Origin of the sequence: Streptomyces sp. NPDC059649 (genome assembly GCF_042734445.1) — a bacterium.
GTDB lineage: Bacteria > Actinomycetota > Actinomycetes > Streptomycetales > Streptomycetaceae > Streptomyces.
The window spans coordinates 169413-225514 of sequence record NZ_JBHWDV010000004.1 but is presented as its reverse complement, the minus strand read 5'-3'; the positions used below and the strand labels follow the sequence as shown (position 1 = coordinate 225514).

At 72.8% G+C, this 56102-nt stretch carries 50 protein-coding genes, 3 tRNA genes and 3 pseudogenes (1 of these 56 only partly in view); 31 read left to right on the top strand and 25 right to left on the bottom strand.

The window, feature by feature from the left end:
• From ACFV1J_RS09130 to ACFV1J_RS09110, 5 genes are all read right to left on the bottom strand, one after another.
• Nucleotides 1-1484 carry the 5' portion of a glycoside hydrolase gene (locus ACFV1J_RS09130; RefSeq protein WP_385856635.1) on the bottom strand. It extends 598 nt beyond the left edge of the window, so 1484 of the gene's 2082 nt are visible here — the first part of the coding sequence; it begins with the start codon at nucleotides 1482-1484; its stop codon lies beyond the left edge, outside the window.
• A gap of 66 nt (nucleotides 1485-1550) precedes the next feature.
• Entirely contained in the window at nucleotides 1551-2741 is a 1191-nt protein-coding gene (locus tag ACFV1J_RS09125) for a M20 family metallopeptidase (RefSeq protein WP_385856634.1), read from the bottom strand.
• A gap of 14 nt (nucleotides 2742-2755) precedes the next feature.
• Nucleotides 2756-3031, bottom strand: a complete 276-nt coding sequence (locus ACFV1J_RS09120) for a DUF397 domain-containing protein (protein ID WP_385856633.1) — start codon at nucleotides 3029-3031, stop codon at nucleotides 2756-2758.
• A gap of 8 nt (nucleotides 3032-3039) precedes the next feature.
• Entirely contained in the window at nucleotides 3040-3261 is a 222-nt protein-coding gene (locus tag ACFV1J_RS09115; protein WP_385856632.1) for a DUF397 domain-containing protein, read from the bottom strand.
• The gene (locus ACFV1J_RS09110) at nucleotides 3258-4082 is read right to left on the bottom strand and encodes a Scr1 family TA system antitoxin-like transcriptional regulator (RefSeq protein ID WP_385856631.1); all 825 of its coding nucleotides are present in this window, start codon (nucleotides 4080-4082) and stop codon (nucleotides 3258-3260) included. Before ACFV1J_RS09110 ends, ACFV1J_RS09115 begins: the two co-directional genes overlap by 4 nt.
• 161 nt (nucleotides 4083-4243) lie before the next feature.
• On the opposite strand from ACFV1J_RS09110, the gene ACFV1J_RS09105 reads away from it, so the two are divergent.
• The 5 genes from ACFV1J_RS09105 (at nucleotide 4244) to ACFV1J_RS09085 (ending at nucleotide 8076) form a co-directional block, all read left to right on the top strand.
• A complete protein-coding gene (locus ACFV1J_RS09105; protein ID WP_385856629.1) occupies nucleotides 4244-4621 on the top strand; it encodes a hypothetical protein in 378 nt (125 codons plus the stop codon).
• 11 nt (nucleotides 4622-4632) lie between these two features.
• Complete coding sequence (locus ACFV1J_RS09100) at nucleotides 4633-6090, top strand: ferric reductase-like transmembrane domain-containing protein (RefSeq protein WP_385856628.1); 1458 nt, start codon at nucleotides 4633-4635, stop codon at nucleotides 6088-6090.
• A gap of 136 nt (nucleotides 6091-6226) precedes the next feature.
• The gene (locus tag ACFV1J_RS09095) at nucleotides 6227-6427 is read left to right on the top strand and encodes a hypothetical protein (RefSeq protein WP_385856627.1); all 201 of its coding nucleotides are present in this window, start codon (nucleotides 6227-6229) and stop codon (nucleotides 6425-6427) included.
• A gap of 143 nt (nucleotides 6428-6570) precedes the next feature.
• Nucleotides 6571-7134: a hypothetical protein gene (locus ACFV1J_RS09090; RefSeq protein ID WP_385856626.1), complete on the top strand. Its 564-nt coding sequence runs from the start codon at nucleotides 6571-6573 to the stop codon at nucleotides 7132-7134.
• Between the two features lie 153 nt (nucleotides 7135-7287).
• Nucleotides 7288-8076 (top strand): sulfite exporter TauE/SafE family protein, encoded by a 789-nt coding sequence (locus ACFV1J_RS09085; protein WP_385856625.1) that lies wholly within the window; start codon nucleotides 7288-7290, stop codon nucleotides 8074-8076.
• Between the two features lie 214 nt (nucleotides 8077-8290).
• Here ACFV1J_RS09085 and ACFV1J_RS09080 read toward each other — a convergent pair whose 3' ends face one another.
• Entirely contained in the window at nucleotides 8291-9157 is an 867-nt protein-coding gene (locus ACFV1J_RS09080) for a class I SAM-dependent methyltransferase (protein WP_385856624.1), read from the bottom strand.
• 128 nt (nucleotides 9158-9285) lie between these two features.
• Entirely contained in the window at nucleotides 9286-9654 is a 369-nt protein-coding gene (locus ACFV1J_RS09075) for a cupin (protein WP_385856739.1), read from the bottom strand.
• Between the two features lie 269 nt (nucleotides 9655-9923).
• Here ACFV1J_RS09075 and cutA point away from each other — a divergent pair.
• Together cutA and ACFV1J_RS09065 are read left to right on the top strand one after the other, a co-directional pair.
• Nucleotides 9924-10319 (top strand): annotated as a pseudogene (cutA, locus tag ACFV1J_RS09070) (divalent-cation tolerance protein CutA); the annotation flags it as partial.
• 115 nt (nucleotides 10320-10434) lie between these two features.
• Entirely contained in the window at nucleotides 10435-11532 is a 1098-nt protein-coding gene (locus tag ACFV1J_RS09065) for a trypsin-like serine peptidase (RefSeq protein ID WP_385856623.1), read from the top strand.
• A gap of 235 nt (nucleotides 11533-11767) precedes the next feature.
• Here the strand turns inward: ACFV1J_RS09065 and ACFV1J_RS09060 are convergent, their stop codons facing one another.
• Nucleotides 11768-12451, bottom strand: a complete 684-nt coding sequence (locus ACFV1J_RS09060; RefSeq protein WP_385856622.1) for a vancomycin high temperature exclusion protein — start codon at nucleotides 12449-12451, stop codon at nucleotides 11768-11770.
• 341 nt (nucleotides 12452-12792) lie between these two features.
• Between ACFV1J_RS09060 and ACFV1J_RS09055 the strand changes: the two are divergent.
• From ACFV1J_RS09055 to ACFV1J_RS09020, 8 genes and pseudogenes are all read left to right on the top strand, one after another.
• Nucleotides 12793-13212, top strand: a pseudogene (locus ACFV1J_RS09055) (gamma-glutamylcyclotransferase family protein); the annotation flags it as partial.
• 142 nt (nucleotides 13213-13354) lie between these two features.
• A pseudogene (locus ACFV1J_RS09050) lies at nucleotides 13355-14371 on the top strand (adenosine deaminase); the annotation flags it as partial.
• 159 nt (nucleotides 14372-14530) lie between these two features.
• On the top strand, nucleotides 14531-15406 hold the full coding sequence (locus ACFV1J_RS09045; protein WP_385856621.1) for a sirohydrochlorin chelatase: 876 nt from the start codon (nucleotides 14531-14533) through the stop codon (nucleotides 15404-15406).
• Nucleotides 15403-16716, top strand: coding sequence for a deoxyguanosinetriphosphate triphosphohydrolase (locus ACFV1J_RS09040; RefSeq protein ID WP_385856620.1), 1314 nt, complete (start codon nucleotides 15403-15405; stop codon nucleotides 16714-16716). The genes ACFV1J_RS09045 and ACFV1J_RS09040 overlap by 4 nt, the downstream gene beginning before the upstream one ends.
• A gap of 283 nt (nucleotides 16717-16999) precedes the next feature.
• Entirely contained in the window at nucleotides 17000-18265 is a 1266-nt protein-coding gene (locus ACFV1J_RS09035) for an NAD(P)/FAD-dependent oxidoreductase (protein WP_385856619.1), read from the top strand.
• A 9-nt stretch (nucleotides 18266-18274) separates the two neighbouring features.
• A complete protein-coding gene (locus tag ACFV1J_RS09030; protein ID WP_385856618.1) occupies nucleotides 18275-19309 on the top strand; it encodes a pyridoxal-phosphate dependent enzyme in 1035 nt (344 codons plus the stop codon).
• Between the two features lie 179 nt (nucleotides 19310-19488).
• Nucleotides 19489-21411: a DNA primase gene (dnaG, locus tag ACFV1J_RS09025; RefSeq protein ID WP_385856617.1), complete on the top strand. Its 1923-nt coding sequence runs from the start codon at nucleotides 19489-19491 to the stop codon at nucleotides 21409-21411.
• Nucleotides 21412-21871: 460 nt separating this feature from the next.
• A complete protein-coding gene (locus tag ACFV1J_RS09020; protein ID WP_385856616.1) occupies nucleotides 21872-23290 on the top strand; it encodes an RNA polymerase sigma factor in 1419 nt (472 codons plus the stop codon).
• 343 nt (nucleotides 23291-23633) lie between these two features.
• Here ACFV1J_RS09020 and ACFV1J_RS09015 read toward each other — a convergent pair whose 3' ends face one another.
• Both ACFV1J_RS09015 and ACFV1J_RS09010 read right to left on the bottom strand, forming a co-directional pair.
• Entirely contained in the window at nucleotides 23634-25115 is a 1482-nt protein-coding gene (locus ACFV1J_RS09015; RefSeq protein WP_385856615.1) for an FGGY family carbohydrate kinase, read from the bottom strand.
• Nucleotides 25116-25218: 103 nt separating this feature from the next.
• Complete coding sequence (locus ACFV1J_RS09010; protein ID WP_030416956.1) at nucleotides 25219-25518, bottom strand: hypothetical protein; 300 nt, start codon at nucleotides 25516-25518, stop codon at nucleotides 25219-25221.
• A gap of 220 nt (nucleotides 25519-25738) precedes the next feature.
• On the opposite strand from ACFV1J_RS09010, the gene ACFV1J_RS09005 reads away from it, so the two are divergent.
• The 4 genes from ACFV1J_RS09005 to ACFV1J_RS08990 all read left to right on the top strand — a co-directional run bounded on the left by ACFV1J_RS09005 (nucleotide 25739) and on the right by ACFV1J_RS08990 (nucleotide 27014).
• A tRNA-Asn gene (locus ACFV1J_RS09005) sits at nucleotides 25739-25811 on the top strand.
• Between the two features lie 5 nt (nucleotides 25812-25816).
• A tRNA-Asn gene (locus ACFV1J_RS09000) sits at nucleotides 25817-25889 on the top strand.
• A 180-nt stretch (nucleotides 25890-26069) separates the two neighbouring features.
• Nucleotides 26070-26146, top strand: a tRNA-Ile gene (locus tag ACFV1J_RS08995).
• A gap of 637 nt (nucleotides 26147-26783) precedes the next feature.
• Complete coding sequence (locus ACFV1J_RS08990; protein WP_385856614.1) at nucleotides 26784-27014, top strand: hypothetical protein; 231 nt, start codon at nucleotides 26784-26786, stop codon at nucleotides 27012-27014.
• Between the two features lie 398 nt (nucleotides 27015-27412).
• Here ACFV1J_RS08990 and ACFV1J_RS08985 read toward each other — a convergent pair whose 3' ends face one another.
• Nucleotides 27413-28288, bottom strand: a complete 876-nt coding sequence (locus tag ACFV1J_RS08985) for a glycosyltransferase family 2 protein (protein ID WP_385856612.1) — start codon at nucleotides 28286-28288, stop codon at nucleotides 27413-27415.
• A gap of 290 nt (nucleotides 28289-28578) precedes the next feature.
• Here ACFV1J_RS08985 and ACFV1J_RS08980 point away from each other — a divergent pair, with 290 nt between their 5' ends.
• The 4 genes from ACFV1J_RS08980 to ACFV1J_RS08965 all read left to right on the top strand — a co-directional run bounded on the left by ACFV1J_RS08980 (nucleotide 28579) and on the right by ACFV1J_RS08965 (nucleotide 31163).
• Nucleotides 28579-28941 carry a cupin domain-containing protein gene (locus ACFV1J_RS08980; RefSeq protein WP_385856611.1) on the top strand — a complete coding sequence of 121 codons (363 nt, stop codon included), beginning with the start codon at nucleotides 28579-28581 and terminating at the stop codon, nucleotides 28939-28941.
• Between the two features lie 159 nt (nucleotides 28942-29100).
• Nucleotides 29101-29973, top strand: coding sequence for a maleylpyruvate isomerase N-terminal domain-containing protein (locus tag ACFV1J_RS08975; RefSeq protein WP_385856610.1), 873 nt, complete (start codon nucleotides 29101-29103; stop codon nucleotides 29971-29973).
• 108 nt (nucleotides 29974-30081) lie between these two features.
• The gene (gene trxA, locus ACFV1J_RS08970) at nucleotides 30082-30555 is read left to right on the top strand and encodes a thioredoxin (protein ID WP_385856738.1); all 474 of its coding nucleotides are present in this window, start codon (nucleotides 30082-30084) and stop codon (nucleotides 30553-30555) included.
• 11 nt (nucleotides 30556-30566) lie between these two features.
• On the top strand, nucleotides 30567-31163 hold the full coding sequence (locus tag ACFV1J_RS08965; RefSeq protein WP_385856609.1) for a histidine phosphatase family protein: 597 nt from the start codon (nucleotides 30567-30569) through the stop codon (nucleotides 31161-31163).
• Between the two features lie 134 nt (nucleotides 31164-31297).
• Here the strand turns inward: ACFV1J_RS08965 and ACFV1J_RS08960 are convergent, their stop codons facing one another.
• The 11 genes from ACFV1J_RS08960 to ACFV1J_RS08910 form a co-directional block, all read right to left on the bottom strand.
• On the bottom strand, nucleotides 31298-32329 hold the full coding sequence (locus ACFV1J_RS08960; RefSeq protein ID WP_385856607.1) for a rod shape-determining protein: 1032 nt from the start codon (nucleotides 32327-32329) through the stop codon (nucleotides 31298-31300).
• 206 nt (nucleotides 32330-32535) lie between these two features.
• A complete protein-coding gene (locus ACFV1J_RS08955; RefSeq protein WP_385856606.1) occupies nucleotides 32536-33144 on the bottom strand; it encodes a hypothetical protein in 609 nt (202 codons plus the stop codon).
• On the bottom strand, nucleotides 33128-33937 hold the full coding sequence (locus ACFV1J_RS08950) for an FkbM family methyltransferase (protein ID WP_385856605.1): 810 nt from the start codon (nucleotides 33935-33937) through the stop codon (nucleotides 33128-33130). The genes ACFV1J_RS08955 and ACFV1J_RS08950 overlap by 17 nt, the downstream gene beginning before the upstream one ends.
• The gene (locus ACFV1J_RS08945; protein ID WP_385856604.1) at nucleotides 33934-34158 is read right to left on the bottom strand and encodes a Trm112 family protein; all 225 of its coding nucleotides are present in this window, start codon (nucleotides 34156-34158) and stop codon (nucleotides 33934-33936) included. The genes ACFV1J_RS08950 and ACFV1J_RS08945 overlap by 4 nt, the downstream gene beginning before the upstream one ends.
• A gap of 94 nt (nucleotides 34159-34252) precedes the next feature.
• Nucleotides 34253-35155, bottom strand: coding sequence for a DMT family transporter (locus ACFV1J_RS08940; RefSeq protein ID WP_385856737.1), 903 nt, complete (start codon nucleotides 35153-35155; stop codon nucleotides 34253-34255).
• A 19-nt stretch (nucleotides 35156-35174) separates the two neighbouring features.
• Nucleotides 35175-35918 (bottom strand): class I SAM-dependent methyltransferase, encoded by a 744-nt coding sequence (locus tag ACFV1J_RS08935; protein ID WP_385856603.1) that lies wholly within the window; start codon nucleotides 35916-35918, stop codon nucleotides 35175-35177.
• A complete protein-coding gene (locus tag ACFV1J_RS08930) occupies nucleotides 35915-37960 on the bottom strand; it encodes a condensation protein (RefSeq protein ID WP_385856601.1) in 2046 nt (681 codons plus the stop codon). Before ACFV1J_RS08930 ends, ACFV1J_RS08935 begins: the two co-directional genes overlap by 4 nt.
• Nucleotides 37957-42306, bottom strand: coding sequence for an alpha-(1->3)-arabinofuranosyltransferase family protein (locus ACFV1J_RS08925; protein WP_385856600.1), 4350 nt, complete (start codon nucleotides 42304-42306; stop codon nucleotides 37957-37959). Before ACFV1J_RS08925 ends, ACFV1J_RS08930 begins: the two co-directional genes overlap by 4 nt.
• Nucleotides 42303-43028 (bottom strand): class I SAM-dependent methyltransferase, encoded by a 726-nt coding sequence (locus ACFV1J_RS08920; RefSeq protein ID WP_385856599.1) that lies wholly within the window; start codon nucleotides 43026-43028, stop codon nucleotides 42303-42305. Before ACFV1J_RS08920 ends, ACFV1J_RS08925 begins: the two co-directional genes overlap by 4 nt.
• A 7-nt stretch (nucleotides 43029-43035) precedes the next feature.
• The gene (locus tag ACFV1J_RS08915) at nucleotides 43036-44205 is read right to left on the bottom strand and encodes a glycosyltransferase family 4 protein (protein ID WP_385856597.1); all 1170 of its coding nucleotides are present in this window, start codon (nucleotides 44203-44205) and stop codon (nucleotides 43036-43038) included.
• Nucleotides 44206-44455: 250 nt separating this feature from the next.
• Nucleotides 44456-45388 (bottom strand): DUF3068 domain-containing protein, encoded by a 933-nt coding sequence (locus tag ACFV1J_RS08910; protein ID WP_385856736.1) that lies wholly within the window; start codon nucleotides 45386-45388, stop codon nucleotides 44456-44458.
• Nucleotides 45389-45765: 377 nt separating this feature from the next.
• On the opposite strand from ACFV1J_RS08910, the gene ACFV1J_RS08905 reads away from it, so the two are divergent.
• Together ACFV1J_RS08905 and ACFV1J_RS08900 are read left to right on the top strand one after the other, a co-directional pair.
• A complete protein-coding gene (locus ACFV1J_RS08905; protein WP_385856596.1) occupies nucleotides 45766-45912 on the top strand; it encodes a hypothetical protein in 147 nt (48 codons plus the stop codon).
• A gap of 53 nt (nucleotides 45913-45965) precedes the next feature.
• Nucleotides 45966-47234: a helix-turn-helix domain-containing protein gene (locus tag ACFV1J_RS08900; protein WP_385856595.1), complete on the top strand. Its 1269-nt coding sequence runs from the start codon at nucleotides 45966-45968 to the stop codon at nucleotides 47232-47234.
• Nucleotides 47235-47252: 18 nt separating this feature from the next.
• On the opposite strand, the gene ACFV1J_RS08895 is transcribed toward ACFV1J_RS08900, so the two are convergent.
• Complete coding sequence (locus ACFV1J_RS08895; protein WP_385856594.1) at nucleotides 47253-48215, bottom strand: TetR/AcrR family transcriptional regulator C-terminal domain-containing protein; 963 nt, start codon at nucleotides 48213-48215, stop codon at nucleotides 47253-47255.
• 247 nt (nucleotides 48216-48462) lie between these two features.
• Here ACFV1J_RS08895 and ACFV1J_RS08890 point away from each other — a divergent pair, with 247 nt between their 5' ends.
• Entirely contained in the window at nucleotides 48463-50091 is a 1629-nt protein-coding gene (locus ACFV1J_RS08890) for an MFS transporter (protein ID WP_385856593.1), read from the top strand.
• Here the strand turns inward: ACFV1J_RS08890 and ACFV1J_RS08885 are convergent.
• Complete coding sequence (locus tag ACFV1J_RS08885) at nucleotides 50084-50722, bottom strand: disulfide bond formation protein DsbA (protein WP_385856592.1); 639 nt, start codon at nucleotides 50720-50722, stop codon at nucleotides 50084-50086. The genes ACFV1J_RS08890 and ACFV1J_RS08885 overlap by 8 nt on opposite strands.
• A gap of 80 nt (nucleotides 50723-50802) precedes the next feature.
• On the bottom strand, nucleotides 50803-51234 hold the full coding sequence (locus ACFV1J_RS08880) for a MarR family winged helix-turn-helix transcriptional regulator (protein ID WP_385856591.1): 432 nt from the start codon (nucleotides 51232-51234) through the stop codon (nucleotides 50803-50805).
• 87 nt (nucleotides 51235-51321) lie between these two features.
• Here ACFV1J_RS08880 and ACFV1J_RS08875 point away from each other — a divergent pair, with 87 nt between their 5' ends.
• From ACFV1J_RS08875 to ACFV1J_RS08855, 5 genes are all read left to right on the top strand, one after another.
• Nucleotides 51322-52344: an NADP-dependent oxidoreductase gene (locus tag ACFV1J_RS08875; RefSeq protein WP_385856590.1), complete on the top strand. Its 1023-nt coding sequence runs from the start codon at nucleotides 51322-51324 to the stop codon at nucleotides 52342-52344.
• A 129-nt stretch (nucleotides 52345-52473) separates the two neighbouring features.
• Complete coding sequence (locus ACFV1J_RS08870; protein WP_385856589.1) at nucleotides 52474-52902, top strand: organic hydroperoxide resistance protein; 429 nt, start codon at nucleotides 52474-52476, stop codon at nucleotides 52900-52902.
• 409 nt (nucleotides 52903-53311) lie between these two features.
• Nucleotides 53312-54313, top strand: a complete 1002-nt coding sequence (locus tag ACFV1J_RS08865; protein ID WP_385856588.1) for a LacI family DNA-binding transcriptional regulator — start codon at nucleotides 53312-53314, stop codon at nucleotides 54311-54313.
• Between the two features lie 176 nt (nucleotides 54314-54489).
• Nucleotides 54490-54711 carry a substrate-binding domain-containing protein gene (locus ACFV1J_RS08860; RefSeq protein ID WP_385856587.1) on the top strand — a complete coding sequence of 74 codons (222 nt, stop codon included), beginning with the start codon at nucleotides 54490-54492 and terminating at the stop codon, nucleotides 54709-54711.
• Nucleotides 54712-55003: 292 nt separating this feature from the next.
• Complete coding sequence (locus ACFV1J_RS08855) at nucleotides 55004-55942, top strand: ribokinase (RefSeq protein WP_385856586.1); 939 nt, start codon at nucleotides 55004-55006, stop codon at nucleotides 55940-55942.
• The last annotated feature ends 160 nt before the right edge of the window (nucleotides 55943-56102 follow it).

Genomic DNA, 56102 nt, shown 5'->3' with positions numbered 1-56102 from the left:
TGGTTGAACGCCAGCACCTCGTTGGCCCAGGGCTGGGCCGACTCCGACCCCAGGACGAAGTCCCGGGACAGCCGCCGCATCCGGGCCAGCCGGTTGGCCCGGTCGCCCGCCTTCGTCATCTCGTGTCCCGCACCGTGGTCCCGGAACACCTCCCCGGTCGCGTCGACGTCGAGGAAGTAGCTGTCCGCCCCGTTGGCGGTCATCGTGCGCGTACGGTCGGCCAGATAGTGCTTGCCGGGCTCGGCCTTCTCGAACGCGCGCGAGCTGAGGTAGCAGCCGCGGCCGCCGAAGCCGGTCTCCGGGGTGCCGTCCGCCTTTCGTATACAGAAGTCGGGGTACACCCGGTCCGGCCACGCGGAGGTGGGACTGTCGGCGGTCTTCGGGTCCTGCCCGTTGGCGAACGAGTCGTACGGCCCGACGAGATAGCCCGCCTTCTTGGCGGCCCGCACCGCCGCGGCGTCCATCGGGTGCGGCCCGGAGTCGTACCCGAGCCACATCCGCCCCACCCCCAGCCGCTTGAGCTTGTCGACCCCGGCGGCGGTCCGCGCCTCACCCCACACATACGCATGGAACGCCCCGAGCAGCTTGGCGGCGGCCGGGTTCTGCCGGATCTTCCGCCGCAGACTGCCGAGCTGCCCGTGCTGGGCGAGATACCTGCGGTAGTCGTCCGCCGGTGCGACCGGATCGCCGTCGGTGAGCGCGAACGAGACGTCGTACTCCCGGGTCCCGGCACCCCCGTCAAACGCATGGACGGCCGTACTCCGCAGCCGACCGCCCACCGAAGCGAACCGCAACGACGTCCCGATGTCGCTCGGCACGAGATAACTCACCCCGTGCCCCTGCCTCCCGGCCCCCTGGGGGCCGTCCAGCGCATACCCCCACAAGGGCAATGACAGCTCCGCCCCCACATCGACGCTGCTCCCGGCCAACCCGCCCTTCTCCGACTCCCCGTTCCAGAAGGCGTCCCGCACAGGGATGTCCAGCCCTTCCCCCCGAGGCAGTTGAACGGACGAGGCGGCCCGGTCCGTCCCGGTCACCGGCCAGCTGACCGACCCGTCCCGCTCGGCCCGCAGCCGGATCCGCAGCCGCCCGTGCTCCACCCCGGCCGTCACCGTCAGCCCCTTCGCGGGATAGCTCCAGCGCACCCCGTCCGCCGTACGCGTCACCGCCCCCGGCTTCCCGAGCCCGCCCCCGGCCGCCGCCGCTGCCTCGGACAACACCATCCGCCGCCCGTCCCCGGCCCGCGCACTCACCGCGAGCGTCCCGGTGTCCACGACGGCGGTACCACCGGCAACGGGCAACTCCAGCTTGCTCCCGTGCAGCGTCCCGGCGGCCGCACTGTCACATCCGGTCACACCGAGCGCCGTCGAGGCGAGCGCGAGGGAGGCGGCGAGGACGCGGGTGGCCCGGAGGCGGGCGGTGGCGCGCCGATATGGCCTGGGAAAAAGGGAGTTGGGAAGCGGACGGTTCGTGAAGAAGGTCATGAGGACTGGATAGTGAACGGTCTTAAGAGGCTTCTAAGAACCGCTCACCCGTCGCCCCGGCTGGCGTCAGGCCGAGGCCAGTCGCCGGGCCGCCAGTTCGGCGTAGGTAGCGGCGCCATCCGCCAGTACGGCGTCGTCGAACTCGGCGAGTGGGGAATGGTTGTTGGGACTGCGTTCCGGGTCGGCGCCGCGGGGCGGGGCGCCGAGGAAGAGCATGGCGCCCGGGACCTCGGCGAGCACGCGGGAGAAGTCCTCCGAGCCCTGGAGCGGCTGCGCCTGCGGTACGTAGCGCTCCTCGCCCAGCGCCTCACGGATCGCGTCCGCCGCGAAGTCCGCCTCCGCCTGGTCGTTGACGGTGACGGGATACACCTCCAGGAACTCCGCGTCCACGTCCACCCCGTACGCCGCAGCGATGCCCCGGCACACCTCCACCGTGCCGTCCTTCACACGGGCCTGGGCCGCGTCCGAGAAGCTGCGGACCGTCGCCTCGAAGACCGCGGTGTCCGGGATGACGTTCTGCTTCGTACCGGCGTGGAAGGTGCCCACGGTGAGGATCACCGGGTCGAAGACGTCGAAGGTACGGGTGATCCACGCCTGCAGCGCGGTCACCATCGCACAGCCCGCCTGCACCGGGTCCTTGGCGCGGTGCGGCATCGACCCGTGCCCGCCCTCCCCGCGCACCGTCACCCGCAACGTGTTGGACGCGGCCATCGCCGTACCGCCGCGGGTCCGGAACACGCCGCCGGGCAGCCCCGCCGACAGTACGTGGATCGCGTACGCGGCGGCCGGCCGCTGTCCGGTCGCGTCCAGCAGCCCCTCGGCGAGCATGTGCCGCGCCCCGTCGTAGCCCTCCTCGCCCGGCTGGAACATGAAGAGCACGTCGCCTGCGAGCCGGTCGCGGTGCGCGCTGAGCAGCTTGGCGGCGCCGGTGAGCATGGTGGTGTGGAGATCGTGGCCGCAGGCATGCATCCGGCCGTTGTCGGCGGCGAAGTCCAGGCCGGTGCGCTCGGCGACCGGCAGGGCGTCCATGTCACCGCGCAGCAGTACGGTGGGACCGGGCCGGCCCCCGCGCAACACCGCCGTCACCGAGCTGAGCCCGTCCCCGGTGCGGACCTCCAACGGCAGCCCGTCTAGCGCGCCCAGCACGGTCTCCTGCGTACGGGGCAGTTCGAGCCCGGTCTCCGGGATGCGGTGCAGCGTACGGCGGAGCCGGATGAGGTCGTCGGACAGCGCCTGGGCGTCATCGCGGAGGTTCACGGGGTTGGCTCCTTTCAGGCGCCGAACTGCCCTTGCTTGATGGCCGAGATGAACGCGGTCCAGTTGTGCGCGGGGAAGGCGAGCGCCGGGCCGTTGGGGGCCTTACTGTCTCGGACGGGGACGAGGCCGTGGGGCTGGGCGAGGGTGCGGCTGAATTCGAGGCACTGGCCGCCGTCGCCCCCGCTGTGGGAGGACTTGATCCAGGCGAAGTCTCGGGTGAATTCGACGCAGTTCCCGCCGCTGGCGTCGCTGTAGGAGGACTTGATCCAGTGGGCGGTGGTGAGATCCATGGTCCTCCTTAGATGCCGAACTGCCCTTGTTTGACGGCCGAGATGAACGCCGTCCAGTTGTGCGTGGGGAAGACGAGTGCCGCGCCGTTGGGGGCCTTGCTGTCTCGGAGAGGGACAAGGCCGTGGGTTTCGGCGAGGGAGGGTGAAAACTCGACGCATGCCCCACCGTTGCCTTCGCTGTAGGAGGACTTGACCCACTCGGCAGCGATGAGATCCACGTCGGGGCTCATGCTCGGTACTCCTTCAGCAGAGTCTTGATCAGCGGCAGCGATTGATCAGGGGACAACGCATGTGCCCTAAGCAGATCATAGTCATCCAGGGCTGCGTCGACCGTTTGTGCGGAGTCATGCATCCTGCCCCCTACCCGGGTCTCCGTGTACAACAAGGTCGGGGCGTCCGGGAAGCGCAACACGATGAAGGGCATCGTCGACGTGGCGGGAATGCCTGCTGAGAACGGCATGACCTGGAGCTCGACGTTCCGCGATGTGGCTACGGTCAGCAGGTGCTCAAGCTGCATGGCCATAACCTCTGCGCAGCCGACGACGGTCCGCAGACACGCCTCGTGAAGGATGATCCACAGGAGCGGCGGAGTTTCCCGATCGAACACCTCACGCCGCCGTAGTCGCGCCGCAATCTTGTCCTCGATCCCCTCCGTACTTGCCCGAGGGTTGGATACGCGGAAGACAGCCCGTGCGTAGTCCTCCGTCTGAACGATGCCCGTTACGAGGTTCGTCTCGTACGTCAGAATCCGCGACGCCCTCCTCTCCAGTCGAAGGTAAGGAACAAACCACGACGGGTGGTCGCCTTCGTCGATCCTATGCAGCAGCCCCGCGAAGAGCCCGTTCGTACCGAACGCCGTATCGCAGCCACTGGCGAACTTCTCGCTCGCCTTGAGCTTTCCGGACTCCACCATCGAGACGTACGCGTCGGTGTAGCCCGTTGCGTTGCCTAAGTGCTTCTGGGTGAGCTTGCGACCCAGGCGTACGCGACGGACGTCCTGGCCGAATCGCTGTAGCGGATTGAAGAGTTCGGGCGGGGTCGTCTCGTCCAAAGCCGTGACCTCTCCTCATGTGATCGCAGCCAGTAGCTGCGCAGGTCATCGCCCTAAGCGCTGGCGCTTAAGTGGTGCCATTCTATTGCCCGTTGCGTTGCCAGCGTGACCGAATGACTACATCCGGTTACCCCCTCGCAAAGAGCTCAGGAGGCCGACGCATGACGGACGAAACCCCCACCACCTCCACCCCCCGACTCCTCCCGTGGACGAGCACCGACGGGAAGCCCTGCATCCTCCTCGGGGACGGGACCGGGTTCGTCTCCCGGCTCGCGGACGACATCGAGGCCGAGCAGCTCTGCTACACCGCCGAACTGCGTAAAGAGGCGCGGCGGATGCTCGACGGGCGGAGTTGGACGACCGGGGAGCTTCAGTTGCTGACCGTCGAGCTGACCGAGGCGCTCGACGCCGTGCAACGGATCGCGGAGAGCCGGGGCGAGCGGCTGGTTCTTAACCAGCGGTCAGGCTGTCCTCAAGGCTGCCTTAAGGAACCGGAATCGGGGCCTGACCTGGTATTTCGCGCTGTCGAAGGGCCGTAGTTTGTCGAGCTGTGAGCACCCGCACCCACGCCCGCGTCGGGGATGGCGTCCCGCACGCGTCCCCCGTCCACCCGCTCTACGCGCGGCTGGCCCCGCCCTCCGCACCCCCGCCCGTACCGCCGCCCCCAGTACCGGCCAAGCCGGCACCCGTACCGGCGCCCCCGCTGCACACCTCGCCGCGGGCGCTGCTCGCCGGACTGGCGGGCGGGGCGGCCGCGGTCGTCGGGCTCTGGCTGGTGCAGATGGAGCCGTCGGCGCGGCTGGACGCGCTGTTCGCGACCCTCGCGCACCTCAGCGGGCTGCTCGCGGCGTACGGCATCCTGGCGATGCTGCTGCTCATGGCACGGGTACCGGCCGTCGAACACGGGGTGGGTGCCGACCGGCTGGCCCGCTGGCACGCCTTCGGCGGCCGCTACGTCCTCAGCCTCTGTTGCGGGCATGCGCTCTTCGCGCTGTGCGGGTACGCGGCCCATACCGGCGATGACCTGCTCACCGCCGCCACCCGCCTGCTCGGGTACCCGGGTCTCGCCGCCGCGACCGTGGGTACCGCGTTGCTGGCCGGGGTCGGGGTCTCCTCGGCCCGTGCGCTCCGCCGACGGGTCCGGCACGAGACCTGGCGCGCGGTCCATCTGCTGACGTACATGGCCGTCGCGCTCGCCTTCGGGCACCAGCTCTCCGGGCCCGATCTGGCCGGGAGTGCGTTCGCCGGCTGGGTGTGGACGCTGCTGCACACCACCGTGGCCACGCTGCTGGTCTGGTACCGGCTGGTCGTGCCCGTACGGCAGGCGCTACGGCACGATCTACGGGTCGCCGAGGTGCGGATCGAGGGCCCGGGGGTCGTCTCGGTCGTCATGCGGGGCCGCGGGCTGGCGGCGCTCCGGGCCGAACCGGGACAGTTCTTCCGCTGGCGGTTCCTGGACCGGCGGCTGTGGCGGACGGCGCTGCCGTTCTCGCTCTCCGCACCCGTACGGGAGGACACGCTGCGGATCACGGTCAAGGCGTGCGGCGACCACACGCGGCGGATACGGCGGCTCCGGCCGGGCGTACGGGTGCTGGCCACCGGACCGTTCGGCGCGCTGACCGCACACCGGCGGACCCGCCGCAAGGTGCTGCTGCTCGCCGGGGGCGTCGGCATCACCCCGATGCGGACCCTGTTCGAGACCCTGCCGGGCGGGCCCGGCGATCTCACGCTGCTCTACCGGGCGGGCAGCGCGGCGCAGTTGGTGCTGCGCGCGGAGCTGGAGGGGATCGCGGCGGCGCGCGGTGCGGCGCTGCACTATCTGCTCGGCCCGTCCGACGGGCCCTTCGACCCACTGGCCCCGCGCGCGCTGCGCAACCTCGTGCCGGATCTGGCGGAGCACGACGTCTATCTGTGTGGCCCGCCCGGTATGGCGCGGGCCGCGATCACCGCACTGGAGCGGGCGGGCGTGCCCGCGTCCCACATCCACTCCGAGCACTTCACGTTCTGAGCCCCCGGCCCCGCACCCGCCCCTCGGGCCGCCGGCCCGCACCCGCCCCTTGGGTCGCCGGCCCGTGAACCGCTGGCCGTTGACGGTTGGGGCCGTTGACCGCTGGGCCCTTGACCGCTGGAAGGAACCGTCGTTCATGGCGAAGCACCGCAAGCCACACCCCTTCCCCGTCGCCACCGTACGGGCCCGCCGTCAGCTGGTGGCCTGTCTGGCCGGGGCGAGTGCCCTGAGCGCCACGCTGCTGTCCCTCACGGTCTCCCCGGCGGCCCCACCCGCCCCGGACCGGGCGCCGGCCGGCCACAGCCTCCAGGACCCCCAGGCGGCCCCGCCCAGGTGAGGGAAACTACGGTCCACGGGACGCGGCTTGGGGGAGCCCTCTGGTAGTTGTGGCAGGGCTGTCAGACTTCGAGATACGGCACGGCGTGCATCCGCGCACGTCGAGGCACATCGACGTACATCGAGGCACATCGGGGGGACGACGTGTACAGCTTTTACGTGTTCGAGGGCTCCTTCTGGCAGGGCGGCGGCGGTTGGGAGCACCTTGAGGTGTGCAGCACCCTCGGCGAGCTCGATGCCTCGGTCGCCTACTACGTGCGTACGGGTGCATGGGCGGCCGGCGATACATTCGTGGTCAGGGTCTACCAGCGCGGGGAACTGCTGGTGGAGCGGGAGTTGGACCCGTTCGTGACGGTGAAGGTCCCCGGGCTGACGGCGATACGGTCCGCCCAAGTCATGGGATCCGCCGAGGAGACGGGGTCCGCCGAGGAGATGCGGTCCACTGACAACATGCGGGCGAGCGGCGGCGTACCGGAGCCCGGTGGGCGGTATGACGGCATGGACGAGGGTGCGATCTGGGAGGTTCTGCCCCAGGACATGTACGAGATCGCGGAAGAGTCGCCCGAGGCCATCGGCGTAAGCGTCGACTGGGACGGGCTTGCCCTGCCGGCACTGGCCTCTCCCGTGCTGCCGCCGGGGGCCGGAGTCGTGATCGACGGGCGCGAGTTGGGCTACGGCCGCAACTCGACACTGGACGGCTGCATTTGATGATGACGAACGTCCGCCTTCGACGTCCGTCCTCTCTCGTCCCGGCGGTGTTCGTCTCCCGCCCTGGCGGTGTTCTTCTCCCGTCCCGGCGGTGTTCGTCACAGCGTCCGTAATTGCGGGGCCCGGCCCCGGCCCGCTTCTTAAGATCAGCCGGTGCCCGCTGATATATCGCTCTTCGCCCTGACCCTGCTCTGCCTGGCCGCGCTCGCGGCGGGCTGGATCGACGCCGTGGTGGGCGGTGGCGGGCTGTTGTTGCTCCCGGCCCTGCTCGTCGGCCTTCCGCACGTCCCCGCCGCGTACGTCCTCGGCACCAACAAGTCCACCGCCATCGTGGGGACGACGGCGGCCGCGGTCACCTACGTGCGCAAGGCGCCGATCGATCTGCGGACCGCGCTGCGGATCGGGCTGGCGGCGGTGGCCGGATCGCTGGGCGGGGCGTTCTTCGCTGCCGGGATCAACAGCGAGGTGCTGCGCCCGCTGATCATGGCGGTGCTGCTGGCGGTGCTCGTCTTCGTCCTCTTCCGCCCGGCCTTCGGGACCGCCCCCGCGCCGTCCGGGCCGGTCTCCCGGGGGCGGGTGCTCGCCGCGATCCTCGTCGCGGGTCTGGGCATCGGCTTCTACGACGGCCTGATCGGGCCGGGGACCGGCGCGTTCCTGATCATCGCGCTCGCCGCGGTGCTGCACATGGACCTGGTGACCTCGTCCGCCACGGCCAAGGTCGTGAACGTCTGCACCAATGTCGGCGCGCTGACGATGTTCGCCGTCCAGGGCACCGTGCTGTGGCAACTCGGCGCGCTGCTGGCGCTGTTCAACCTGGTGGGCGGCATGGTCGGGGCCCGGATGGCGCTCAAGCGCGGAGCCGGGTTCGTCCGAGGGGTGCTGGTGGTCGTGGTCGTCGCCCTGCTGTGCAAGCTGGCGTACGACCAGTGGATCGCGGTCTGACGGAGGCGATGCCCGGCCGACGGGAGACCGCAGGACGAGCCGGGGAGCCGGGCCCGCCAGGAGCCGCGCGGGACGGCCAGATTCAGCAGCGGCAGCGGCGGGCCGTCTCAGAGGCGGCAGCGGCAGCGGCGGGCCGTCTCAGAGGCGGCAGCGGCAGTGGCGGGGCGGTCCAGAAGCGGCGGCGGGGCCCCAGAAGCAGCAGTGGCGGGACGGTTCAGAAGCGGCAGTGGTACAGCCGCCAGGTGTCCCGGACCCTGGGCACCTTGGCCGCGGCCCGGGCGGCCAGCCGGTAGACGGGCGGGAGCTTCTCGATGCCCGGGAGCTCCAGGGCGCTGACGTCCTCGGCGATCCGCAGGCGCGGGCTCAGGGCGGCGATCCCCGCGCGGTCGGTGCCCCAGTGCAGTCGGGCCCCGGCCTTCCTGAGGACGTGGCTGAACCGCTGCGTACGGATGGCGAAGCTGCTGAAGGCGTCGAACGCGGCGGCGCCGTGCGGTGCGTGGACGATCAGCCGTCGCAGCAGCGCGGTGGCGTCCTCCTCGGTGAGGTACATCAGCAGCCCCTCGGCGACGATCATCATCGGCCGGTCGGAGGGCACCTGGGCGACCCATGCCGGGTCGGTCACCGAGGAGGGGACGGCCGTGTAGTCGGCCGCCGGCTCCGGGTACAGCTCCCGGCGCAGGTCGATGACCTCGGGGTAGTCGACGTCGAACCAGCGGACTCCGGGGCCCGGGGCGAGCCGGTGGACGCGGGTGTCGAGGCCGCAGCCCAGATGCACCACCACGGCGTCGTCGTGCCGCTCCAGGAACTCCGCCGTCCAGCGGTCCAACTGGCGGGCGCGCAGCGCCACCGTGACGGCGTCGCCGGCGCTCAGCCGCATCGCGCGGAAGTCGTAGTCGAGCTGGCGGACGGTGTCGAGGGCCAGGGTGTCGCCGAGGATCGGGTCGGGGGAGAGGCAGTCGATGGCGCGGGCGTAGAGCGTGGGAAGGAGGGTCTCCTTCTCGCCGGTCAGCCGCACCTTGATGCCCGGCCCGCTGTCAGGGGTCTTGGGGGCCGGGCCGTCACCGTGCCTGGGACTCGTCATGGCCACAAGCTACATAAGATTCAGAAAAACGTGAAGCCTACTCCTGCTTCGCGCGAATTCACGCCTGCTTGGCGCCTGCCGCTCCCGCCCGGCGCCTGCCCTGCTCCCGCCTGGTGCCTCCTCAGCGCCTACCCCCGCGCCATCCCCACCGTCTCCGCGCCGCGGATCCCCTCGCCCTTGAACTCCGTGACGGAGGTCAGCAGCACCGCCGAGTCCTCGACGGCCTCCAGCCCATGCCGTTCCTGCGGTATCACGGCGATCTGACCCGCCTTCAGCTCGGCGCCGTCGCCCGGTCCGGTCAGCCGGACCCGCCCCTTGAGGACCTGCAGACTGGCCGCGGGGGGCGCCTGGTGCTCGTCCAGCGAGGCTCCCGTGATCAGCGCGATCACGGTCTGCCGCAGCGGACCGTCGTGGAGGAAGAGATAGGCGCTGCGGCCGTGCGCGGAGGCCCTGGCGTCGTCGAGCTGCTGGCGGGTGAGTGCGTCGAGGTCGTACATGGTGCTGGCCTTTCGCATGCGTGCCGGCGGCTGGCCCCCTTCCATCGTTGCCGCTGTACCGGCGGATGCAACCGGGGAATTCGGCCCCGTGCGTCCCATACGTCCCGTGCGTCCGGGTGCATGCCCCCGCGGGGGCGGCCCGTCAGCTGAGGGATGATCATCTCCGTCCGTACGATGCGGTCCGTACGATGCGGGCGGCCGTTTATTGCCCCCACCGTGTGCCCACCATGTGCCCCCACCATGTCCCCCACCATGAAGGATGCGCCACCGTGGCCGATCCCACCGACCCGACCTCCCATCCGGCCTCCCAGCCGACCTCCCGCCCGGGCGAACCGCCCGTGTCCACCGAGTTCCTGACCGTCATGACCACCACGGACAGCGAGGAGGCGGCCGAGCGCCTGGCCCGCGGCGCGATCGAGGGCCGGCTCGCCGCCTGTGCCCAGGTCGGCGCCCCGGTGACCTCGGTCTACCGCTGGAACGACGCGGTGGAGACCGCGCGGGAATGGCAGGTCTTGTTCAAGACGTCGCAGGCGCGCTACCCGGAGCTGGAGCGCTACCTCCTCACGACGCACGACTACGACACCCCCGAGATCATCGCCACCCCGATCACCCGCGGCGGGGCCGGCTATCTGTCCTGGGTCGCCGAGGAGACAAGCTCCCGGGCCGCAGGGGAGACCAGCTCCTCGGTCGCGCAGGGGATCCGCTCCTCGGCCACAGAGGAGAGCAGCTCCTCGTCCGCGAAGGAGACGAGTTCGTCGGTCGTGAAGGGGACGAGCTGACGTGGCGCGACACGCGAGGCGGCGGGCCGCGGTCCCGCTGCGCACCCCTCTGCTGACCCGCGGCGGCAGGGCCGTGACGGCGGCCCTGGGAATGGCGGTCTGCCTGGCCGCGGCACCGGCCGTCCACGCGGCCGAACGCGTCCGGGGCGGCGCTGCCGTCGACGACCGGCCGACTCAGTCCGCCGGCCGGCCGACCAAGGCCCCGGGTCGGCCGACCAAGGCCCCGGACGCGCCCTGGACCAGCCGGGACGCCGCGGCCTACTGGACGCCCGAGCGGATGGCCGCCGCCGCGCCGGCCGAGAACGACACCCCGGGCGGGACCGGTTCCGCGTCCGCGTCCGCGTCGGCATCCGCGTACGCCTCCGCGTCCAGCTCCGCGTCCGGAGCCAAATCGTCCGGTGCCGCGGCCCGACTCCCCGCCACCGCCCGGCATTTCGACGGCATCCCGTCCGTCGGCGTGCTGTTCTCGGTGGACGGCGATGCCCGGGCCCACCACTGCACCGCCAGTGTGGTGCGCAGCCCGCACCGCAACCTGATCCTCACCGCGGGGCACTGCAACCCGGGCGACCATGCCGCGTTCGTCCCGGAGTATCGTTCCGGCGCGCAGACCCAGCCGTACGGGGTGTGGGCGATCGACGAGTCCTTCGCCTACCCGGAGCGCGGCACCACCGGCGACAGCTCCGATCTCGACTTCGCCTTCGCCACCGTCGAGGCGGACGCGGACGGCCGCGCCCTGGAGGACGTCACCGGCGGCAACGTCCTGGCCCCGACGCCGGGTTACACCAATGACGTCACCGTCATCGGCTACCCCGCCGTCCGCAACGACCCGGAGGACCGGGCGGTGCGCTGCGCCGCCCGGACCTCCCGGCTGGCCGGCACCAGTCAACTCCGCATGGAGTGCGGCGGTTTCTTCGGCGGCACCTCGGGCAGCCCCTGGCTCGCCGGTTTCGACGAGCGGACCGGGACCGGCCGGGTCATCGGCCTGATCGGCGGTCTCAACGGCGGCGGCCCCAAGGGCCCGAACAGCGACCGGGTCTCCTACAGCCCCTACTTCGGGGCGAAGATCCTCAGCCTGTACGCCCGCGCGACCAAGGCCTGAGACCGGGACCAGGGTCCACAGGGATCCCCAGGGACCCCCAGGGATCCCCAGGGATCCACAGGGGCCCCAGGGATCCACAGGGATCAGGTATCAGGGGTGGAGGCGCACCCCCTCACCGGAGCGCGCCTCCGCCCCCTCTCGCCGCAGCACCCCCTCACCGGAGCGCGCCTCCGCCCCGTCTCACCGCAGCGCCTCGCCAGACCTCACCGCAGCGCCTCCGGCACGCCCTTCTCCCTCACCGCAGCGCCTCCGTCACGCCCTTCTCGCGCGGGCCGAGGAACTGCGGATCGGGCCGCAGCAGCGCGTCCGCCGCCGCCTTCCCGGCCGCGAAGATCTCCCGCACACCGCCGTAGGCCCAGGTCACATCGCGCTGGGCGGCGACCCCGACCCCGTAGGAGTCGATCCCGGCCGCCGTGCACAGGGCCAGCGCGCGCCGGATGTGGAAGCCCTGGCTGACCAGCACCGCCCGGTCCACGCCGAAGATCCGGCGGGCCCGGCTGCAGGAGTCCCAGGTGTCGAAGCCCGCGTAATCGTTGACGATCTTGCGGGCCGGGACGCCGTGGTGCAGCAGATAGCCGCGCATGGCATCCGGTTCGTCGTAGTCGCGGCGGCTGTTGTCGCCGGTGACCAGCACGGCACGGACGGTGCCCCGCCGGTAGAGCGCGGCGGCCGCGTCCAGCCGGTGGGCGAGGTACGGGGACGGTTTGCCGTCCCACAGGCCCGCGCCGAAGACGATGGCGACCGGTGCGGCCGGGGCGTCGGCGACGGTCCGCACCCGGGGGCCCGCGGTGGCGTTCAGCCAGGTCGCCGGGGCCAGCGCGAGCACCGTGGCGGCCACCACGGCCTGGTAGGCGCGGCGTTGTCCGCGCCGGGTCCGCGGCAGCCGCAGCCGGGACACCCCGCCCCGTATGCGCCGCATCAGCCCTGCCGTCGGCCCTCGCATGCCCGCCCCCGTCCCCATCCCTGATCGCAAGCGGTCACCACCGCTCGCGCGGGATCATGCCCGACTGTGTCCGATCGCGTCTGATCGCCTCTGATCGCGATCGCGTCTGGAGGGAGCGACGCCCACCGGCCGATGATGGTTGCGGGACCACCTGGCATCGTGACCGACGACCCACCGCCGACGACCCACCGCCGACGACCCACCGCCAACGACCCACCGCCAACGACCCACCGCCCACCGCCGCACCCGCACCCCCGCACCGCCGACGCCGTACGGCCCCGGAGAGGACCACGACACCCCGGAGAGGACCGCGCCCCATGATCACCGAGCCCGAGCGGCTGCCCTTCTTCGTCTACGGCACGCTGCTCCCCGGCCAGGCCAACCACGCCTGGGCACTCCGCGGCCGCACCGACCACGAGGAGCCGGCCCGGATCACCGGCGCGCTGCTCTACGACGGCCCCGGCTACCCGTACGCGATACCCGGGCCGCCGGACGCGGTGGTGCACGGCGCGCTGGTGCACCCCCGGGCCGCCGACCACGACGAGGTGCGGGCGGTGCTGGACCGGCTGGAGGACTACGCGCCCGGCGACCCGCGGAACCTCTACGAGCGGGTGGTCACCGACGCGGTCCGCCCAAACGGCCGGACCGTACGGGCCTGGGTCTACCTGGCCGCCGGGCCGCTCGCCGCCCGGCTGCGCGCGACCGGCACGCCCATAGCGGGCGGCGACTGGCGGGCCGCCCGCCTGGCGCGCGTCCACCACCCGAGGGGCTCCGCCGCTCCCCACCACCATGTGGGCTCCGGCGGTCCCACGACTAGGCTGGAAGATCCCTCCCGTAGTACCGAGGGCCCTTCACCTACCGCAGAACAGGTCTGACCGCGTGGCTTCCTCCCCGAACCCCTCCACCGACCGGCCGGCCCCCGGGCCGCTGCCCAAGGCGGAACTGCACCTGCACATCGAGGGCACGCTGGAGCCCGGACTGGCCTTCGCGCTCGCCCGGCGCAACGGCGTGCGGCTGCCGTACGCCACCGAGGACGAGCTGCGCCGCGCCTACTCCTTCGCGGACCTGCAGTCCTTCCTGGACCTGTACTACGCGCTGATGGCCGTGCTGCGCACCGAGGACGACTTCGCCGACCTCGCGCACGCCTACCTCGCCCGCGCCAAGGAGCAGGGCGTACGGCACGCCGAGATCTTCTTCGACCCGCAGGCGCACACCTCGCGCGGGGTCGCGATCGGCACGGTGATCGACGGCCTGGCCCGGGCGCTGGACGCCGCCGAGGAGACGTACGGCATCAGCACCCGGCTGATCATGTGCTTCCTGCGGGACGAGAGCGCCGAATCGGCCCTGGCCACCTTCGAGGCGGCCCGCCCGTACCTACACCGGATCACCGCCGTCGGGCTGGACTCGGCCGAGGTCGGGCATCCGCCGGTGAAGTTCCGGGAGGTCTTCGCGCTGGCGAGGGAGGCCGGGCTCAAGTGCGTGGCGCACGCGGGCGAGGAGGGCCCGCCGGCGTACGTCTGGGAGGCCCTGGACGTCCTCGGCGTGGACCGGATCGACCACGGGGTGCGGTCCATGGAGGACGAGCGGCTGGTCGCCCGCCTGGTGGCGGACCAGGTGCCGCTCACGGTCTGCCCGCTGTCGAACCTCCGCCTGCGGGTGGTCGACGACCTCGCCGATCACCCGCTGCCCGCGATGCTGGACGCCGGGCTGCTGGTGACCGTCAACTCCGATGACCCCGCGTACTTCGGCGGTTACGCGGACGACAACTTCACCGCCGTACGCGATGCCCTCGGCCTCGACGACGCGACCCTGCGCAGGCTCGCCCGCAACTCCTTCCGCGCGTCCTTCCTGGACGAGCCGACGCGCGAGCGCTACCTGAAGGAGATCGACGCGCACGAGGTGGCCGCCAAGGAAACGGGCGCGGAATCCGGCGCATCCGGAGGGGCCGCCGGGGAGGGCGGCGCACACGGGGCGTAGCGGCGGCGGCAGTCGATCGGAACACGGAGTTCCCAGCGGGGAAACGGCGGCGCAACGCCCGGCTGCCACGCTCGGATCATGACGGTGCCGATACCGCAGCCCTCCGCCTCCGCCTCCCCCGCGCCGCTCGGTGCGGGGGACCTCGCCGCCGAGATCACCGCCCAGCTCAGCAGCCAGCTCCGCACGGTCCGGCTGTACGGCTTCCGCACACCGCGCCCGGCCGCGCCCACCCTCGTCGCCGTCGCGCACGGCAGCCGGGACCCGCGCGCCCTGCCGGCCGTCCGCGCGCTCCTGGACCGGGTCCGTGCGCTCCGCCCCGGCCTGCCGGTACGCCTCGGCCACATCGAGCTCAACCGCCCGCTGCTCGCCGACACCCTCACCGACCTCCGCGGCGACGCCGTGCTCGTCCCGCTGCTTTTCGGCCACGGCTACCACGTCACCCACGACCTGCCCGCCGCCCTGGCGGCCGCACCCCATCTGACCGGCCGGATCGCCGCACCGCTCGGCCCGCACCCGCTCCTCGCCGAGGCGCTGCACGGCCGGCTGCTGGAGGCCGGCGCCGCCGGGGGGAGCACGGCCGTGGTCCTGGCCGCCGCGGGCTCCCGGGCCGCCCGCTCCGCCCGGGACACCGAGTGCACCGCCCGGCTCCTCTCCGCCCGCCTCGGCGGCCTCCCCGTCGTCCCCGCCTACGCGTCCGCCGCCGCCCCGACCGTCGCCGAAGCCGTCCGTACGCTGACCGCCGACGGCCACGAGCGGATCGCGCTGGCCAGCTGCTTCACCGCCCCCGGCCGCTTCGCCACCCAGTGCGCGGCCGGCGCCCCCGGCATCGCCGCCGCGCCCCTGGGCGACCACCCCGCGCTGGCCCGCCTCGTACTGCACCGCTACGACCAGGCGCTCCTCGGGCGCACCGGATCCGACCCCGAGAGCATCAGGGCGGCTACCGTCGCTGTATGACGGGCACACCACCGACCATCACCGGCTACACCGCGGCCGATACCGAACGCTGGGTCACCGAGCCCGACAAACGCCCGGGGCGCACCGCCTTCCAGCGTGACCGCGCCCGGGTGCTGCACTCCGCCGCGCTGCGCAGACTGGCCGGAAAGACCCAGGTCGTCACCCCCGGCACGCTCACCCACGCCTGGGACGCCAGCCCGCGCACCCGGCTGACCCACTCCCTGGAGTGCGCCCAGGTCGGCCGCGAACTGGGCGCCGCCCTCGGCTGCGACCCCGACCTGGTCGAGACCGCCTGTCTGGCGCACGACCTCGGCCACCCGCCTTTCGGGCACAACGGCGAACAGGCCCTCAACGAAGTCGCCGCGCCCTGCGGCGGCTTCGAGGGCAACGCCCAGTCCCTGCGGCTGCTGGCCCGTCTGGAGCCCAAGCGGTTCGTGCCCGCACCGGACGGTTCGGTGCTCAGCGTCGGCCTCAACCTCACCCGCGCCGCGCTCGACGCCGCCACCAAGTACCCCTGGCCGCGCGGTGCGCACCCCGCCGACCCGGGCTCCCCGAAGTTCGGGGTCTACGAGGACGACCGGCCGGTGTTCGCCTGGTTGCGGCAGGACGCGCCCGACGCGGCCCGCAGCTTCGAGGCGCAGGTCATGGACTGGTCCGACGACGTGGCGTATTCGGTGCACGACGTCGAGGACGGGCTGCACGCCGGGCATCTCGACCCCAACGTCCTGCTCGCCGACCCCGAACGCGCCGAGATCTTCGCGGTCGCCGCCGAGCGCTACGCCCCGGGCGCCGGACCCGAGGAGCTGGCCGCGGCGCTGGACCGCCTGCTGGAGCAGGAGTGGTGGCCGCACGGCTACGACGGCAGCGCGCTCGCCCAGGCCCGCCTCAAGGACGCCACCAGCCAGCTGATCGGCCGCTTCTGCCTCGCCGCGGAGGGCGCGACGCGGGCCCGGTGGGGGAGCGGCCGGCTCACCCGCTACGGCGCGGAGCTGGTGGTTCCGGCCGAAACCCGGCTCGAATGCGCCGTTTTGAAAGCGGTCGCCGACCGGTACGTGATGCAGCGCCCGGACCAGGAGGCGCTCCGCGCCGACCAGCGCGTGGTCATCGCCGAACTCGCCGAGGCACTGCTCGCCCGCGCCCCCGACGGCCTTGATCCCCAGTTCCGTTCGCTCTTCGAGGCGGCCCCCGACGACACCGCGCGGATGCGGGCCGTCATCGACCAGATCGCCGCCCTGACGGACACGACGGCCCGCTCCCTGCACGCCCGTCTCACCCGACGCCCCGGTAACGCGCGGGGCAACCCAGGGTGACCCTAGGGGGAAGCCCCTCTTCCCCCCTCACGCTCCGTGCGGGACGCTCGAACCCGACCGTTTTCGAACGGCGCACACAGAGAACCCCGCCAACACCGCACACATCTAACAGGGAAAGCACACCGGGAAAGCACACCGGGACGGCGCATCGGGACCGCGCATCGGGACAGCACACCGGTCAGCACACGGGGGAAGGCACACCGGAACCACCACACCGGCGGCACATCGGGGGCGTTTACGGACGCGGACGCGGACGTACGGCACCGCAACGAGGAGGAAGCAAGTGGTCGACGCACACCAGACGTTCGTCATCGTCGGGGGTGGCCTGGCCGGGGCGAAGGCCGCGGAGACGCTCCGCTCCGAGGGCTTCACCGGCCGGGTGATCCTCATCTGTGACGAGCGCGACCACCCGTACGAGCGCCCGCCGCTCTCCAAGGGGTACCTGCTCGGCAAGGAGGAGCGCGACAGCGTCTTCATCCACGAACCCGCCTGGTACGCCCAGGCGCACATCGAGCTCCACCTGGGCCAGCCCGCCGTCCACCTGGACCCGGCCGGCCGGACCGTCCGCCTGGGCGACGGCACCCTCATCGCCTACGACAAACTGCTGCTGGCCACCGGCGCCGAACCGCGCCGCCTGGACATCCCCGGCACCGGCCTGGCCGGCGTGCACCACCTGCGCCGCCTCGCCCACGCCGAACGGCTGCGCGGCGTCCTGGCCTCCCTCGGCCGTGAAAACGGGCAGCTGGTGATTGCGGGGGCGGGCTGGATCGGCCTGGAGGTCGCCGCCGCGGCCCGCTCCTACGGCGCCGAGGTCACCATCGTCGAACCCGCACCCACCGCCCTGCACGGCATCCTCGGCCCCGAACTCGGCGCCCTCTTCACCGACCTGCACCGCGAACACGGCGTCCGCTTCCACTTCGGCGCCCGCCTCACCGAAATCGTCGGCCAGGACGGCATGGTCCTCGCCGTCCGCACCGACGACGGCGAGGAACACCCCGCCCACGACGTGCTCGCCGCCATCGGCGCCGCACCGCGCACCGCCCTCGCCGAACAGGCCGGCCTCGACCTCGCCGACCCCCGCGCCGGCGGCGGCATCGCCGTCGACGCGGCGCTGCGCACCTCCGACCCGTACGTCTACGCCGCCGGTGACGTCGCCGCCGCCGACCACCCCCTCCTCGACACCCGCATCCGGGTCGAACACTGGGCCAACGCCCTCAACGGCGGCCCGGCCGCCGCCCGCGCCATGCTCGGCCAGGACATCAGCTACGACCGCGTCCCGTACTTCTTCTCCGACCAGTACGACGTCGGAATGGAGTACTCCGGCTACGCCCCGCCCGGCACGTACGCCCAGGTCGTCTGCCGCGGCGACGTCGCCAAGCGGGAGTTCCTCGCCTTCTGGCTCGCCGCCGACGGCCGGCTGCTGGCGGGCATGAACGTCAATGTCTGGGACGTCGCCGACACCATCCAGCAACTGATCCGCAGCGCTGCCCCGTTGGAGCCCGCCGCACTGGCCGATCCGGAGGTTCCGCTCGCCTCGCTGCTCCCGTAGCGTGCGCGTATGACGCAGCGCCCCAGCGGCCCCAGCGGCCACGGCGACCACCCCCGCCCCACCGGTCCCGGCGCCCCGGACACCGTCACCCTCGACGACGTTCGGGACGCCGCCCGGCGGCTGGCGGGCGTGGCCCACCGCACACCCGTCCTGCGCTCCCGCACCCTCGACGCGCTGGCCGGCACCGAGGCCCACCTCAAGTGCGAGAACTTCCAGCGCATCGGCGCCTTCAAGTTCCGCGGCGCCTACCACGCCCTCTCCCGGCTCTCCCCCGAACAGCTCGCCCGGGGAGTGGTCGCGTACTCCTCCGGCAACCACGCCCAGGCCGTCGCCCTGGCCGCCCGCGAACTGGGCAGCCACGCCGTCATCGTGATGCCCGAGGACTCCCCGCGCTCCAAGGCGGACGCCACCGCCGGCTACGGCGCCGAGATCATCCGCTACGACCGCTACACCGGCGACCGCGCCGCCCTCGCCCAGGAACTCGCCGAGGACCGCGGGCTGGCCCTGATCCCGCCGTACGAGCACCCGCACATCATCGCCGGGCAGGGCACCGCCGCACTGGAACTGCTGGAGGAGACCGGCCCGCTCGACGCGCTCCTGGTGCCCGTCGGAGGCGGTGGCCTGATGGCCGGCTCGGCCACCGCGGCCACCGCGCTCGCCCCCGGCATCCGCATGATCGGTGTCGAGCCGGAGGCCGGCGACGACACCCGGCGCTCACTGGCCGCCGGCCACCCCGTCACCATCCCCGTCCCGCGCACCATCGCCGACGGCCAGGCCGTCGACACCCCCGGCGCCCTGACCTTCGCGATCAACCAGCGGCTCATCGACTCGGTGGTCCTGGTGAGCGACGACGAGATCCGCGCCGCCATGACGTTCGCCTTCGAACGGCTGAAGATCGTCACCGAGCCCAGCGGCGCCAGCGCCCTGGCCGCCCTCCTCACCGGCCGGGCCGGCCCGCTCCCGCCCCGCACCGGCGTGATCATCTCCGGCGGCAACATCGGCCTCGAACGGTTCCTGGCGGTGATGGCGGGCGCGGACGGATGACGCGGAGAACGGCCCGACCACGGTCCGGAACGAACCGATCCACCGCGGTGACCTGGGCCGATGCCCGCCGCACCACGGCCGGGCCGCCGACCGCGACGCCGGCTCGACCGGAAGCGTCCGACCCGGGCCGCGACGCCGGCGCGGGCAGGACTGTCCGACCCCGGCCGTAGAATTCACGCGTGGCAGGCAGGATCAACGATGACGATGTGAAGGCGGTACGGGACGCGGTCCCGATCGACGCCGTCGTGTCCGAGTACCTCCAGCTCCGCAACGCCGGCGGCGGCAACCTCAAGGGCCTCTGCCCCTTCCACGACGAGAAGTCCCCGTCCTTCCACGTCAGCCCCGCCAAGGGCCTCTACCACTGCTTCGGCTGCCAGGAGGGCGGCGACACCGTCGACTTCATCATGAAGCTCGACCACCTCTCCTTCGCCGAGACCATCGAGCGCCTCGCCTCCCAGGCCGGCATCACCCTGCGCTACGAAGAGGGCGGCTACACCCCCGGCCGCCAGCAGGGCGAGCGCACCCGCCTGGTGGAGGCCCACAAGGCCGCCGCCCAGTTCTACGTCGAACAGCTCGACAGCCCCGAGGCCGAGATCGGCCGCCGGTTCCTCGCCGAGCGCGGCTTCGACCAGGCCGCCGCCCAGCACTTCGGCGTCGGCTACAGCCCGGCCGGCTGGGACCACCTCACGCGCTTCCTGCGCGGCCGCGGCTTCAGCGACAAGGAGCTGATCCTCTCCGGCCTCGCCCAGGACAGCCGCAGCGGCAAGCCCATCGACCGCTTCCGCGGCCGCCTGATGTGGCCGATCCGCGACATCGCCGGCGAGGTCGTCGGCTTCGGCGCCCGCAAGCTCCGCGACGACGACAACGGCCCCAAGTACCTCAACACCCCCGAGACCCCCCTCTACCGCAAGTCCCAGGTCCTCTACGGCATCGACCTCGCCAAGAAGGAGATCGCCAAGGGCAACCGCGCCGTGGTCGTCGAGGGCTACACCGACGTCATGGCCTGCCACCTGGCCGGCGTCACCACCGCCATCGCCACCTGCGGCACGTCCTTCGGCGAGGGCCACATCAAGATCCTCCGCCGGCTGCTGATGGACAACTCCGGCTCCGAGGTCGTCTTCACCTTCGACGGCGACGCCGCGGGCCAGAAGGCCGCCCTGCGCGCCTTCGAGGACGACCAGAAGTTCGCCGCGCAGACCTCCATCGCCATCACCCCCGGCGGCATGGACCCCTGCGACCTGCGGCTCCACAAGGGCGACGACGCCGTCGCCGACCTCGTCGAGTCCCGTACGCCGCTCTTCGAGTTCGCCCTGCGGCACGTCGTCTCCCGGCACAACCTCGACACCGCCGTCGGCCGCGCCGCCGCCCTCGACGAGGCCGCGCCCATCGTCGCCCACATCAAGAACAGCTCCATCCAGCACGAATCCGCCGTCCAGCTCGCCGGCATGCTCGGCATCCTGGACACCCAGTTCGTGGTCAAGCGGGTCGCCCAGCTCGCCCGCTGGGCCCGCGAACGCGGCCGCGACGGCACCGGCCCCGACCAGGGCCGCCGCTCCCGCCCCGGCGCCGCCCCGGCGGCCTCCGAGCCGCCCCGCCCGGCCGCCCCGCGCGGCCCCGCGCTCAACCTCCGCAGCCCCGCCCACCGCGTCGAGCGGGAACTGCTCAAGCTCGCCCTGCAGCGCCCCGACCTGGTCTCCCCGGCCTTCGACGCCTACGGCGCCGACGAGTTCACCGCGCCGCCCTACGCCGTGGTCCGCCAGTGCATCGAGGAGGCCGGCGGCGCCACGGCCGGCGCCGCCGACAACGGCTACATCGCGCGGGTACGCGAGGCCGCCCCCGACGACACCGTCCGCGCCATGATCACCGAACTCGCCGTCGAGCCCCTGCACACCCGCCGCGACCCCGACGAGGCCTACGCCGGCGTCCAGTTGGTCACGGTCCGCCTCGCCGCCGTCAACCGACGCGTCACCGAAATCCGCGGCACCCTCCAGCGCCTCGGCCCCCGCGCCGACCCCGAACACCTGGCCGCCGTCCAGAACGAACTCTGGGTCCTCCAGCAATACGGCCAATCCCTCCGCGAACGCGGCTACGCGGCGCTGTAGGAGAACGCGGCTGTGTGGCGCTGTAAGCGACGCGGCTGCGGGGTGCCGTAAACCCTGCAGGTCAAGACGCGGCCACGTTCGGAATACTCCCCGCCCGGAATACCCCACCCACGGAATACCCCACCCGCCGCGCCGCGTTGTGGCCCCGCAGGGGGCCCTCGCGACCCTTACGGGAACCGTTCGACCGCCCCCTAGCTAGGGCCCCGGATCCCGCCCCCTCGCCACACCCTTCCCCCCGCCGCCACCCGCCAGCCCCGCCGCCACCTTCCCCGGCGCCTCCGCCTCTCCCGCACCCCGTAACACCCCGCGGTAGCCGTCCGGTCACGGACCGGACTCAAAAAGTGGTCGCACGCCCCTCGTGGCGGGACTGTGTCGTACTCCACACTGAGAAGCGGTGCCTGAGTCCTCGGAGCGCGGCGGGTCCGGTCGTACGCCACCGGAAACCCCCGCGGAACCGCTCTTGACGTACGGGACGGACGGCGGCTCGGCCGCAACCGTACCCGGCCTTTCTGCCGCCACAGCTGCGATCACCCTGGAGGTCGCCCCCGTGCAGACCCAGACCCTCGCCGACGCGCTGGCCGCCGCCCCGCAACTCCCGCCGCCCGTCGCGCCACCTGCCGCGGAGTCGGCCGCCGGGACGCTGCTCGATCCGCCCGCCGAGCCCCTCACCGTCCCGCAGCAGGCCGAACCCCCCGCCGCCGAAATGCTCCTGACCCTCACCCCGGACGCCCTCCGTCCCGAGCCCGCCCCCGACCCGAAGCACGGACCGGCCCTCTCCCCAGAGGCAGCAGTAGACGCAGAAACGAGGCCAGGCGCAGAAGCGCAAGCGGAAGCCGAACCGGAAGCGGACGCCAAAGCGAAAGCAGACGCAGAGGGGGAAGCGAAAGCAGACGCAGAACCGGAGTCCGAGTCCGAGTCCGAGTCCGAATCCGAGCCCGGCACCCCGCCCCGCGCCGACACGAGCACCGGCCCCTCCTCCGACCTCTTCCGCCAGTACCTGCGCGAGATCGGCCGGATCCCGCTGCTCACCGCCGCCGAGGAGGTCGAGCTCGCCCGCCGCGTCGAGGCCGGTCTGTTCGCCGAGGAGAAGCTCACCAGCACCCCCGACCTCTCCTCCCAACTCGCCTATGACCTCGACAAGTTGGTGGTCCTCGGCCGGATGGCCAAACGCCGGCTCATCGAGGCCAACCTGCGCCTGGTGGTCTCCGTCGCCAAGCGCTACGTCGGCCGCGGCCTGACCATGCTCGACCTCGTCCAGGAGGGCAACCTCGGGCTGATCCGCGCCGTGGAGAAGTTCGACTACGCCCGCGGCTACAAGTTCTCCACCTACGCCACGTGGTGGATCCGCCAGGCGATGTCCCGGGCCCTCGCCGACCAGGCCAGAACCATCCGCGTCCCGGTCCACGTCGTCGAGCTGATCAACCGCGTGGTGCGGGTCCAGCGCCGGATGCTCCAGGAACGGGGCTACGAACCGACCCCCGAGGAGGTCGCCGTCCATCTCGACCTGACCGAGGAACGCGTCAGCGAGGTGCTCCGGCTGGCCCAGGAACCGGTCTCGCTGCACGCCCCGGTCGGCGAGGAGGAGGACGTCGCCCTCGGCGACCTCATCGAGGACGGCGACGCCGCCTCACCCGTCGAATCCGCCGCGTTCCTGCTGCTCCGCGAGCACCTCGACGCGGTGCTGTCCACCCTCGGCGAACGCGAACGCAAGGTCGTCCAGCTCCGTTACGGCCTGGCCGACGGCCGCCCCCGCACGCTGGAGGAGATCGGCCGAATCTTCGGCGTCACCCGCGAACGGATACGGCAGATCGAGTCAAAGACCCTCAACAAACTCCGCGACCACGCCTTCGCCGACCAACTCCGCGGCTACCTGGACTAGGGCCCGACCCATCGGACAGGGCGTAGGGCTTTCCACCGGGGTCCCGCCGGAAGGCCCCGGGCGGCGCCTCGTGGTTCAGCCGGTGTCCCGCTCGTCGATCAGTCGGTGTACCGCTCGTGGTTCAGTCGGAGTCCCGCTCGTCAATCAGTCGGCGAACCGCTTGTCGCTCAGTCGGTGAACCGTGGGAATACCGCCCGCCCCCACCCCGTTGTGGCCCCGCAGGGGGCGCTCGCATCCCCTACGGGATCTGTTCGGCCCGCCCCTAGGGTCCATGGACCTAGGGCATGCCCCCTCACGCCTCCCCCTTACGCCTCTCCCTCACGCCTCCCCGTACGCCTCGCCCTCACCCCTCCCACTGGAACGCCCCAGGATGGGTCTCGTCCCGCACCGCCGTGTACTGCTGACGCACGGCCTGGCCGACCGGCAGTTCCTCGCCCGGTTCGAAGACCTGGCTCGCGGCGGCCGGCCACTGCGGCGGGTCGACCCAGGGGGACCCGCCGCCCGGTGCGGCCGGTGCCCCGGCGGCCGGCGCGAGCGTGCCGTGCGCCACCCCCCACGCCCAGGCCGCCTGCCGGGCCGCGCCCAGCGCCGCGTACTCGGCCGGCTGCGGCACCACGACCTGCACCCCGAACACCGCCGGCGCGACCGTCTGCACCGCGGCCAGTTCCGCCGCCGCACCCAGCAGGAACACCCGGCGCACCGCCACGCCCCGCCCGCGCAGCACGTCCAGCGCGTCGGCGAGCCCGCAGAGCATGCCCTCGACGGCGGCCCGCGCCAGATGCTCCGGCTTCATCGACTCGCGCCGTATCCCGTGCAACGACCCGGCGGTGTGCGGCAGATGAGGCGTCCGCTCGCCCTCCAGATAGGGCAGCAGGACCATGCCGTACGCACCGGGGGACGACTTCAGTGCCAGGTCGGACAGGCCCTGGAGGTCCGTCCCCAGCATCTCCGCGGTGCCCCGCAGCACCCGTACCGCATTGCTGGTGTGCACCACCGGCAGATGCCGTCCGGTGGCGTCGGCGAACGAGGTGATCGTGCCGCTCGGGTCGACCAGCGCCTCGTGATGGATCCCGAACACCGACCCCGAGGCGCCCAGCGACATCACGGCGTCCCCGTCGCCGACGCCCAGCCCGAACGCGGCCGCCATGGTCTCGCCCGTACCGGCCGAGATCAGCAGCCCCTCCGGGGTGAACCCGGCGGTCCCGGAGGGACCCAGCACCTCCGGCAGCCGCACCTGATGGCCCAGCGCCAGCTCGACCAGATCCGGCCGGTACGAGGCGGTCGCCGCCGACCAGTAACCCGTGCCGGAGGCCGCGCCCCGGTCCGTGGTCCGTCGCGCCGGCCGGCCCAGCAGCTGCCAGACCAGCCAGTCGTGCGGCTGCATGAGCTCCGCGACCCGGGCCGCGTGCTCCGGCTCGGTACGCGCCAGCCAGCGCAGCTTGGTCACCGGGTGCGCGGCCTGCGGCACCGCCCCGACGGCCTGCGCCCAGGCGGTGCGGCCACCCAGTGAGTCCAGCAGGTCCGCCGCGGCGCTCTGGGCCCGCTTGTCGTTGCCGACCAGCGCAGGCCGGACGAGATTGCCCTCGGCGTCCAGCGGCAGCAGCCCGTGCTGCTGTGCCGTGACCCCGATGGCCTGTACGCCCTCCAGCAGCCCGTTCCCCGCGGCCTCCCCGAGCGACATCAACCATGCCTGAGGGTCGGCGTCCGGTCCCTTCTCGACCGGGTGCGGGGCATACCCCTGCCTGATGACGGCGCCCGTGTCCGCGTCACAGACGACGATCCGTGTGCTCTCGGACGAACTGTCCAATCCGGCGACTATCCCCATGGCCCCAGATGATGCCCCATGGGACGCATAGGGAAAGAGTCAGGGTTTGCCCCTGGGGGCCGCCGCCCGCTGTCCGCTACGGATCCCGTCGGGGGCCCGCCCCTCAGGTGTTACTGGTGCCCCACTCGTCCTCGTCGGCGGAACGCTGCTCCCGCAGGGAACGCACCCGGTCGCTCACGGACGCCGGAAGCCGGTCCTCCACCTTGGCCGAGACCTTCCCGAACGCCTTGGCCGCCGCGTCCCGACCGGTCAGTGCCACCGACTCGGCACTGTTACGGACCGCCGGATTCTGCGTGACCCGCTGGGCGGCCTTGCGGAGCTGCTCGTACCGTTCCCGGCCGGCCCGTGCGCCGAGCACGTATCCCGTGGCCAGTCCCGCGATGAAAGTGAGCCGGTAGCGCATCGCTCCACCTTTCCCTGTGATCGGTCCCGTCCGATGCCGGTACGCACCGGGATGCCGGGCTGTGCCGCGCGCCTACCCTTCGGGGCCGGAGATCACCCGAGGTGACCTGAGGCGATACCGATTGGCGGAGCACCCCCCTGCTTGCGCTAATGTATGTGTCGCAGCGAGCGCCCGCCGTCCGGAGAACCGGACAGCGACGCATTCGAGGCACACGGAGCAATCCCCTGTAGCTCAATTGGCAGAGCAGCCGGCTGTTAACCGGCAGGTTACTGGTTCGAGTCCAGTCGGGGGAGCTCAATCCCCTGTAGCTCAATTGGCAGAGCATTCGGCTGTTAACCGGAGGGTTACTGGTTCGAGTCCAGTCGGGGGAGCAGATCGAGGAAGGGTCCCGGAAGGGGCCCTTTTTCGTGCGCCGTGGAACCGAAACCCCGGTGGTCGAAGTCCTCTTGGGCGTGCGTGGTCGCGGAACGGCAGCCCTCACGGGCAGCAGATCGTATGAGCGGCTATGCTGCGGCAGACGGCGCGCACAAATGTGCGCGACGCGCCGTGAGGGGGCGGTAGCTCAGCCGGTTAGAGCAGCGGACTCATAATCCGTCGGCCGTGGGTTCGAGTCCCACCCGCCCCACCACAGCACCCAGGGCGAGACCCTCTTCGCCCGGGAGAACGGGTCCACCGCCACGGCGTGGTGGTCCCGTCCCTCGCCCAGACCAAGATCCCGAGTCCCCTACGGGGGCCTGAGGTCCCGTCCGGGCCACGAGGGCCCGGTGCGGCTTCCTGAGCAGGTGCTCGATCTTCCTCACCGGCCGCGGAAGAGAAGTGATCTGCCGCGAGCTGTGCCTCAGCGGCCTTCTGGACGACCTCGATGTCGTTCCCCTGGAGCAGAGAACGGCTCGCGGAGACGCGCCGGAGATCGTGCGGGCGGACCGTTGGCAGGCCGGACGGCTCCACCAGGCGTTCGAAGCGTCGGCTCACCCGGAGGGCGACCCACCGGACACCGCCCGGGTGTCTCGCGTCCGGCCCCGCACCGTGGCCGAAGCTGGGGGGAGAGGGCATGTTTGACCTCACTGGGAGCCGTGCTTACGCTCGAAAGTGACATCTGCTTGAGGTTGCAACGATGTCCGCGCAGCAGGTTTCGAGTCCTGCTATGTCGCCTCCCTACGGTGCGTCAGGGCCTCGCGCGTTCCCGGCGCACGGTGGTGAGGCCAGGGGAACTCACATCGACATGCCGATGCATCGGCAACGCACCAACCCCGAGAGGGGCGATCATGCGCGCGAAGATCAGGTCCCACCGCATAGTCGCGGCACTGTGCACCGTGCCCTTCCTCGTGCTCGCCGGAGCCGGCGCCGCCAGCGCGGTTCCCGCCGCCGCACCGGCGGCCGCACCCACCCACGCCTCCGCCCACGGATGGGGCTGCGACGACGACTGGCGCTGGGGTGGGGACTGCTACGACCACTTCGGCTACGGCCACGGAATCAGCGTCATCATCATCGGCTGACCATCCGAGCCGCTGGACGCCCGAAGACCTCCTACCCCAGGGGGCCGGCCCGCACGGGCCGGCCCCCTGTCGTCGTGCCGGGCCGCCGGACGTTGGGCGACGCGTCCGGGCAGCGCCGATCGCGTTCCGCCCGGCGGCGGCGGACGGGCCCGACGACAGATGGCCTGTTGCAGTCGGTACAGGGAGGCCACCAGCTCATCCACGTCGGTTCGGAGGATGCCGACCTGATGCTGGAGGGAGCCACCTACGCCCAGGGCGACCAAGACGGACGACAGGGGCGTCCAACGGCGACGCCCGCCCCGTTCCTGCCAACGGCGACGCCCGCCCCGTTCCTGCCACGAACCGCCACACGGGTCAGACGGCTGGTGCTGGGCTCCGGCCGGGGGCCGCGGCGGGCGTCAGATGACCGGGGGGCGGCCGAGGCGGGTCATGCGCCAGACGGTGCGCCAGCGCATCGGGCGGCGGGGGCCGCAGGGGGTGCGGACGCCTTCGGTGAAGCCGGCGGCCCAGGCCCGTAGGCCTGCCACCGAGCGGCTGCGGACGGCGGTCAGCGCGGCCCATACGCCGAGGTAGAGCGGCACCAGGGGCGCCGGGAGGTGGCGTTTGGCGAGCCAGACGCGGTTGCGGGCGACCATGCGGTGGAAGACCGCGTGCCGGGTGGGGGAGGTGTACGGGTGCTGCAGCACGATCTCCGGGGCATAGCGGATGTGCCAGCCGTCGTCCAGGGCCCGCCAGGCCAGATCGGTCTCCTCGTGGGCGTAGAAGAAGTCGTCCGGCCAGCCGCCGATGCGGTCCAGCATGCGCAGGGAGAGGGAGTGGCCGCCGCCGAGGAAGGTGGTGACCAGGCCGCCGCGCGCGGGGTCGCCGACCCGTAGGCGGGGGACGTGCCGGCGCTGGGTGCGGCCGCGCTCGTCGGCGATGCGGAAGCTGACGATGCCCAACTTCGGGTCGGCGGCGTGCAGTTCGGTGAGCCGGCGGAAGACGTCGGGGCTGATCAGCAGGCCGTCGTCGTCGAGGTCGACCACCAGGTCGACGTCCCCGAGCTTGCGCAGTTCGTCCAGGGCGACGTTTCTGCCGCCGGCGACGCCGAGGTTCTCGCTCAGTTCGATCCCCACGGCGCCGTGCGGCAGGGGCGGCAGCGGCGAGCCGTTCCCGACGACCACGATGTGGGCCGGCGCGAGGTCCTGCTTGGCGACGGAATCCAGCAGCGCCTGGAGTTCGGCGGGGCGGTTTCCCATGGTGAGGATGGCGACGCCTACGCGCAGATGGGGCACGGGAGGAGGCTCCGTTCTCGGCGGTTCCGCGGAGGCCCCGGCGCTTCGGGGCGTACCGGTGGATCGTTCCGGGGCGGTTCCGGCGGGTCGTTCCGGGCGGTCCGGTGGGGCGTTCCGGGAGGGTTCGGGTGGGGCGTTCCGGGCGAATCGTTCCGGATGCTAGCCGTCGGGCGGGGTGGCTGCGGGCCACGGCACCGGAACGGCGACATTTCGTCCCGGGGAGTGCGGGCGCACGATGGAAGGGGTGGGGAAATCCGGGAACAACCAGGGGGCGGAGGGAGGCAGTCCTCATGATGGAGGTCAAGCCGATCGACAAGCCCGATGAGCGGCGGGACTTTCCCCGGGGCCACCTGGAGGCCCTGCATCTGACCGGCCTGGACTTCGCCGTGGCCACGTTCGAGCCGGGCTGGCGCTGGTCGGAGTCGGTGTCGCCGATCGCCGGGACCGACAGCTGCGAGGTCCACCACAACGGCTTCGTGGTCCAGGGACGGCTGCGCGTGCGGATGAACGACGGCGCGGAGACCGAGATCGGGCCCGGCGACGTCTTCGTCTGCCCGGCCGGTCACGACGCCTGGGTGGTCGGCGACGAACAGGTCGTGGTGTACGACTTCGCGGGCGGTATGGCGAAGGACTATGCGAAGGAGAGTGGGTGAGCCGTCGGATCGGGGTGCGTCGATCCGGTGAGGGGTGAGCTGTTGACGCGGTGGTCCGCCGGCCGGAATTGCCTGGCCCACTTCCTTGCGCCTCTCGGGATGCGGCATTCTGTTTTCACTTGACGGAATGCTTGGGGAGGCTGGGTCAGGCTTATGACCATGAGCGGGAGCAGCGGCGGCGACGGCAGGCATGGGGGCGGGGACTCCGGGATGTCGCGGGAGGAGCTGCGGGCGGCGCTCGATGCGTCCATGGCGCGACTGGCCGGCACCGTCGCGGGGCTGACCGACGAACAGGTCGGTGCGGCGACGCTGATTCCGCCGTGGACCCGGGGGCATGTGCTGACCCATCTGGCGCGGGCCACCGACAGTCTTTGCCGGCTGCTGGAGGGCGCGCGTACGGGCGTGGCGATTCCGCAGTATCCGAGCATGGCGGCCCGTGCGGCCGAGATCGACGCCGGCGCGGACCGCCCGGTTGCCGCGCTGGCCGAAGACCTGGCGGGGAGCGCGGAACGGTTCGCGGAAGCCCTCCGGGCGCTGCCCGAAGCGGCCTGGGAGCGGCGGGTGCGGATGCGTACCGGGGAGACGCGGACGCCGGCCGGCCTGATGGAGACCCGGCTGCGCGAACTGGAGATCCACCACGCCGACCTGGACGCCGGCTACACCTTCGCGGACATCCCGGCGGCCACCACGCGCTGGATCCTGGACGACATCGTCGCGGCCCTCGCCCGCCGGGTAGCGGGCACGGATACGGGGGCGGATTCGGGCGGAGGCCAGGACGTGGGCGGGAAGGCCGCGCCCCGGCCGTCGGCGCCCCGGCCGTCGGCGTCCCGGTCGTCGGCGTCCCGGTCGTCGGCGGTGCGGATCGAGGCGACGGATGCGGACTTCGCCCGCGCCTTCGCCGGCGGCGGCGGTCCGGTCGTGCTGGGCCGATCGGCTGATCTGCTGGCCTGGCTCACCGGGCGCAGCCCGGCCGGGGCGGGGCTGTCCACGGCCGGCGGAGAGGGCGTGCCCTCGCCGCCGTATTGGATATGAGGCCGTCCGTCGGGGAGGGGTGAAACCCGGCAGGTGCCTTTGTCCGTGGATCGGGATGTCTAGGAATGCTCTCGGTGGGCAGGGGAGCGTGGCGGTCCGGCGTACGGAATACGCCGCGGGGCGAATTCGTTCCCGCAGCCGGAGACCGTTGCGAACAGCAGCACATCCTCGACAGAAGCAGGGACATACATGAGCACCGTTGAGCTCACCAAGGAAAACTTCGACGAGATCGTTTCCGGGAACGATTTCGTGCTGATCGACTTCTGGGCCGAGTGGTGCGGCCCCTGCAAGCAGTTCGGCCCGGTCTTCGAGCGCTCTTCGGAGAAGCACGACGACCTGGTCTTCGCCAAGGTCGACACCGAGGCGCAGCCCGAGCTCGCGCAGGCCTTCCAGATCCAGTCCATCCCGACGGTGATGATCGTCCGGGACAACATCGCGGTGTTCGCCCAGCCGGGTGCGCTGCCCGAGGCGGCGCTGGAGGACGTGATCGGCCAGGCCCGCGCGCTGGACATGGACGAGGTCCGGGCATCGGTCGCCGAGGCCCAGCAGAGCGAGCAGGCGCAGGGCGGGACGGGCCAGTAGGCTCGGGGCTCGTGAGCGAGCTACTTCTGGTCCGGCACGGCGAAACCGAGTGGAGCCGGGACGGCCGGCACACCAGTTGGACCGATCTGCCGCTGACCGCCGTCGGCGAGGAGCAGGCCCGCGCACTGCGGCCGCTGCTGTCGGGCCGGAAGATCGCGCAGGTCCACACCAGCCCGATGGTGCGGGCACTGCGCACCGCCGAGCTGGCGGGCCTCCCCGAGCCGCTGGTAGACCCTGACCTGCAGGAATGGGACTACGGCGGCTATGAGGGCGTGGCCACCGCCGACATCCACCGCAGCCGGCCCGGCTGGTACCTCTTCTCCGACGGCGTCGTGCCCGGGCCCGACGGGCATCCCGGCGAGTCGCCCGCGCAGGTCGGTGCGCGCGCAGACCGGGTGCTGACTCGGATCGGCCCGGAGCTGGAGGCCGGCCGGGGCGATGTGGTGCTGGTGGCGCACGCGCACTTCCTGCGGGTGCTGGCCGCCCGCCGGCTCGGGCTGCCGGCCGCGGCGGGCGGGCTGTTCACGTTCGAGACGGGTGCGGTCGGCGTACTGGGCACGGAGCACGACCGGCCGGCCGTGGTGGCGTGGAACACCCGTCATCCGTAACGGCGGGGAGTGGCCGGATCGCGTAGCCCGTCCGGGACTGGTGATCCTGCGCCGCGTCCCGCTGGCGCATCCCTGAGTCCCGTTGGCGCATCCCTGCGTCCCGCTGGCGCAGCCGCGCCTCGCGGCCTCGCGTTCTACGGAGCCATCGGATCCAGGTGCAGCGGCTGCACCTTGCCCTCGATCATCGCGCCCAGTCCCATCACCGCGCAGGTGGCGGGACGGTCCGCGGTGTGCACCGGCATCGAGGTGGCCTGATGGATCATCGGCTCCAGACCGGGGATCATCGCGCTGCCGCCGGCGAGCATGATGCCGCGTTCGCCGAGGTCGGCGACCAGGTCGGGCGGGCAGCGGCGCAGTACGGCACTGATCCCGTCGAGGATCGCGGTCAGCGGGGTGGTGATGGCGTCCCGTACCCGCTCGGTGTCGACGTGCACCGACCGGGCCATCCCGCTCACCACGTCCCGGCCGTGCACCTCGGTGGAGCCGGGGGTGAGCCCGTCGCCACCGGAGAGGATCAGATGCAGCGGGCGTACGGACTGGCCCGCCAGCATCAGTTCGTGATGCAGCCGCAGGTGCTGGACCACCGCGTGGTCGATGGCGTTGCCGCCCACCGGCACGGTCTCCGCGGCCACGATCGAGCCGAGCGAGAGCACCGCCACCTGCGTCGTCCCCGCCCCGCACACCACGATCATGGTCGCCTCCGGCTGCTCCACCGGTAGCCCGCAACCGACGGCGGCCGCCACCAGGGTGTCGACCAGTTCCACCCGGCGCGCGCCCAGCCCGGTGAGCGTCTCGACCGCGGCCCGCTGCGCCAGCGGCTCGCTCCCGTACGGCAGGCAGACCGCGGCCCGCATCGTGGGCCGGCGCCGCCAGGACTTGCGCAACTTGTCGCCGACCAGGGTCCGCAGCAGCCGCTGGGCCATGTCGATGTCGACGACGGTGCCGCCGGAGACCGGGCGCACCACACGGATGTAGTCCGGGGTGCGGCCGTCCATCACCTCCGCCTGGGCGCCGACGGCCAGCAGCGCACCGGTGCGGGTGTTGATGGCGGCGACGGTCGGTTCATCGACCACCAGCCCCTGGTTCTTCACATACACCCTGGTCCGGGCCGCACCGAGGTCGACGGCGGCCGAGCAGCGCCGCAGTTGGGCGAGGCTGATGGTCATGGGTGATTCCTCCCCGATGGGCCGGTATGGACTAAGCGCTCGTACGGCCCGTTCACCGGACCGCTGGGACGGCCCGAATCACACGGACCGCTCGTGCGCCATCCTGCGAGCGCCCGCGCAACTCCGCCCGCCGAGAGCGTCCGGTCGGGGGACGGGCGGGTGCGGAAGGGGGCGATCGGGTGACCGCGGACGGGTGCGCGGGCCGCTCAGTCGACCCGCCGCTGGTACAGCCCCCAGGTGAATTCGGCGACGAGATCCTGGGGCGCGCCGTCGGGCCCGGGGGCCTTACAGGCCAGGCGCCAGCGGGTCGGTGCGCTGCCCTCCATCGGGCGGGCCGGGGGGAAGGCGCGGGCGACCTCGTCGACGGTGCACGACCACGGAGCCAGGTCCGCGGTGGTGCGCAACTCGGGGCCGGCGGCACCGGGCGCGCGGACGAGCCAGGCGTTCCAGACGACGCCCCGGGAGGCGGTGAGCACCTCGAACCGCAGATCGGGCCAGAGCGGAACCGGCCAGAGAAGCGCCTCGCAGGTCAGATCGCCGATGCGACGGGGACCGACGGACTCGGGCGTGCCCAGCAGCGCCCGGTACGGCTGGACGCCGCCCGCCCGCGGGGCATGCATCCGTGCCTGCCAGCGGCGGTTGGCCTCCCGCATCTGCGCCCGCGAGACCCCCAGTTCCCGCAGCGCGTCCTCGACCAGACCGGGGTGGTGGTCGGCCATCCGGCGCAGCAGCACGAGCTGGAAAGCGAGCGGTCCGGGCAGGTCGGAGGGGGTGCCGGGGCCGGTGGGCGGGTCATTGTCAGTGGTGGGGTTCATGATGGACATGGTCGTGGACGACGGGGGCCGCGGGGGGTCCGGGGCGCTCGCCGTCGGGAAGGAACAGCACGGAATTGACGTAGCGGCGGTGCGGGGCGAGGGAGCGCCTCAGCAGGCCGTGTTCGGCGACGTGGGAGGTGCGGGACTGATGGGCGGACAGATCGAAGTCGGCCAGTGGCAGCCAGCGGTCGTGCGGCAGGACCCAGCCGTGATAGCCGCGCGCCGCCGTCCAGTCCAGCACGGGCCGGAGCGGCTGGATCCGGGACTCCAACTCCACGAAGAGCGCGGGGAGTTCCCGCTCTACGGTGCGCGCGGCGCCGCGCAGCACCGCCAGCTCGGCCCCGTCCACGTCGATCTTGATGAGCGTGACGGACGCCAGACCGAGCGCGTCCAGCGGCAGACAGGGCACGTCGAGGGCGGCCGTGTGAAGGTCACGGCGGACGAGCGAGGAGACCCCGCGGTCGCCGCGCCCGTCCGGCGGCAGCCAGAGGGTGGCGCGGCCGGTGTGGTCGGTGGCCGCGGCGGGGAGCACCTCGACATGAGGGGGCGTCACGGCCGCCAGCAGCCGGGCCAGATGGGGCACCGGCTCGAAGGTGACGACCCGGTCCGCGCGCCGGGCCAGCCGCCGGGTCCAGGGGCCGTACCACCCGCCGATGTCGACGGCCGTGCCGCCCGGCGGGCAGAAGTCGCCGAGGCGCCGCAGCTCCGGCTCGAAGCGCGGATAGAGCCCGGCGGCCAGCGCGGACACCAGCCGGGCCGGCAGCCGGGGCGCCAGCCGGGCGGCCAGCGTCACGGCAGCGGCTCCTGGTCCGTGAGGCGGCGCAGCAGACGGGTGTGTTCGGCTTCGGTGACCTGTTCGCCGGAGGAGGGGAGGAGCTGGGGGATGCCGTCGAGGATCGGATAGCGGCGGCGCAACCGGGGGTTGTAGAGGACGTCCTCGGGGGTGAGGAGGGAGAGCGGTCCCTTGTCGAGGGGGCAGACGAGGATCTTGAGCAACGGGTCATCGGGCTTCATGGCTCAACTCCTGGGAGATGGGAGGGCGTTGGGGGGACGCTGGCACGGGCGTCGCTGGTACGAGGGCTCGAGTGCCGCTCGCTGGTACGGCGGCTCAAGTGCGGGTCGTGGGTACGGGGTTCGGGGGCTGGGGGGTGTCATGACGGGGAAGCGCGAGCAGGACGGTTACCGCGACGGCGGTACCGCCCAGCCGCAGCGCGAGCCGTAGCGGATCGGCGGGCAGCGGCTCGCCGAAGGCGACGGTGCCGCAGACGACGGTGAAGACGCAGGTGACGGTGGTGCAGACAGGGACGATCACCGAGGCACGGCAGCGCTGCAGCGCGGTCTGGGAGAGCACCAGACCGGTGGCGCCGGTGAAGAGCAGGAGGTAGGGATACGGCGAACGGAACAGCTGCCCGGCGGCGGCCGGGACGTCATGCGTGGTGAGCAGGCCGGAGACGCCCTTGATGGCCAGTGAGCTGACGCCGTAGAGCAGACCGACGGCCACCCCGTAGGGGACGCCGGCGGTCGGCAGGCGGTGGCGGCGGCGGGCCCGCCGTTCCGCCGAGCGGTAGAGCAGCAGTCCGGCGGCCAGCGACGGTACGGCGATGAGCAGCAGTGTCGCCGGCGGGGCGGTGCGGGCGACGGTCCGTGCGTCCTCGCCGCGGAGGGAGGCGACGACCAGGACGAGCGCGACGAGGATCGCCACGATGCTCTGCCGCTCCCGGCCACTGGTCCGCTCGCCGAGCACGAGCGAGGAGAGGAGCAGCAACAGCACCAGACCCGAGACGAAGATGCCCTGCGCGGCGGCGAGCGGCAGGGTGCGGTAGACGGCCAGCTGGGCGGCGAACCCGGCGGCCAGCGCCAGCGAACCGCCCAGCCACAGCGGACTGGACAGGAGGTGACCGACGACCCGGGCGGGCTGCCGGGTGCTCAGTGCGGGCAGCGCCGCCAGCGCCCGTTTCTCCAGCACGAAACCGGTGCTGTAGAGGACGTTGGCGAGCAGCGCGGACGCCACGCCCCACCACGGCATCGCGCTACTCCCTTCTCCGGCGGGCATGCGCGAGCAGGATCGAGGCCAGCGACGGGAGATGACACGCGGCCCGGTCCAGGGGGCGCAGCGGGCGCGGTACGTCGTGGTACGGCGCACCGGCGATCCGTACGACCTCGAAGCCGGACGCGGCCAGGAAGCCACGCAGTGCGCGGGCGGTGTAGAGGCGCAGATGACCGACGACCTGGGTGCCGGGCCGGCCGTGGATCCGGCGCATGCTCACCTCGGAGAAGACGGGCTGGACCCCGGCGAGCAGGAGCCCGCGGTTGTACCAGGCGGCGAGATTGGGGGTGGAGAGCATCAGATGACCGCCGGGGCGCAGTACCCGGTGCAGCTCGTCCAGTGCGGCATCGGGGTCGACGAGGTGCTCGACGACCTCGCTGAAGAGCACGGCGTCGGCGGAGCCGGTCGCGAACGGCAGCCCGCCATCGGTGAGTTCGCCGCGTACGACATACGGAATACGGGCCTGGGCGCGGCGCAGCGCGTCCTGTGACCAGTCGACGCCGATGAGGCGATGACCGGCCAGGACCTCCGCCGCGGTGGCTGCCGCGGTGCCGTCGCCGCAGCCGATGTCCAGCACGGTGGCGGCCGGCGCCCCGGACCGTACGGGCCCCAGGGCGCGTGCCAGCAACCGCGCCTGCCGCCGACTGCGCCCGGCCCCGGACGCCACCGGCACGGCGGGATCTTCGTAGAAGTCCCGCAGGCTGCTGGTTGCTGCGGCCGGGCTCATCGGGCGCCCCCGTCGGCCGAGGGCGCGGGCGGCGGCCCGGCGGGTGGCGGTGGAGCTGACGGTGGTGCGGCGGGTTGCGGTGGGGTTGCTGGTGGTGTGGCGGGTGGCGGTGGAGCTGACCGTGGTGCGGCGGGTGAGGGTGGCGTCGCCGGTGGCGTGGAGGGTGACGGTGGCGCTGCTGGTGGTGCGACGGGTGGCGGTGGAGCCGCCGGTGGTGCGGCGGGCGGCGGAGGGGACAGGGGTGGGGTGGAGCTGGGGGGTGGTGGTGGCGGGGTGGGTGGGCTTGGGGGAGGGGGAGGGGGCCCAGGGACCGTCGTGGCTCCCGGCCAGGCCGTTGCGGCGAGGGAGGTGCGGAAGAGGGTGGCGAGGTGGGCGCCGGCGTCCTCGTCGAGCAGTGCGCGGGACCAGCGGAGGGCGAGCTGGATGCGGTCGCCGACCGAGACGGTGGTGACGGTGACTCCGCGCGGCATGCGGGCCGGGGCGGAGAACCACACCGCGGTCGGCCGGCCGGCCTCGCCGAAGTCCAACGGGTAGGGCAGCCGCCCGATGTTGGAGAGCAGGGTCGTGGTGGTCCAGGGCGCGGCGGCGCGGCGCAGCGCACGGGTGACCGCGCCGCGTACGCCCACGGGCAGCACCGGTGCGGTCAGTACCGTCCCGGCGAGGCCGAGCGGGGGGCCGGGCGGCGCCGCCTTGAGCGCACGGGTGCGTGCGGCCGTTCGCCGCAGCAGCCGGGCCACCGCGTCCGGGTCGGGCGGCTCGGCGCTGAGCAGTGCCGCCTCCTCGCGTTCCTCGGGGCCGAAGCCGACCGGGACCAGCCGGGTGCCGTTGCCGATGGGCATCTCGGCGCCGCGCGGCCGGTCGTCCATGGGCATGGTGACGACGACGGGTGCCGGGCGGGCGCCGTGCAGCCGGTTCCAGCGCGCCACCATCAGGCAGGTGGCGACGAGGAGTTGGTCGTTGACGGTGTACGGCGACCGGCCGCCGGTGCGGGGTGGCCGGGCCGGGACGGGCAGTTCGGTGAGCAGCATGCCGTTGCCCTTGGCCTTGGCGCTGTCCTTGCCCTTGCCCTTGCTCTCGCCGTTGCCCTTGCCGGGACCAGACACCTTGTCCTCGCCGCTGCCCCGGTGGTCGGCGGCGATACGGGCCGGTCGGGCGAAGCGGGACCTGGCGCCGCGCGGCCGGCCGCCGTCCTGCCCGCTCGCCGGAGAGATACCTGGCCCACCCACCGGGCCGCCAACAGCACCTGCCCCTGCCCCTGGCCCTCCCCCTGATCCTCCTCCTGCCGCTGTTCCCGCACTTGCCCCTGCCCCCGTACTTCCACCCGCGCCTGCTCCTGCCCCGGCGCCCGCCCCCGCGTAGAGCTCCGCCGTGGTGGCCAGGACGCGGAGGCAGGCCGGGCCGTCCAGGGCGGTGTGGTTGAGGGTGAGCAGCAGGACGGTGCCGCCGTCCGGCTCCGCGGGTCCGAGGATCTCCAGGCGTACGGGTGGTGAGCAGTCCAGTGGCGGGCAGTCGGTCAGGGCCCGTTCCCTCGCCCGTAGGAGGGCATCGGGGCCGGGGGGCGGGACGACCACCGGGTCCCGGTCGGGGCCGGCGGTGAGGTGCCAGGCGTAGGAGCGGTGCCACCAGCGCGTCGGTGCCTGCCGCATCAGGATGCGCGGATGCCGGGTGAGTGCCTGGTGGAAGGCGGTGCGCAGCCGGGTGGCGTCCACCCGCCCGGGCAACTGCACCTCGATGTGCACGGTCTCGGGTTCGTCGTCCTCCAGGCAGTGCCGGGCGATCTCGTCGACGGCGGGGAACGGAACCCGGCCGAGGGCCGGTTGACGGCCAGCGACCTCACCGGGCTCACCGACCTCACCAACCTCATCAACCTCACCGGGTCCACCGGGGCTACCGGTCCCACCGGGGCTACCGGCGCTCCCAGGACCTCCAGGGCCCCCAGAACCCCCAGGACCCCCAGGAACCCCAGGACCCCCAGGACCCCCGGACCCCCCGGAACCCCCCTGTGGTGTCGGGGCGCCGGTCGTCGGATGCAATGCGGTCATCGGGCAGAGTCCTCCCCCTCGTCTGACACCTGCTCGTCTGACACCAGGCCGTCTGACACCTGGCCGTTTGTACGGGACGGCGACCACAGGGACGGCGACCACGGGGCCGGCGACCACGGCGACGGCGATGACGGCGATGACGGCGCCGACGGGGACGGCCCCGACGGGGTCGCCGCCGACCGGATGGCCCCCGACCGGATGGCCGGCACCGGCACCGTCACCACCGCCGCCGCCAACGCCAGCAGTGCCAGCGCCTGGGCGGCGGCGCCGAACGCGCCCCGGCCGGTGGCGACCGGCTCGCCCGCGCCCACCGCCGCGATGACTCCGGCGCCCGTCATCGCCACCAGTGCGAGCGGCCCGAGCAACGCTGGCCGGAAGCGGGCCGCCAGCGCCAGGAGCGGCACGATCACCGCGTACGGACCGGCGGCCAGCGCCATCACCCCGGTCAGCGCCACGACCCCGAGCAGCCACGACGGCGCGGGCGGAGCGGGAGGAGCGGGAGGATCGGCAGGCTGCGCGGTCTGCGACTTCCTGGGGCTCACCAGCGCGCCCACCGCCAGCAGTGCGACGGCCGCCGCGCCGCCGATCAGCCCCGCGTCATAGAGGCCGGCGGGTGCGTAGGTGAGCTCGATGGTGCCGCCCGTGCCGGCCGGTACGAGGAAGCCCTGCTGCCAGCCGTCCAGCCGCAGCGGGGTGAGCCGGTGGCCGTTGAGGGTGGCCTGCCAGCCGTCGTTGGCGTTCTCGTACATCTGCAGATAGACGGCCTGACCTGGAGCGATGCGGACGGTGCGCCGGTCCCCCGACCAGTCCTGCGCGGCGGCCGTGCGTTCCCGTCCGGCCACCCGGGTACCGGCCACCCCACCCCTCCCCAACGTCACGTCCGTCAGCGCCAGCGGCCCCTGGTCCCCCGCCTCCACCCGGTGGCGTCCCGCGGCCAGCTCCAGTCGCCCGTCGCGCGCCTCACCGGCGCACAACTGCACCGGTACGGGCCGTCGTTCGGTCAGGTCACGGACGTATCCGGAGGCCTTGGTGGCGTGCAGGACGCCGTCGACGGCGAGCATCGGGCCCTGGCCGCAGCCGAGCGAGAAGCGTGCGCCGGCCGGTGGCCGGGGGGTGCGGTACGCGTCCAGAGCCGGGAGGTAGACCTCGCTGAGGCCGACCGGGAGTTGCAGGGCCTGTCCGGCGACCGGGTTGTGGAGTGTCAGCTCCTTCACCCGGCTGATGGTGATGTCGAGGCGGTCGGTGGTGATCGGGTCGAAGCGGGCCTGGCCGTTCTCGTCGACGCCCGCGGTGGCCGCCCCGTCCGGGGAGTTGATCAGGATCTGTTCCGGCCGGGTGGAGATCCCGCCGGCCGCGGCCAGCACGATCTGGTCGATCTTCTTCTTGCCCGGCCAGCGCAGGTGCAGGGTCGGTTTGTCGCCGGCGATCCATGCGGTGGTCAGGTCGCCGTCGACGAGGTTGCGGGGGCTGAGCGACTGGCCGAAGCCGAAGCTGGTGGAGTCGGCGGTGGCGGTGATCCGGTCCTTCTGCTCCGGGGCGATGCGGTCCAGCAGCGTGTCGAGTTCGGGGCCGGGCACGGGCAGTGCGGTGCCGGAGACCGCGTAGGGCGCGGGCGAACCGGTGCGGAACTGGCGGTGCAGCCCGACCTCGGCGGAGACCGGCGACAGTCCGCCCGGGTCGCTGCCGCGGTGCAGCGAGATCGTCTCGGCCGGGGCGTCGGATCGCTGGGCGTCGGTGGGGAGTTGCAGCAGCCGGGTCACCTGTACGCCCGGCACGCCGATCTCGGCGAAGCCGGCGCCGGAGAGCCCGGCGCGGGGTGTCTGGGAGCCGAGGATCGTCAGCTTCAGCCATTTCGCCGGTCCTGCCGGGGCCTTGACCTGCTGTTGCGTCCCGTCGGGCCGGAGCGGGCCGTCGGTGCTGCCGCGGTCGGTCGCGATCCGTACGGAGGTCGGGGCGGCGCGCAGGCCGTCCCCGCGCAGGGGGGTGAGGGACAGGGTGGCCGGGAGGGTGGTGGGCCGGGTGAAGGTGATCTTGATCCATTGGCCGACCGGGTCGCCGGCGCTGCCCTCCGCCCAGGCGGTGTCAGGGTTGCCGTCGAAGGCGTTGACCGGGTCGTACTGCGGAAGGTGGAACAGCCAGTTGCCGCTGGTCGAGGCGGTGACCGAGGCGGCGCCGCGGAGCACCGCGGTGGTCTGGTGGCCGATGCCGGTGGTCGGCAGGATCTGCCGGGGCGGCCGGCCGGGGTCCTGCAGGCTGTCGGGGTGGTTGGTCTCCGTGGCGGTGTACGTGTACGACGTGTTGCTGTTGACGAGTCCGAAGCGGGTGTCGGCGCGCCGCAGTCCGTCGGCGGTCAGCTGGAGCGGCGGCGTGCCGAGCCCGGGGTGGTTGTCGCCGGTGAGCACGGTGGGCCGGCGGCGCAGTGCGGGGTCGGCGGACAGCTGGAGGAGGGCTTCCGGGCCGCCGCTGAGCTGGGCGGTGTCCGCGACGGCCCGGGCGGTGACCGGCCCGGGGGCGGGGATGTCGGTCGGCCGGTAGATCTCCACGGCGCGTTGGCGCGGATAGAGGCCCTGGATCTGCAGCGGTGCCTCGGCGGGGATCCGGCCGCCGGTGGTCAGCGGGCCGAAGGCGGCCGCCCGGCGGTAGCCGGAGGCCTCCAGGGTCCGTTTGACGGTCTGCGGCGGGACGTAGCCGATCTGGTCCGGGTCGAGGTCGTTGCGGACGACGACGTCGTGCAGTCCGGCGCGGTGCAGGTAGTCGCGCAGGCCGGGGACCTCGGCGCCGGTCAGCAGGGCCTGTTCGACGGCGTCCAGGGCGCGCCGGGCGCCGGGGGTGCCGAACGGCACGAAGTCCCGTTGCGCCCAGGGGGATCGGGCCAGGACGTCGAGGGGTTCGTCGATGGGGGAGCCCCAGGTGTAGATGCCGTGCGCGGTGGCGGGGACCACCAGGGCACGGCTGTGCGGGGAGTGCGCTTTCAGCCACTGCCCGGTCTGCGTCCAGTAGGCGGGCAACGTCGTGAAGGCGCCCGGCTGGAGGACGGTCCCGGTGAGGAACGGCAGGGCGAGCGCGGACAGGACCAGGAGCGCGGTCAGCAGCGGCAGCCGCCGGCGGGCGGGGACCCGGCGGGTGGCGTGCCGTCCGCCGGCGGCCGCGAGCAGATGCGCCAGGCCCAGGGTGAGCGCGAGCGCCAGACCGGGGGTGAACTTGTAGATGTTGCGGAACGGGCGCAGCCAGCCGTTCAGCCAGTCCTGCCACAGGCCGTGCAGCGGCCCGCCGAGTGCGCCGCCGTATCCGGCCAGTGCGATCAGTGCGACGGACAGCACGGTCAGCAGCAGCCAGCGTCGCTCGGGCAGATCGCGGCGGGCCAGGCCGGCCAGGCCGAGGCCCGCGGCCAGCGCCGAGCCGAGCACCGCGTACGGCCTGGCGGTCAGCGTCCAGCCGGCCGGCAACCACGGTTCGCCGAAGTTCAGATAGCCGACCCAGTTGCCGGCGCCGCGCAGCAGTTCGGTGGCGGACATGGTGCTGGTGGTGGTGTCGGCCTGTTCGATGAACGGCATGAAGTTCTCGCCGTGGATGCCCAGCAGGAGCAGCGGCACCACCCACCACGCGGTGGCCAGGACGACCCCGGGCAGCCACCAGGCGAGCAGCCGGGTCCGGCGCGGTCCGGTGCGGGAGAGCAGATACAGCCCGGCGGGCAGCAGCGAGGCCAGCGTGGACGCCGCGTTGACGCCGCCCATGAACGGGATCAGCAGCGCCGACCGGGCGGCCGCGATCCGCGGGCTGACCTGCGGGTTCGTCAGCGGCAGCAGGACCCACGGCAGCATCGCCCCGGGCAGCGCGGCGGCGGAGGTGGAACCGATGACGAGGGTGAAGGTGGGCCACAGCGCGTAACAGGCCGCGGACAGCAGGCGGGAGGCCGGGGAGCCGTACCGCAGCCGTTCGGCCAGCCGGAGGGCGCCCCAGAACGCGGCCGTGACGATCAGGGACATCCACAGCCGTTCGGCCAGCCACACCGGTAGGTGGGCGAGGTGGGTCAGGCCGTAGTACGGGAGGGCCGGGAAGGCGTAGCCGATGTACTGGTCGGCGAGGCCGCCGAAGCCGGCCCGGTCGTGCCACAACTGCCCGAGGTCACCGAGGAATTGCCAGGGGTCGGTGGTGACCCCCAGTTTCGTCTCGAACGTCATCCTGCCGGGCGCGGGCGCGAGGAAGCCGGCCAGGGTGAGCGCCCAGAAGGCGAGCAGCCAGCGGCGGGACCGAGGCCGCCCGGGCGACGGGGCCGGGACGGGCGCGGTCCGGCCGCCGGCGTCGGGCGACCCCGGGGACGGGGAGGGCCTGAGGGTCTGGGTCATGGCAACCGCCGCAGGATGAGGAGGAGGTTCCAGGTGGCGACCTCCCGGAGACCCGGGAGACGGGGGATGGCCTCGGCGAGGAACGGCGCGTAGCGGGAGCGTGCGCTGACGATGGCGATGTCGTCCCGGGCCCGCACCTGGCGCAGGGTGCGGCCGATGTGCACCGCGAACAGGTTGACGCCCAGGGTGTGTTTGGCCGGTCTGCCGGTGCGCCGCCGGTAGCGGCCGCGGGCCCGTTCGGCGCCCAGGTAGTGCCAGGGCGCCATTTCGTGGCCGCCCCAGGGGGAGAGCCAGTTGGTGAAGGCGACGTAGACGAGTCCACCGGGGCGGGTGACCCGGATCAGTTCGCTGAGGAAGGTCTGCGGGTCGGCGACGTGCTCCAGGACGTTCGAGGAGAAGCAGACGTCGGCGGCGCCGTCGGCGAGCGGCAGCAGGTAGCCGTCGGCGATCACCGCGCCCTCGGGCCGCCGCCCGCGGGCGGTCAGTTCGGCCGGATCGGGCTCGAAGAGGTAGCCGTGGGCGCCGCGCCGCCGGAACTCCTCGGTGAAGTGGCCGCAGCCGCCGCCGACGTCGGCGACCACCGCGCCGTTCAGCGGCAGATGGCGTTCGACCTGGTCGGCGGCGTCGCGGGCGAGCAGCCGGTAGCAGTGCTCGGGATCGTCCTGCTCCCGCAGGAAGGCTCGGAACAGGGCCCAGGACCGGCGCAGTGAGGGGTCGCGCACGGGGGCCTCACCGCCCGGGGGACGCGTCGCGGAAGGCCTCCGCGGCGACCGCACGGAAGCTGCGGACGGTACGGCTCCACCGGAAGCGGCCGGCGCGCGCCTCCGCGGCCAGCCCCAGGGCGGTACGGCGCCGCTCGCTCAGCCCGAGGGCGCACCAGTGCGCGGCGAAGGCGCTCTCCCCGCGGGCGAGCAGACCGGTGACGCCGTCCTGGACGGAATCGCGCAGTCCGGGGATGTCGAAGCCGAGGGCCGGGGTGCGCCGGGCGGCCGCCTCCATGACCACCAGGCCCCACCCCTCGACCAGCGAGGGGTGCAGCAACAGCCAGGCGGAGCAGAGCAGTTCGTGTTTGCGCCGTTCGGAGATCCGGCCGGTGAAGGTGACGCCGGGCCCGGCCAGTGCGGTCAGCCGGGCGCGTTCCGGGCCGTCACCGACGATCACCAGCCGGCCGCCGGTCACCGGCCGGACCCGCTCCCACAGCCGCAGCAGCAGATCGATCCGCTTGTACTCCACGAGCCGGCCCATGGCCAGGAAGAGCGGTTCGGGCGCCTTCGGGACCAGCGGGCCCGGTTCCTCCACGCCGTTGTGCACCAGCCGGATCCGCTCCGGGGCCACGCCGAGGTCGTGCAGTGCGGCCGCGGTCGAGCCGGACACCGCGACCATCAGGTTGCGGCGGTGCGCCCCGGCCAGTGCCCAGTGCTCCAGTTGGCGGCCCAGCCGGGCGGCCGGCCCCGGGTAGCGCATCCGCCACAGGTCCGTGTGGACGTGGTTGACCAGGCACAGCGTCGGTCCGCGGTGCCACAGCGGGGCCAGGTACGGCATGCCGTTGCAGACCTCGACCAGCAGGTCGCAGCCGCCGACCCGGCGCTCCAGGTGGCGCGGTGCGCGCAGGAAGTGGCCGGCGTCGCCGCCCGCGGACACCACCCGGTAGTCCCGGTCGGCAGCGGGCCCGCCGCACACCAGGGTGACCTGATGGCCGTGCGCGGTCAGGCCCTCGGCGATCCGGTCCACCAGCAGCTCGGAGCCGCCGGCGGCCGGGTTGCCCAGGTCGCGGCGGGCGAGGAAGACGATCCGGCGGGGGAGCGGGGGCGGGCCGCCGGCGGGGGGACCGGCGGCCGCGGGCGGGGTGAGCGGCGGTGCGGGGCGGGCCGGGGGAGCGGGCCGTACGTCTGGGGGCATGGGCGGATCCAACTCGTCTCAGGGTGCGGTACCGGGGGTGGGGGGACGTACTGCGTGCTGAGTCGTGCGGCCGTGCTGCGCCATGGGGTGGACAGTTTTGGGCCGGGCCCCCGGGTGCGGCTACTCACCGGGGTGACAAAATCGGCGCCTCTCTGAACTGACGGTTCATCACTTCACGCAGGACCGTGGGGAGTTGTCGGCCGGCCGGCCCGCCCACCGTCACCCGCCGTCCGTGCGCCGGCCCGGCCCGTCACACCCCGTCCGTACCCCGCCGTCCCCGCGCCACCCAGATCGCCCCGGCCGCCGTCAGCAGCCCGCCCGCGATCGCGGCGCCCACCGGCAGCGTCCGGCCGACCAGCGCCAGCCTGCCGCTGTCCGCCTCCGCCAGCCGCAGCTGCGCCCGCCGCGTCGCCGGTGTGAAGCGCAGCCGCTCGCCGTGCAGCAGGGTCACCGCGTCGCGCCGGCCGCCGGGCGCCCGCAACGTCTTGACCGGCGAGATCACCGCATCCACGATCCGGCCGGTGCGCTGCTCGGCGACCAGCTCGATACCGGAGTTGGCGTACCACTCCTCGGCCTGGATCTGGCCCTGCCGCGGCCGCCCGACCAGCCGCCCGGGGACCTGCCGGCTGCCGGTCCGGGTGGCCGGCACGGTCCCGGTGAAGCGGTAGAGGACGAGCCCTTCGGCCCGCTGCTCGCCGGCGAAGCGGAGCGGGACGGCGGCGCCCAGCGTGTTGTCCCACCAGCGGTATCCGGTCCGCCGCAGATCGAAGGGGAACTTCAGGTAGGCCTCGCCGTCGAAGCGGGTCGGGGCCTCGCCGCAGCAGTGCACCGGGGCGTTGCTGCGCCGGTCGGTGACCCAGCGCTCGGTGGTCCACTGGAACGCCCTGCGCGGATCCGCCAGGGCCAGCGTCTTCGGGGTGTCGACCGTGGTGGAGACGTCCCACACGGCCCGCCCGCTCTTCTCGCTCGCCGCGACGTCGCCCAGGACGTGCCGGGTGAGGGTGAGGCGCTGCCGGTGCCTGGTGCGCAGGGCGTCGGTGTCGAAGTAGCTGCCGGCGCCGGTGAAGACGGTGGTGACATCGACGTCGACCGGGGTGACCTTCGCGCGCGGCGTGACGTACCAGGTCAGCAGGGGGGCGAGGACGAGCAGGAAGACGCCGAGGCCGAGCAGGGCCAGGGACATCGGGGCGGCGGTGCGGGCGCCGGTGACCGTGGTGGCGGGGGCCGGTGGCGGGCCGGAAACGGAGGTGAGGGAAGGCATACGGGCACTCCTGGAAGCGGTGGGGGATCACGCTCTGGTGCACGTGCGGAGGGGCGGGCGGCCGTCCGGGGAAACGCGTCGGACGGGGCGGGCGCCCATGGGCCGGGAACGTAAGCGACTCTTGACAGACCGTCAATGCCCTTCCACACTCGGCAGTCACCACGACCGAGTGGTGCCGCGCTGTGGGACGCGGCACGAGCCGGCCCCCGAATCCGTACGCCCCGGGGCCGCGCCGTGTGCCGTACCGACCCGACGGAGACCGGTGAGGTCTCCGGTCCCGACGAAGGGCTCGCCGCGCCATGCACCGGATGCTCGCCGCCGCACTGACCGCGCTGCTCGCCGCCGCCCTGGCCGTCGGCGCCGCGCTCGGCATCGTCGCGGCCCTCGACGCCACCCCCGAACAACCCAATGTGCCGCTGGTGAGCTTCGACCGGGCCGGCGGGTAGGCGGACGGTATGCGCAGTGCGCACGGCCGCGGCGTACGAAGGAGGTCCTCGGGATGGTGACCGCCGTCCGCTCGGCCTGGCGGGACGTCCCGCCCTACCAGGTACGGCAGTTCGCCACCCTGGCGCTGGCGGAGGTGCCCACGCTGGCCCAGGACATCCTGCGCGAGATCCGCCACGAGTACCCCCAACTCCCGCTGGTTCCGGACGAGTTCGGGGAGCCTCGGGCGCTGGTCGGTATCCGCCAGTCGCTGGAGCACTTCGTCACACACCTGACCACGGGCCTGGACCGGCCGCACGTCCACCCGCGGGTCTTCCAGGAGTTCGGCCGCGGCGAGGGCCTCCAGGGCCGCAGCCTGGACGCGCTGCAGGCCATCTACCGGCTCGGCGTACGGCTGGCCTGGCGGCGGCTCGCCGAGATCGGCCAGCAGGTCGCCATCCCCGCCCCGGCGATGTACGAGCTCGCCGAGTCCGGCTTCGAGTACCTCGACGGGCTGGTCGCCGCGTCCGTCCGCGGCTACGCCGAGGCCGCCGCCCGCCAGGCCGGGGAGCGGCTGCGGCAGCAACGCCGTCTGATGGAGCAGCTGTTCGGCCTCACGGCCACCCGTACCCGACGCGGCGGGAGCGGAACCGGAACGGCCGGTCCCGGGGCGGTCGGAGCGGCCGGCGGGGTGCCGCCGGCGCTCGTCGAACGCGCCGCCCGGATCGGCTGGCCGCTGCCCGAACGCGTCGCGGTCGCCGTGCTGCTGCGCCCGGACCGGGCGGCGGTCGCCCCCGCGGTCGCCCCGGACGTCCTGCTGGACATGGAGTGCGAACGGCCGCGGATGGTGGTGCCGGAACCGGACGCCCCGGGCCGGCGCGAGCTGCTGGGCCGGGCCGCGGCCGGCTGGTCGGGCGCGCTCGGCCCGGTCGTCCCCCTGACGGCCGCCGCGAAATCGCTGCGCTGGGCCGGGGCCGCGGCGGATCTCGTCGAGCGCGGACTGCTGCCGGCCGGCGAACTGCTGCAGTGCACCGAACACACCGAGGCACTGGTCCTGCTGCCGCCCGAGGAGCTGATCGACGACCTCACCCGCCGCCGCCTCGCGCCCCTGGACGGCTGCGGGCCGACCCACGGGCGGCGGCTCGCGGAGACCCTGCTGGCCTGGCTGGAAACCCGCGGCGGCGCACCGGAGATCGCCGCCCGGCTCGGCGTCCACCCCCAGACCGTCCGCTACCGGCTGCGCCAGATACGGGAGTTATGGGGCCCGGAGATGGACGACCCGGACCGCCGCTTCGAACTGGAGCTGGTGTTACGGGCCCGACGGCTCCGCGGGGAACTCAACTGAGCCAGGGATGTTTCCCGGTCATCCCGGCAGGCGCCCCGGTCCGGCTCCGCCCTCGACCAGTACCGCCATGCCGTCCAGGAGACGCGCCAGACCGAACTCGAACAGCGTCTCGTGGTTGAAGGAGTCCTCCGGGGAGCCGGAAATCGCCGCGTACATGGGGTACGCACCGGACTGGAGGATGCCCTCGAACTCCGGCTCCAGCGCGGCCATCCACTGGTCCTGGTCCATCCCGGTCTCCTGCTCGGCCTCCAGGTCCTCCTCGAAACCGGCGGCGGTGGACATCACGAAACCCACCAGCGTCACGGCCATGTGGAGCTGCGTCACCGGGGTCATCCCCTCGACCCGCCCCACGGTCCACTCGATCAGCGCCATCGCCCGCGGCATCGGCTGCGGACGGCTGATCGACAGGTACTTCGCCAGCCACGGGTGCCGGCGGTAGAGCGCCCACTGCAGCCGCGCCCCGGCCTCCATCCGCTCGCGCCAGCCGTCCGGCGCCGGATCGGGAAGTTCCACCTCCGCGAACACGGCGTCCGCCATCAGCAGTTCCAGCTCGTCCTTGCCGGCCACATGGCGATAGAGCGCCATCGACGACACCCCGAACTCGGCGGCGACCCGGCGCATCGACAGCGCCCGCAGCCCCTCGGCGTCGGCGACCTTGATCCCGGCCCGGACGATCCGGTCCTGGGTCAGCCCGCCGTCCGCCTCGCGCGCCCGCCGCTCCCGCGGGGCCGGACCGCGGGCCGTCCGCTGCGGCGGCCGCGGCTCGGCCACGACCGTCCCCACGCCCGGCACCACCCGGACGACCCCCTCCTGACGCAGCGTCGTCAGCACCTTCGTGGCGGTGGCCATCGCCACCCCCCACTCCTGGGTGATCCGCCGGGTCGACGGCACCCGGTCGCCGGGCGCCAGTTCACCGGCGTCGATGCGGCGCCGGATCTCCTCGACGATCCGGCGGTAGGGCGGTGCGCCGGTCTGCGCCACGGGACGCCTCCTCCGTAGTAGTGCCGTGTCGGTGCCGAATCAGCGCCGCATCGGTGCCATCAGTGCCGTACTAGTGCACCAGCTCTCTTGACTGCCGCCGACGGTAGCAGCGCGAGGCACCCACCAGCCCCTACCTGCGGCGCTTTGGTTCCGCGCACTAGGTAGGTGCACTAGTGTGATGCACCTCCAATTCCCTTGTTGCGCTTACTGTTTGCACCGTAAGCCGCGCCTGCTTACCTTGTCACGCATGACGTTTACCTCGTACACACCCGCCACCCCCACTCCCGAGCCGCGGGCCGGCCGCCGGGAGTGGATCGCCCTCGCCGTCCTCCTGCTGCCCTGCCTCCTGGTCTCCATGGACGTCTCGGTGCTCTACTTCGCCGTGCCGTTCCTGACCGCGCAGCTGGAACCCAGCAGCGTCCAACAGCTGTGGATCCTGGACGTCTACGGATTCGTCCTGGCCGGCCTGCTCATCACCATGGGCGCGCTGGGAGACCGCATCGGCCGCCGCCGGCTGCTGCTGTTCGGCGCGCTGCTCTTCGCCCTCGCCTCCGGGGTCGCGGCCTACGCACGCAGCGCCGACATGCTCATCGCCGCACGGGCGTTCCTCGGCATCGGCGGCGCGACCCTGATGCCCTCCACCCTGGCGCTGATCCGCAACCTCTTCCACGACGCCAAGCAGCGCGGCAAGGCCATCGCCATCTGGTCGGCCGCGACCATGGGCGGCATCGCGGTCGGGCCGGTGCTCAGCGGACTGCTGCTGGAGCACTTCTGGTGGGGCTCGGTGTTCCTGGTCAACACCCCGGCGATGGTGCTGCTGCTGGTCTGCGGACCGCTGCTGCTCCCGGAGTTCAAGAACCCGAAGGCCGGCCGCTTCGACCTGCCCGGCTCGCTGCTCTCCCTGCTCGCCATGCTGCCGATCGTCTACGGCATCAAGGAGATGGCCCGCAACGGCGTCTCCGTCCTGCCCGTCCTCGCCCTCGTCGTCGGCCTGCTGGCCGCCGCGGGCTTCGTCGTCCGCCAGCGCACCGCCCGCCACCCCATGCTCGACCTGGAACTCTTCCGGCACCGCGGGTTCAGCGTCTCGGTGCTGATGAACCTGCTGGCGATGTTCGCGATCGTCGGCTGTGCGGTCTTCTTCACCCAGTACCTGCAGACCGTACGGGGCATGAGCCCCCTGGAGGCCGCGCTCTGGAACCTGCTGCCGACCCTCGCCGTGGGCGGTATGACCGCGGTGGCCACGGCGCTCGCCCAGCGGATGGACCGGGCGCGGGTCATCGCCATCGGATTCGTCCTCGCCGCCGGCGGCTTCGTCTGGCTCTCCTGGGTGGAGCCGGGCTCGGCGCTCTGGTACCTCCTGGTCGCCTCGTCGGTCTACGCCTCGGGCCTGGTGATGGTGGCGTCGCTCGGCAACGAACTGGCCCTCGGCGCGGCGCCCCCGGAGCGCGCGGGCTCCGCCTCGGCCGTACTGGAGTCCGGCACGGAACTGGGCGGCGCGCTGGGCATGGCGATCCTGGGCAGCATCGGCAGCGCCGTCTACCGCGGCCACATGGACGACGCCCTGCCGTCCGGCCTCCCCCAGGGGGCGGCCGATGCCGCACGGGAGACGCTGGCCGGCGCCGCCGCGGTGGCCGCACACCTCCCGGCGCAGGCCGGCCGGGCGGTGCTGACCGCGTCCCGCGCGGCCTTCACCGACGGGATGCAGACGGCCGTGCTGAGCGCCGCGGGCCTGATGCTCTGCGCCGCCGTACTGGCCGTGGCCCTGCTGCGCGGCGTCGGCCCGAGCGGACCGGAGGGCTCCGGTCCGGTCGATGCCTCGGCGGCCCCCGACGCCCCTCAGGGGCGGCCGACCGAAGTCCCCGGGGCGGTCAGCTGAAGTCGAACTCGCCGGTGCGGGTCCGCTTGAGCTCGAAGAACTTGTCGTAACCGGCGAGGAGGCGGGCGCCGTCGAAGACCCGCACCGCGTCCTCGCCGCGCGGGATCGCCATCAGCACCGGCCCGAAGAACGCCACCCCGTCGAGGTGGATCGTGGGCGTCCCGACGTCCTCGCCGACCGGGTCCATGCCCTCGTGGTGGCTCTTGCGCAGCGCATCGTCGTACGCGTCGCTCCCGGCGGCACGGGCCAGCTCGGCCGGCAGCCCGACCTCGGCGAGCGCCTCCTCGATGACGGTCGCGGTGTCCTCGCGGCCGTTGTTGTGGATACGGGTGCCCAGCGCGGTGTAGAGGTCGCGCAGTACGCCCTCGCCGTGCTCCTGGGCCGCCGCGATGCACACCCGCACCGGGCCCCAACCGGAGTCCAGCAGCTCGCGGTACTTCTCGGGGAGGTCCGCGCGGCCCTCGTTGAGCACGGACAGGCTCATCACCCGGAACCGCAGGTCCAGCTCGCGGTGGCGCTCGACCTCCAGGATCCAGCGGGAGGAGATCCAGGCGAACGGGCAGATCGGGTCGAAGTAGAAGTCGACGGAGTGGCGGGCGGGGGAGTGGCGGCTGTCGCTCGGCTGTGTCATACGGCGACCCTAAGCCGCCACCGGCCCGCCCGCGCGGTCCACCTGGCCACGGCGATCGTGGGCCACTTGCGGGGCGGGGACTACTCCGCGCCGTCGCCCAGCATCCGCTGCAGCAGCCCCTTCAGCAGCGTGCGCTCGGCGATCGTCAGCTTGCCCAGCGGCTCGCGGGCGAAGTGCAGCGACGTCCGCAGCGCCTCCGCCGTCCGCGCCCCCTCGGCCGTCGCTGCGGCGAGCTTGACGCGGCGGTCGTCCGGGTCGGGCCGGCGCTCGACCAGACCGCGGGACTCCAGGCGGTCCACGATCCCGGTGACGTTCGACGGCTCGCACTTCAGGCAGTTGGCGATCTTGCGCATGGGCTGCGGGGCGACCGCGAGCAGGCTGAGGACCCGGGCCTGCGTGCCGGTGAGGGAGTGCTCGGCCGCGGCGTGCTCGTACTCCTCGTGGTAGCGGGCGACGACGGTGCCGATGAGATCGACGACCTCGACGGTCAAGGAGTCTGGGCGCGGTGTCATACGGACCAGGATACCCGATTACTTGACAGCATGAAATATCGAGCTCATTATTGTTTCAGCAACTGAAACATTAGGAGGATGGCTCTCATGTCCGCACTGCCCACGACCAGCCGCGAATGGCACCTCGTCGCCCGCCCGCACGGCTGGCCCACCCCGGAGGACTTCGCGCTGCGCGAGGCCGCGGTGCCCGAGCTCGCCGAGGGCCAGGTCCTCGTCCGCAACCAGCACTTCTCCGTCGACCCGTACATGCGCGGCCGGATGAACGACGTGAAGTCCTACGTCCCGCCCTTCCAGCTCGACGAGCCGATGGAGGGCGGCGCGGTCGGTGAGGTCATCGCCTCCCGCGCCGACTCCCTCGCCGTCGGCGACCACGTCCTGCACGGCCTCGGCTGGCGCGAGTACGCCGTCGTGGACGCCAAGCGGACCGCCAAGGTGGACCCGTCCCTGGCCCCGCTCACCGCCTACCTCGGCGTCCTGGGCATGCCGGGCCTGACCGCGTACGCGGGCCTGCTGGAGGTCGCCTCCTTCAAGGAGGGCGACGCCGTCTTCGTGTCCGGTGCGGCCGGTGCGGTGGGCAGCGAGGTCGGCCAGATCGCCAAGCTCAAGGGCGCCTCCCGGGTCATCGGCTCGGCCGGCTCCGACGAGAAGGTCAAGCTCCTGGTCGAGGAGTACGGCTTCGACGCCGCCTTCAACTACAAGAACGGCAACGTCACCCAGCAGCTGAAGGAGGCCGCCCCGGAGGGCATCGACGTCTACTTCGACAACGTCGGCGGCGACCACCTCGAAGCGGCCATCAGCGCCCTCAACGTCCACGGCCGGGTGGCCATCTGCGGCATGATCTCGATGTACAACGCCACCGAGCCGAGCCCCGCGCCGCGCAACCTCGCCATGGTCATCGGCAAGCGGCTGCGCCTCCAGGGCCTGCTGGTCAGCGACCACTCCGCACTGCAGCCGCGGTTCGTCGAGGAGGTCTCCGCCTGGATCCGCTCCGGCGAGCTCAAGTACGGCGAGACCAAGGTCGCCGGCATCGAGCACGGCGTGGACGCCTTCCTGGGCCTGCTCCGCGGCGAGAACACCGGCAAGATGATCGTGAGCCTGACGGAGGACTGAGCGATCACCGAGGGCGGCCGATGGAGGGCGTGCCCTCCTCGCCGTGCCCTTGCGCGGGACCGTTAGGCTCGGCGACAAGCCGTCGCGATCCGTGGGCGCGAGTCGCGGCGAACCACAGGAGGATTCCGTATGTCCATCCAGACCGTCGACGTCGTCTACACCGCCGTCGCCACCGCTGAGAACGGCCGTGACGGCCGCGTCGCCAGCGACGACGGCAAGCTCGACGTGGTCGTCAACCCGCCCAAGGAGCAGGGCGGCAGCGGCGCCGGCACCAACCCGGAGCAGCTGTTCGCGGCCGGTTACAGCGCCTGCTTCCAGGGCGCGCTCAGCGTCGTCGCCCGCCGGGAGAACGTCGATGTCTCCGGCTCCCGGGTGACCGCCAAGGTCGGCATCGGCAAGACCCCGGACGGCGCCTTCGGCCTCACGGTCGAGATCGTGGCCTCGATCCCCACGGTCGACGCCGCCACCGCCAAGGACCTGGTGGAGAAGGCGCACCAGGTGTGCCCGTACTCCCACGCCACCCGCGGCAACATCGACGTCAAGCTGACCGTCGCCTGACGGACGGGCATCTGACCGGCTGTCGTCGCCCGAGGGACGGCCGTGTGACCGGCCGGCCGTCGCTTGACGGACGGCCGCTCGGCAGACCGCCGCAACGGCGTCTCCCGTAGTGGCATCGCTCGCCGCGACGTCTCCGTGCACACGCCAGGGGCCGTATCCCGGATGACCCGGGGTGCGGCCCCTTGGCGTATACGGAGGCCGCCTGGTCACTTCGGCCGCATGAGGCCGCCGTACTCCCGTGTGACGCAGACCACCCGCACCGTGCCTTGACGCACCCGCCGTGTAATCGATTACGTAGCCCTCACGGCATCTCCGTGAAAACGATTACACACCTGCACACGCACCAGAACGCGCACCTGATCACGCACCTGAACGCGATGACCCACACGAACGGAACGGCAACGGCGCCATGGCGAACATCAAGGATGTGGCAGAGCGGGCAGGGGTCTCCGTCGCCACGGTCTCCCGGGCCCTCAACGGACACAGCCCGGTCGCCGAGACCCGCGACCGGGTGCTCGCCGCCGTCCGCGAGCTGGGCTACCGCCCCAACAACGTCGCCCGCGCCCTGCGCACCGCCCGGACCGGCGCGCTCGGCCTGATCATCAGCGATCTGACCAACCCGTTCTTCACCGAACTGGCCGACGCCGTCGAGGACGCGGCCCGCAGCCTCGGCTACAGCCTGGTCATCGGCAACGCCGGCGAACGCCCCGAGCAGCAGGACGACTACATCCGCACCCTGCTCGACCGTCGGATCGACGGCCTGCTGGTCAGCTCGGCCGGCACCGGCTCGGCGATGCTCCGCGAGGTCGTCGCCTCCGGCACCCCGCTGGTCCTGCTGGACCGCAGCGTCCCCGGCATCGACGCCCCCTGCGTACGTGCCGACGGCCGCGCCGCGCTCACCGAACTCGCCGGCCACCTCGCCGCCCTCGGCCGCCGCCGCCCCGCGATCATCGTCGCCCCGGCCGGCACCCCCACCGGCGACGAACGCCTCGCCCACTTCCGTACCGCGCTGGCCGGCCACGGCATCCCGCTGCCCGACGAACGGGTAGGCGCCACCCCCGACCTGCAACCCGCCGGCGGCCGCCAGGTGATGCGCGGCTTCCTCGACCTTACCGAGCCGCCGGACGTGGTGCTGGCCACCGACAACCTGATGGCGCTCGGCGCGCTGGACGAACTCCGCGCCCGCGGGCTGCGGGTCCCCGACGACATGGCCCTGGTCGTCTACGACGACGTGCCCTGGTTCGCCCACACCGATCCGCCGCTGACCGCCATCGCCCAGCCCACCCGCGAACTGGGCCGGGCCGCTGTCCGGGCGCTGCTGACCAGGATCGAGGGCCACCCCGCCGAATCGGTACTCCTCCCGGCCCGGCTCCTGCCCCGCCGCTCCTGCGGCGAACCGGCGGCGGGTTGAGTGACGGGCGGGGGCGGGCTGAATGGCGGCGGGGGCGGGGCTTCGCCGGTCTCCGACGCCCGAGGGGCAGCCACCAGCGATCAATCAGCAACAGAGCAAGAGCAGAGCAAAAACAAGAGCAACAGCAAGAGCAAGAGCAAGAGCAAGAGCTAAAGAAGTTAAAGAAGAGTGACCACATGCTCCAGGCCCACCGCGTCATCACCGGGGTCTTCGCCGCCAACGTCGAGATGGCGCTCGGCGCCGTCAAGGCGCTGGACGGCCGGTCGGGCAAGGACGTCAAGGTGGTGGCGTTCGACGGCACACCCGACGGCATCACCGCGGTCCGCGACGGCACCCTGACCGCCACCATCGCCCAGCAGCCGGAACTCCTCGGCAACAGGCGGTGGACTGGGCCCTGAAGGCCGCCCGCGGTGAGAAGCTGCCGCAGTCGGTCAAGGTCCCGGTGGTACTGGTAACCCCCAAGAACGCGGCCACATTCGACGGCGGATGAGCCACAGCGGCGGCCTGACACATGGGCCGCCCCGGCTGAGCCGCCGCCACCCGGCCCAAACCAACGCACAACAATCAACGCACCCCCAATAACCCACGCACCCCCAACAACCCACGCACCACACACGAGAAGAGAAGGAGAGCGGCGCATGGACAGCCACCGGCGGAACTGGGCGACGCTCGGAAACGGGAGAACGGCGCATGTATGACGTCCTGGTGGTCGGCTCGGCCAACGCGGATCTGACGGTACGGGTCGAACGGCGCCCCGGCGCGGGGGAGACCGTGCTCGGCACGGACCTGGTCGAGTCGGCCGGCGGCAAGGGCGCCAATCAGGCGGCCGCAGCGGCCCGGATCGGCGGGCGCACCGCCCTGCTGGCCCGGGTCGGCGGCGACGCCTACGGCGAACTGCTGCTGCACGCCCAGCGCGAGGCCGGCACCGATGTCTCGCCGGTCATCGTGGACGAGTCAGCCCGCACCGGCACCGCGATGATCATCGTCGACCCGGACGGCGACAACAGCATCGTCGTCTCCCCGGGCGCCAACGCCGCCCTCACCCCGCAGGACGTGGCCGCGGCGCAGGACACCATCGCCGCCTCCGCGGTGGTCTCCCTCCAGCTGGAGATCCCCATGGAGTCCGTACGGGCTGCCGCAGCCACCGCCGAACAGGCCGGCACCCGCGTCGTCCTCAACCCCTCCCCGGCACCCGTGACGACACTGGCCCCCGAACTCCTCGCGGTGGCCGACCCGTTGGTGGTCAACGAGCACGAGGCCCGCCAGCTCTCCGGCCGTGCCGATGGCACCCCCGCCGAGTGGGCACGGGCACTGCGCGACCAGGGCGCCCGCTCCGTCGTCGTCACCCTCGGCGGCGACGGCGCGCTGGTCCTGGACGCCTCCGGAGCCACCGAGGTGCCGGGCGTACGCGTCAAGGCCGTGGACACCACCGGCGCCGGCGACGCCTTCACCGGCGCCCTGGCCACCCGCCTGGCCCGCGGCGACGCCCTCCCCGAGGCCGCCCGCTTCGCCGTACGGGTCGGAGCCGCAGCCGTCACCAAGCCGGGCGCCCAGCCCTCGTACCCCACCCGCGCCGAACTGGAAACCCTCGCCCCGGAATCCGCCCAGGACGCGGGCGACGACAGGTAGCCAGGGACACGAACGGGGCGGTGCCTGGGCGGCCGTTGACCCTTGACCGCTGACCGCTGACCGCTGACCGCTGACCGCTGACCGCTGACCGCTGACCGCTGACCGCTGACCGCTGACGCTGACCGCCGGTCGCCGGCCACGGACCGTAGACCACCGGTCA

Excerpts from the sequence above, each read along its gene's own strand:
- ACFV1J_RS08880 (WP_385856591.1), bottom strand. The coding sequence starts at position 51,234 with ATGACACCGCGCCCAGACTCCTTGACCGTCGAGGTCGTCGATCTCATC.
- ACFV1J_RS08885 (WP_385856592.1), bottom strand. The coding sequence starts at position 50,722 with ATGACACAGCCGAGCGACAGCCGCCACTCCCCCGCCCGCCACTCCGTC.
- ACFV1J_RS08870 (WP_385856589.1), top strand. The coding sequence starts at position 52,474 with ATGTCCATCCAGACCGTCGACGTCGTCTACACCGCCGTCGCCACCGCT.
- ACFV1J_RS09075 (WP_385856739.1), bottom strand. The coding sequence starts at position 9,654 with ATGTACGACCTCGACGCACTCACCCGCCAGCAGCTCGACGACGCCAGG.
- ACFV1J_RS09045 (WP_385856621.1), top strand. The coding sequence starts at position 14,531 with ATGACGGTGCCGATACCGCAGCCCTCCGCCTCCGCCTCCCCCGCGCCG.
- ACFV1J_RS08865 (WP_385856588.1), top strand. The coding sequence starts at position 53,312 with ATGGCGAACATCAAGGATGTGGCAGAGCGGGCAGGGGTCTCCGTCGCC.
- ACFV1J_RS08875 (WP_385856590.1), top strand. The coding sequence starts at position 51,322 with ATGTCCGCACTGCCCACGACCAGCCGCGAATGGCACCTCGTCGCCCGC.
- ACFV1J_RS08960 (WP_385856607.1), bottom strand. The coding sequence starts at position 32,329 with ATGACCATCAGCCTCGCCCAACTGCGGCGCTGCTCGGCCGCCGTCGAC.
- ACFV1J_RS08925 (WP_385856600.1), bottom strand. The coding sequence starts at position 42,306 with ATGACCCAGACCCTCAGGCCCTCCCCGTCCCCGGGGTCGCCCGACGCC.
- ACFV1J_RS09120 (WP_385856633.1), bottom strand. The coding sequence starts at position 3,031 with ATGGATCTCACCACCGCCCACTGGATCAAGTCCTCCTACAGCGACGCC.
- ACFV1J_RS08890 (WP_385856593.1), top strand. The coding sequence starts at position 48,463 with ATGACGTTTACCTCGTACACACCCGCCACCCCCACTCCCGAGCCGCGG.
- ACFV1J_RS08910 (WP_385856736.1), bottom strand. The coding sequence starts at position 45,388 with ATGTCCCTGGCCCTGCTCGGCCTCGGCGTCTTCCTGCTCGTCCTCGCC.
- ACFV1J_RS08935 (WP_385856603.1), bottom strand. The coding sequence starts at position 35,918 with ATGAGCCCGGCCGCAGCAACCAGCAGCCTGCGGGACTTCTACGAAGAT.
- ACFV1J_RS09115 (WP_385856632.1), bottom strand. The coding sequence starts at position 3,261 with ATGAGCCCCGACGTGGATCTCATCGCTGCCGAGTGGGTCAAGTCCTCC.
- ACFV1J_RS08955 (WP_385856606.1), bottom strand. The coding sequence starts at position 33,144 with ATGAACCCCACCACTGACAATGACCCGCCCACCGGCCCCGGCACCCCC.
- ACFV1J_RS09040 (WP_385856620.1), top strand. The coding sequence starts at position 15,403 with ATGACGGGCACACCACCGACCATCACCGGCTACACCGCGGCCGATACC.
- ACFV1J_RS08980 (WP_385856611.1), top strand. The coding sequence starts at position 28,579 with ATGATGGAGGTCAAGCCGATCGACAAGCCCGATGAGCGGCGGGACTTT.
- ACFV1J_RS08855 (WP_385856586.1), top strand. The coding sequence starts at position 55,004 with ATGTATGACGTCCTGGTGGTCGGCTCGGCCAACGCGGATCTGACGGTA.
- ACFV1J_RS08915 (WP_385856597.1), bottom strand. The coding sequence starts at position 44,205 with ATGCCCCCAGACGTACGGCCCGCTCCCCCGGCCCGCCCCGCACCGCCG.
- ACFV1J_RS09105 (WP_385856629.1), top strand. The coding sequence starts at position 4,244 with ATGACGGACGAAACCCCCACCACCTCCACCCCCCGACTCCTCCCGTGG.
- ACFV1J_RS09080 (WP_385856624.1), bottom strand. The coding sequence starts at position 9,157 with ATGACGAGTCCCAGGCACGGTGACGGCCCGGCCCCCAAGACCCCTGAC.
- ACFV1J_RS08945 (WP_385856604.1), bottom strand. The coding sequence starts at position 34,158 with ATGAAGCCCGATGACCCGTTGCTCAAGATCCTCGTCTGCCCCCTCGAC.
- ACFV1J_RS08930 (WP_385856601.1), bottom strand. The coding sequence starts at position 37,960 with ATGACCGCATTGCATCCGACGACCGGCGCCCCGACACCACAGGGGGGT.
- ACFV1J_RS09060 (WP_385856622.1), bottom strand. The coding sequence starts at position 12,451 with ATGCGGCGCATACGGGGCGGGGTGTCCCGGCTGCGGCTGCCGCGGACC.
- ACFV1J_RS09030 (WP_385856618.1), top strand. The coding sequence starts at position 18,275 with ATGACGCAGCGCCCCAGCGGCCCCAGCGGCCACGGCGACCACCCCCGC.
- ACFV1J_RS09010 (WP_030416956.1), bottom strand. The coding sequence starts at position 25,518 with ATGCGCTACCGGCTCACTTTCATCGCGGGACTGGCCACGGGATACGTG.
- ACFV1J_RS09095 (WP_385856627.1), top strand. The coding sequence starts at position 6,227 with ATGGCGAAGCACCGCAAGCCACACCCCTTCCCCGTCGCCACCGTACGG.
- ACFV1J_RS08905 (WP_385856596.1), top strand. The coding sequence starts at position 45,766 with ATGCACCGGATGCTCGCCGCCGCACTGACCGCGCTGCTCGCCGCCGCC.
- ACFV1J_RS08860 (WP_385856587.1), top strand. The coding sequence starts at position 54,490 with ATGCTCCAGGCCCACCGCGTCATCACCGGGGTCTTCGCCGCCAACGTC.
- ACFV1J_RS08975 (WP_385856610.1), top strand. The coding sequence starts at position 29,101 with ATGAGCGGGAGCAGCGGCGGCGACGGCAGGCATGGGGGCGGGGACTCC.
- ACFV1J_RS08900 (WP_385856595.1), top strand. The coding sequence starts at position 45,966 with ATGGTGACCGCCGTCCGCTCGGCCTGGCGGGACGTCCCGCCCTACCAG.
- ACFV1J_RS08990 (WP_385856614.1), top strand. The coding sequence starts at position 26,784 with ATGCGCGCGAAGATCAGGTCCCACCGCATAGTCGCGGCACTGTGCACC.
- ACFV1J_RS09015 (WP_385856615.1), bottom strand. The coding sequence starts at position 25,115 with ATGGGGATAGTCGCCGGATTGGACAGTTCGTCCGAGAGCACACGGATC.